We start from the raw sequence: 57,671 nt of genomic DNA on the forward strand, positions 1-57,671 counted from the left end.
CACGCTTACGCACTTCTCTTGGTCCGCACAGCGGACCCTACGCCCGACATCTACGTCGGGAGCGGACCGGACCGCTTCGTTTTTTTCTGGCGGGCTCGAGCGGTCGATCCACCGATAGATCGGAGCGCGTTCCGTTTTTCGCTCGGAGGACTCCATCGGTTTAATTTTTCCCAACGCAAGCAAGCGATCCCACGCGGCCGCGAAGCGACTTCCGTTGATGCCGCATTGTTCGCGGATCCGGGACTTGGTGGCTTGCGTCGCTTCGACGTGGGTCAGCGTCGCGTGAATTTTGGTTTGCAATCGTTGGTCGTGGGCGGCCGCGGCGTTGGCCGCCGCTTCGACTTCGATCGACTCGACATCGCGCAGCCTCACCTGCCAACTTCTTCCCTGCGGATCTTCTAATTTTCCCTCGTCGATATCGACGCCCCATTCGCCTCCTTGGCCGGCGCAGCCGCCGTAGGTGAGACGTAACCGATGCTGACCGCTGCCGGGCGAATATGTTTCGCGGCGCTGCAGCAAGATCCACTGCCGCGCGAAATCGAGACTCGCCGCGACATCGGTCGCCAAGGTCGCGCCGCGGGGGATCGCTTTGCGCGACTGACAACATAAGATCGGCGTCGCGCCGGCCGCTTTGCAGCAGCCGACCAAGTTGCGCAGCTGCTTGGCTTGCGCCTGCTTGCCGGTCGAAGTCAGCCGCACCGCATCGATCACAACCACTTCGAGTTCATTACCACGGATCCAGTCGCGCAGCTGGTCCAAGTGCGCCGGATCGGCCGCGTCGGCGACCAACAGCGACCAAATCAGATTCGGCAACTTGCTCGAATCGACGCCGCCCGCTTCGCTCCACCTTCCGGCGAGATCGGACAGCGCTTGCCGCTCGTCATGACGGCTGACATAGCCGACGCGAAACGGACGATCGGCGGTGAACTGCCCCAAGAATTGGCCGCCGCTCGCCAGCGCCGCGCACAGATCGACGGCGATCGAGGACTTCATGCTTTTGCTTGGCCCGACGATCACCGCCGGTTCGTTTTGCACGAAAATCCCCGGCGCCAACCACTGCAGCGGTTCTTGCTGGGCGATCAACTCGGCGGTGGTCAACGTTTGAAACGGACTGGCGCCGCCGGCCGTATCGAGCCGGACGAGTTCGCTATTGGGCAGCGTCAACTCGGCCGCCTGATGCGCCTGAAAACGCTTTTCGAGCGTCGCCGTATAGTCGTCAAAATTTTTAATCTGGCCGCGGCAATGCAAGACCTCGCTCAGCATTTCGAGCGCACTTTCTTCCGGGTATCCTGCGACGTCGAGCCGCGCGAGGAGCTCCGGCAGATCGTTGCAGCGGATCCGTCGCGATTGCATTTGCAGCATCGCGCGGAAGATGTCAAAGTGCGTCTGATGTTGAAAATGTTCAGGCCGCAGCGGGCAAGTCGAAAAGAGATCAGACCGCATCAACACCACGGCGAGCCACCGCGCTTCGGCGATTTCGCCGCGCGTTAGATTACGCGTCTGAAGGTCGACGCTTCGCGTCGTGGGATCAGCGCACAAACGGGCGATCAGCCGACGAAGTTGGTTGAGTGTCATCACAAATTGCCTCCCCACGAAAAGTCGAAATAACACCATCGTTGTAGAGTCCGCTGTGTGGACCACCAGCGCCGTTTGCCGATTTGCCGGCAATCGCGCAGGGCCATTGGCCCGCACGGCGAACCCTACAGTTTGGGTAGTCGACCCCAGTTCCGTGCGCTTGGTCAAGAGACAATTTTTGCGCGACGTAGCGCTGGTAGGGTGGGTGGAGCAAGCGATTTCCGGCCACCAATTTCGAACCACATCACCGCTTGCGCAACCCACCAATGATCGGTTCTCAAGCAGGTTCTGGTGGGTTGCGCAAACCGGTCATGTCGATTGGTGATGGTGAAATCGAGCGCGGTTTTGCTTCACCCACCCTTGTATCTTGAATCTAGCTGCAGGTGAGATAGAAAAAGGCTTTGTTCCGTCTTGCGAGCGTAGCGAGCGAGACGGAACAAAGCGGCGGGCGGCAGATCGTCCCACCCTTGGTCGTAAGACCGTAGCGTAGCTGGGTCGCCGTCCGCTTTTTCGTGCTGAAACCCGAACAGTCGCCAGAGCGGCGCAGTAACGCCAGCTCGTATCACAAGGCTGGGCCTCGCACATGTCTGATACTAACAAAATTTGCGTGGGTGTCGACGTTTCGAAATCCAAATGGGACGTCGCCATCACGGGAAGCCGTCAAACTTACACCTTCGAAGCCAATGCGGTCGGCCAGCAACAACTGCTGGATCTGCTCCAGCCGCTTGACGTCGAGATCATCTGTCTCGAAGCGACCGGCTGCTACCATCATGACCTGGTGAAGCTGCTGCAGTGCAGCGGTTATCCGGTCGCCGTCGTCAATCCGCGGCTGCCGCGCGATTTCGCGCGCTCCATGAACCGACTTGCCAAAACCGACAAGATCGACGCTCAGATTCTGGCGCTATTCGCTCAACGTTACGAGCCGCGGCCAATGCCAGAAACCTCGCAAATACTCGAGAATCTGACGGCTTTATCGACTCGACGCCGTCAACTGATCAACATGCGGACGCAGGAGAAGAATCGTCTCGAATCGACTCGCGAGCCGAACATGCGCCGCTCCGTCGAGTCGCACTTGGCTTACATCAATGCTGAAATCGAACAGCTGCAGCAGCAAATGGAACAGTTGATCAACTCGGATCCGCAGTTGCAACAAACAACGGCGCTGCTCGCCTCGACGCCTGGCATCGGCGTGCTAACCGCGTGCCGACTGGCGATCGAACTGCCAGAGCTTGGCCACGTGAATCGCAAGGAGGCGGCGCGGCTGGCCGGTCTCGCTCCGATCAACCGCGACAGCGGCGTTTTCCGTGGCAAACGCACCACCGGCGGAGGGCGATCGCACGTGCGAAACGCGCTCTACATGCCAACGCTGGTAGCGACAAGACGGAACCCAAAGATCAAAGCGTTTTACGACCGCCTGGTCGCCGAAGGCAAACCCAAAATGGTCGCCCTGGTCGCCTGCATGCGGAAGCTGCTTACTATCCTCAATCTCATGGCCAAAGAGGGAAAAGCATGGAATGAGAAATTGAAAACGGCTTGACGATCAAGACAGTCGCTACACGGTTTTTGTAGTTGACGCTGGGTGCGTGCGCTTTGTCAAGAGACAATTTTTGGCGGGCTGCTCAGAGATGTAGGGTGGGTGGAGCAAGCGATTTCCGCCCCCCAAACTCGAACAACATCACCGCTTGCGCAACCCACCAATGCCGCCATGCTGACAAGCAGGTTCTGGTGGGTTACGCAAACCGGTCATGTCGGTTGGCGATGGTGAAATCGAGCGCGGTTTTGCTTCAACCACCCTACGATTTTTGTAGTTGACCCGGGGTCCGTGCGCTTCGTCAAGAGACAATTTTATCGCTGGGCGGCCCGACTAGTTCGTGCAGATGTAGGGTGGGTGGAGCAAGCGATTTCCGCCCCCCAAACTCGAACAACATCACCGCTTGCGCAACCCACCAATGCCGCCATGCTGACAAGCAGGTTCTGGTGGGTTACGCAAACCGGTCATGTCGATTGGTGATGGTGAAATCGAGCGCGGTTTTGCTGCACCCACCCTACGGGGCTTGTTGCTATTTTAGGAGAGCAGTTCGTGCAGATGGAAGTGAAACTTGCCGAGCTTGCCGCCGTAATTGCCGGCTGAGATCGCGAGGACGCCGGGGCCGGCGGCGGCGTTGATGGATGCTTTCATCGCGGCGGCGACGGCCGCTTCGGTCGCGCCGTCGATCACGATTTCTAGCACGCAGTTGGCGCCGTCGACCACTTGCGACTCGACGCGACTACGGAGCGTTGGGCAATAGGGATCGGCGGTCGATGCGCGGAGGCCTTTGTAGCGCGAGCCCACTTTGCTGCCGCTGCGCGCGACTCCGGCCGGAAACGGCGTGATCGCGTCGGCCAGTTCGTCAATCGCTTGGACGCCTCTTTTAGCGGCGTCTAAGGTGGTCGGTAGATCGACCCCCTGAATCAAGATATTGCCGCCGGCGACTCCTTTGGCGACGCCTAACGATTCTTCGCAGAGAAACTCGCCGTCCATCACCGGAATGCGCCAGTAACGACGACCGGCGATCACTTTGCTCTTTTGAAAGCCGTCCCCAAAATAGCGAAGTTGCTTGCCCAGCGGCACGCGTTCTTCCCCGGCCGGCAAGCCGTCAAACGCCGCGGTCGACGCGCAGGTCATCACGCATTGTCCGATCCGATTAGTGATCGCTTTGCCCAGCGCCTCGGTCGAGAAACCGAACGCTAAGATCGAGACGCCGACGCGCCCGTCTGGCGACTGGTCGGGCGAAAGCCAACGTTCGACGCCGACCTCGGCGTCGCAGGCAATCACCGAGCTGCCGTAGCCGCACAGCTCGCGCGTCGCCGCTTCTAGCCAATAGCGATCATGCGCCGTGACGATCACGCGGCAATACCGCATGCCGAACGCTTCGGCGAAAGTCTCCACGATTTGCGTCGAACCGATCTTCACCACGTGCACTGTAGCCAAAAAAGGGAGAACAGGCGAAAAGGCCCAGTCTCGCCCGGGACGCGGGAAAACGCAATAAGGCGGGCCGCTGAATCAGTCGCCCCACGTCGCAGTTCGGCCGTTTCCCTTAATCGCTGGTTGCGTCTGTTGGCAGCTCAAGCATCAATCGCAGGCCCCATTTGGCGAACTTGGCTTTGACCGCGGCATGCCCCTGAATCGTTTGCGAAATCGCCAGCTTCTGATCCACGATGATAAATCGATCGTCCGCTGCCCACTGCAGGTTCTTCAATTCGTCTTGCAGCCGCACGGCGACGTCGCGCAGCTGTTCCGTCGAAAGGATGCCGGTGTCGATGTCGACCAGCGCGTATTCGATGATTCGTGTTTCAGTGGAATTGAAGAGTCCGAGGCCCTGTCGATTGGTGCGCAGCGCCCCCAGAAACTCGACAATCTGCCGATGCTGCGGATCCCGCTGAACAATGATCAGGCAGTTCGCGACCGGCAAGTGGAGGATCGAACCAACGCCCCCCTGCTCTTCCCAACTGTCAGCGGCCGGGATGGTCTTTAACAATTCGGCCAGAGTTCGATATCCTGGCGAACGATCGGCGGGATCGCGATCGGTGGTGAACGCCAATGGTTGCTGCGGCAAGTCGCGTATCGGATAGACGAGCGCGAACGGCATGCTGCGATCGCCTTGGTAGTAGGGAAACGCTTCGAGGGCGAAGTCGCTGAATTGCGTGCCGAGCATGCGACCGCGATACCACAAACTCTTGGTTTGCGCAAACTTCAACAATTGGGTGAACCGGCTGATCTCCAAGTGCGCCTGCGAATCTTGGTAGACCAGCAAGCTGCCGCCGACGCCAAAGATCCGCCCCTTTCCCCCTTGCGTTTCCCAACTTTCTGGCGCCACAAATCGTTGAATCAACTGGATCAACGGGCGAAAGTCAGGCACATTTCGTTCGTGGTCAACCAAGAGCGATTGGTAATCGTAGTTGACGAAAGTCAGCTTTGACTCCGCCTGCATCGGTATCATATCTTCCATCGAGCGCACGTTTTGCGACCAACACGGCGACGCCCAACCGCAGCAGAGAAGCAACATCAGCACGATCCCGCGACAGGCCATCTTGCGCTCCTTGGAAATAGGTTCGAACTACATTCCGCTCTTCACGGCGTCTTGCATGACCCGGGGCGTAGGCGGAACGCCGCCGACTACGCCGAGCTTTTGGTCAAACAGCTCAGGGGCGTAACAACTGCCCCAGGAAGAACCAGAGCCTCCGCGGAGTCCCCCGGCTGCTTGCTGAGCATAGATGCTATGGGGATAAAGTTGGGCGATCCATTGACGAATTATTGCGTGGATCGCCGGAGTCTGCTTGACAAGCAACGTCGTTTTTCCCAAGGAGATGGCGTATCGGGTTTCGTCATTCCAGCTCTCCGCAGCGACTTCGGAAGTGAGCAATCGGGCGAACTTGCTAATCGCATCACTGCCGTCGTCGTCCAAGGGAATGGGGTAACGAATCAGGACTGGTTCGTCCTGCTTGGCTTTCGCTGCTGTCGAACTCTCTGGTCGCGGTTGTCGCTGGGTGCGAATGTCATGCAAGAGCCTTGCGATCTGCTCATGATTCTGCTCGGTTTGCAGGATCACCAGTGCGTCGGCGACTTTCAAAACCCCAATTCCACCGGAGCCTCCTAATTCTTTCCAAGATCCGGGCTGGATCGTCGAAGTCATGGAGTCGAGAAGTCGATCGGTTGCTGTCTCCCAATAGGGAGAGGGCGATTGCCCGCTGCCGCCAAAATTGCCATGGAAGCTAGGCGTCAATAATTGCGGCGAGGGATCCACCGATTGCAGCAAATCTCGCACGGGATAAACCTTCAAAACCATGTGCGACTCAACATCATGCACGGTCGTAATCAGGATCGACTCATTTTCTAAGTAGTACGACAACCGATGCTCTCGGGTCAGATCGTCAAAAATCAGGCGAGCGGTCGCTTTCGGAAACTCTAAATCAACCGGCAGGTCGAGAGACTTGCCGACAAACTCCAACGCTCGTTTGTCTAGCAATACGCGGGAGCCGGTCAACTTCGACAAATATTCGGCCACTTCAATCAGCGGCGTATCGACGAAGGCCGCCGACCCTGCCTTGTCGAGCGAAGCACGTAATTTTTGCAATTCGGCGGCTTCGCGTTGGGGAAGAGCATCGATCGGCGTTGGATCATAGGCGTCCGACGGCAGCGACTTCGCCGTGCGCAGCGCTGCTAGAAGTGCGGCAATTTTTCTCTGCGCCGCTTCCGACTGCCGAATGAGAAGACCATTCTCCATCGGTTGGACATCGGGCATGGCCCCACCTACGAAGTACCAACTATCCGGTTCGACTGTCGTGTGGATCAAATCAATGAGGCTGTCATAATCAGAAGGCCCGCCTTCGCCAGCCAGCGAGTCGCTGTCATAGATCAAATCCACACAAGGATAAAAAGCGGACTGCGAGTAGGGCTCCGCCGCCTCCGGCGTCGTGATCAGCAACCGCCCTGGGTCGACGACATAGGTCAACTCCAACTGGTCTAGCATCAGGCGCAGGCCGCTCTGTAGTCTGACCCCTTCTAGATCGATGGTGATTGGATGATCGCTGGATAAGCCGACGTCTTCCAGCGCCCGGCGATCGAACTGAATATCGAGGTTGTGCAGCGTGCTGAGATAGGTTGCCACCTCTAGCAGCGGTGTGTCGATAAAACGCATTTTGGTCGGGGACGCCAGCGCTTGGCGGACCTTGTCGTTCGGATCGTGCGACGCGTGGGTCTGCAGATATTTGTCGGCCAGTTTCACGGCTGACTCCTCTGCGTCGGCAGACCGACCACCCAGCAATAGCCCTAGCCCAACGATCACCGCTAGATAACTTTTCATCACGGACGCTCCGCCTGTTGTTGTCTGATTATTGGACATCCATCGCTGCGGCTTCGCCGAAGTAGAAACACCGCTGAGGGTGGAGTAGAGAATCCGCTAGACGGGTAGCTTGCAACCTACAACCGGGCGCCGCTGAACGCAACTAATTGGTCGGTTTTGGCCTACTTTTCATAAGGCGAAGCGGTCCTTTTCGGGATTTGTTACACTACTAAATTACGACCCCTATTTGGAGAATCGACCCTTGGACGCCGCCGCAGTGAAAGCAACCCGCATTGCTGTTGTTGGCGGCGGCATCAGCGGATTGGCGGCCGCGCATCGCTTGCGCGAACTGGCTCCGACGACCGAGATCGTGTTGTACGAAGCGGCCGAGCGACTCGGGGGCGTCTTAGAGACGCGGCGCCAAGACGGTTTTCTCGCCGAACAGAGCGCTGACACGTTTATTACCAACGTCCCCTGGGGCGTTGATCTTTGTCGGCGATTGGGGATCGAAAGCGAACTGCTGCCGACCAACGATGCGCTGCGCAAAGCGTATGTCGTTTGTCGAGGGCGTCTGATTGAAGTGCCGGAAGGCTTTTTGTTGATGGCGCCAGGCAAAGCTTGGCCGATAGTGCAAACGCCGATACTCTCTTGGCGCGGCAAACTGCGGCTGGCGTGGGAGTATTTTGTGGCGCCGCGCAAGGATCCGAGCGACGAAAGCCTGAAAGCGTTTGTCGTGCGCAGGCTGGGGATTGAAGCGTATGAGCGGCTCGTGCAACCGTTGATCGGCGGCATCTATACGGCCGATCCGGAGAAACTGAGCGTCGCCGCGACGATGAAACAATTTGTTGAGATGGAACGCCAGCACGGGGGTTTGATTCGCGGCATGCAGCAGCGGAAAGCCCGCGAAGGGAATGCTGACAGCGGCGCCCGCTATTCGATGTTCGTCGCTCCGCGCGGCGGCATGTCGGCCTTGGTCGAAGCGATCGCCGCGCGGTTGCCGAGCGAGTCGATCCGCTTGAATTCGCCGGTCCGCTCGGTGTCGCGCCAAGAGGATGGCGTTTGGCAGGTTGCGACCAACAGCGAGTGCGAAACGTATGACGGCGTGGTTGTGGCTGCTCCGGCGCCTGCCGCAGCTGTGCTATTACATTCGCAAGACGAACCATTGGCCGCAGAACTGGAGCAAATCGAGTACGCTGGCTGTGCGATCGTGTTGCTGGGGGTCGATCGCCGACAAATCGCCCAGCCGATCGCAGGCTTCGGCTTTGTGGTTCCCGAAGTCGAGCAGCGGCGAATCTTGGCCGCGAGTTTTGCGAGTTACAAATTTGCAGGGCGAGCACCAGACGAGAGCGTATTGATTCGGGTCTTTGTCGGCGGCGCTTGCCATCCAGAAATGAACGAATTGCCCGACGAGCAATTGCGTCAGATCGTGCTGGAAGAGCTCGCCGATCTGATCGGACTAAGCGGCGAGTTGCAAACGTTCTCGGTGCGTCGCTGGTCGGCTCAGATGCCGCAATATCATGTCGGTCACTTAGAACGCGTGGAGCGGATCGAAGCGCTCGCGGCGAAACATGCGGGGCTCACGTTGGCAGGCAATGCTTACCACGGAGTCGGCGTGCCGACCTGCATTCATTGTGGAGAACAAGCGGCCGAACGCTTGCTCGAGCAATTGGCCCTAGGCCAAGTCGAGCGATAGTCCCTCGGCATCACGAAAAGTGAACTGCGCCGTGCGCTGATCTTTCTCGTTGAAGAGCGCCTGATAGGCGTCGCCGGATTGGCCGGGATCTTGATTGTAGGCGGTCGAGAAGTCTTGATGCTTGGCGGCGGATTCGATCAAGCTGCGATTCGCGGCCGCTTGGCGAATCTTATGGGCCAGCGACGCATCGCCGTTGATTAGTTTCGCCAGGGTATCGTCGGCGGTTCCGGCGCCGTCGACTTCGACTTCGCCGCTCTCGTTGATGGTGAATTGAAACTCAGAGCTCGGATTGATCCCCTCGCTCTGCAGCAGCTGCCGGATCGCGGCTTCGATCTCATCGACCAACTTTGCGGTCGTCGCCGAAAGGTCGTCCAGCGACTTTCCGTTCAAGTCGCCGGCGGAGGCAAAGAGAGAATCGAGGGCCGACGGGGTTTGCTCGTCAGCGGACTCTGTCAGCGCCGACGGCTCGCTCGACTTCTCGCCCAATGACAAGAGTTGCCCGAAACTTGCCCCGGTAATGCGCGACGTCGCATGCGCGGCGATCCCTGCCGCTCCGATTGCTAGCGGCGCCATCACAAGTGGATTCATACTGCTTTCCGTCGATTCGAATCGAGCCCCCCCGACATGCTTAGTATCGGTTGCATAATCGCGCCAAGTTGACGTCGAATCCGAGAATCTCGACCGGAGCGCTAGATAACGGCAAAGCGCAAAGAAAAAGTTCCCGCTAGCTAAATTGACTTGAATCGAACCGCGCGATCGAACATCAAGATGATTGCATCTACTTGATAGATTCGTCTGGCCCACCTCTGGTATCACTGTCGTGACGCCCTGCCCCAGAGGTTCAAATTCTAGTTAGCGGGAACCGTTTCTTAACAATTCCCACTATAAAACTTACAGCGGGGGCGATCAAGCGTTTTCCGTCAGATCGAGCGGCTTTCTTACCCCAGTCTGGGCTACCCTTCGCTGGAAAGTAAGCGTCTTACGCGGCGGAAGCAATCCGGGACTGTTGAATTCCGCCGATCGATTCATAGAGATCGGCATATTGTCGCGCCGCTTTGCGCCAACAAAACTGACCGGCGTGAGTCTTGAGTCGCTCTGCGTAGAGTGGATCTTCGGAGAACCGACGCATGCCGTCTACAAACCGCTGATAGAGATGATCCCCATTAAACTCGTCCCAGTAGAACGCGAGATCTCCGCCGATCTCCGGCAGACTTGTGCGACGCGAGAGGAACGTTGGCTTACCGCCGAGCATCGCTTCGATGGGAGGCAAACCAAAACCTTCGGTGATCGAAGGAAACAGAAACGCGGAGCAATTTTGATATAGCCATTCGCGTTCCCCTTCGCTCACCGGGCCCGGCAGCAAAAAGCGATCACTGAGGCCGCGGCGACGAACTTCTTCTTCAATCTCCTCCGCATAGGCGTCGCATTTGATGCCGGCCAGAATCATCCGGTACCCGGCGGCGCGCTCGATCAGATCAATCAAGACGTGAAAGTTCTTCTTGCGTTGGATCAAACCGATCGAAAAGAGAAATGGTCGCTCGTCAGCAACAAACGCCGGTCGGACAGGTTCGGTCGGAGCCCGTGAAACTCCGTTGTAAATCACATGAATCGGCTTATCGCCGACGTTCATTTCGGCGCGGACTTCCTCGGCGACAAACTGCGAGATCGTGACGATCTCGGTCGCTCGATCGATGATCAACTGATGCCGCCGCCGCTCGCGGGCAATTTTGCAGGAGGATTTCTCCCGCAGAAAATTTAAGTCGTGGATGGTCAACAAGACCGGCGTCCGCGGATGGCGCGGCAAGTAGCGCGTCTGCTGATGCGTCGCATGCCAGATCAGGTTTTGATCCAAAGTTCCGGCGTAAAACCGACGAGAGTGTCGTTGCAGAAACTCTTTTCGCCACAAGCTCGCCTCTAAACCGCGCTCGTGCGGAAAATGCGCCAGCTGAGGCTTACGCGCCAAAATAATTGGTTCGATTCCACGCAGCTTCAATTCCTCGACAAGCGTGTCGCCGAGATATCGCGCGAACTGCCCCAAGCCGCAATAGGGCTGACGCAGTTTTTCAAGATCGAGAACGACTTCTAGCATGAAATATTATTGACGAATTACAGGCGAACGATCGCCTCTTCCGATCTCGTGGCATCCAATCTTCGCCACGAGATTTTGATTCAACAGGAAATCCGCAAAGATCGACTAAGCGGAAATGCGAACAAGGCTAGGCGCTTGTCCACCAAGCAGCGAAACGCGCCGCATGTCGGAGTCAATCATCGTTTCGGTGAGTTCCTGAAACGACATTTTCGGCTCCCAACCCAGTTCTTTCCGGGCTCGCGTCGGATCGCCAAGCAACAAATCAACTTCGGCCGGTCGATAAAACTTGGGATCGATGACGACGTGGTCTTCCCAGTTCAGGCCAACCCTGCTGAATGCGATTTCGACGAACTCGCGAACACTATGCGTTTCGCCGGTGGCGACCACATAATCTTCTGGAGCGTCTTGTTGGAGCATCATCCACATCGCTTCGACATAGTCGCCGGCGAAACCCCAATCGCGTTTTGCGTCCAGGTTCCCCAAGCGAAGCTCGTGCGCCAAACCTAGTTTGATTCGAGCGACGCCGTCCGTGATTTTTCGAGTCACAAATTCGAGCCCGCGACGGGGCGATTCGTGATTGAACAGAATACCCGAGCAAGCGTACATGTCGTAGCTTTCTCGGTAGTTCGCGGTCATGTAGTGACCATAGGCTTTGGCGACGCCGTAGGGGCTACGCGGATGAAGCGGGGTCGATTCGCGCTGCGGAGTTTCGTGCACTTTGCCGAACATCTCGCTGCTGCTGGCCTGATAGAACCGGATCGACTTGTCAACCGAGCGAATCGCTTCCAAGATGCGAGTGACGCCCAGACCGGTCACGTCCCCCGTCAAAATCGGCTGTCCCCAACTGCTTCCGACAAAGCTCTGAGCGCCCAGATTGTAAACTTCGTGAGGTCCGACCGTTCGCACCAGATGTTCGAGCGAGGTCTGATCCAACAAGTCTGCAGGATGTACGGAGATGCGGTCTAAGAGATGCTGGATCCGCTCAAAAGAGCTGGTGCTAGCGCGCCGAAAGCAACCGTGAACCTCATACCCTTTTTCCAGCAGGAATTCGGCAAGATAGGAGCCGTCCTGGCCTGTAATTCCTGTGATTAATGCAGTTCTCGACATAGTTTTTCTCATTTCGTCCTTGAAAACCAGATAGGTCTCACCCCCTTGTCCATCCTTGACGTCGGGAAGAATACCCCAAACTTGCCGATTCGCCAATGCCAAACCAGATAGCCGGCCCATCCCTTCGGTATGTGAAGTTGCCCCTACCAGAGCGTCTAGCTCGTCGCTCTAAGAACGGACGCCGTCGCTGGCGAGAATTTCGTTGCAACGCAGGCGTATCACACGCTCGACTTTTTAGAGATCTTAGGTCAAGGGTAATTGGGATTTCATGCGAGGAAACGCGTTGCTATTATGCGACCACTGCTTTTGGCCGTTCCGCTTCTATTGCCGATCCGCGACGATATTCCCGACTTCCAACTACCAGGGAAGACCCCATCTATGAGCTTTCCAATCCGTAGACTGCTGATCGACGTCACTCATACGGCGATGGGCGATACCAATCACGGCATTCAACGCGTCACGCGAAACATCGCCAAAGAAGCGTTGGCGTATTCCGAAACTCATTCCCTTCCTTGTATCCCCGTGATTCACCGGGATGGTCAGTTTGTTCTGGTCGATGAAGCCTGCATCACCAGAGGGTTTCGAAGAACGCATCCAGACCAACTTCACTGGAATACCAAGATCGCGCGCAGCATTCTTCCGAACTGCAGCATTGGAATCGAGCAAGCGTTTCAACGCGCGCGAAAGTTGTTATACCCTCGTACGCTTGTTCGAAAACTGAGTCGCATTTTTGCGGGACGTCAAAATCCGCCGATCGCCGCCAATCCAGGACCTGGTGACATCCTGCTGCTTCCTGACGCTTGGTGGTGCGTTCCGATGTTCGATGCGTTGGCGGCAGCGCGACGAAACCATGCGATCGTCGGAACCATGATTCAGGATCTCATCCCCATTCGAAATCCGGAACTCTGCGACGACCGCTTTGTCGCTGATTTCCGCCCTTGGATTACCAAAGCGATTCAGTCCGTCGACTTCATTCTTGGCAATTCGCAAACGACTCGCGAAGACCTTTGGAGTTTCGTACAAGCCGAAAAATCGCCGCTTGCCAACTGGCAAGTCCGCCATGTCCGCTTGGGTTGCGATATCGAATCGCATGAAAATGTCGATGAGCAGCAACTAGCGCCCAAAATTAGAAACCATTATGGCGATCGCGACGCCGCCCCCTATTTAATGGTTTCGACGGTCGAAATCCGCAAGAATCACAAACTGTTACTCGACGCCTTTGAAGAACTATGGCGGCAAGGCAGCGACGCCTCTGTAGCGTTCGTCGGTCGCGTCGGCTGGAAATGCAAGGATCTTATTCGACGAATCAAGAATCATCCGCAGTACGGGCGAAGACTTTTGCTCTTTACCGATATTGACGACGCCGAACTCGCTTACATCTACCAAAACAGCAAGGCGTTTCTGTTTCCTTCGCTTGCCGAGGGGTTCGGCCTGCCGATAGCCGAGGCGCTTCACCATGGACTGCATGTCTTTGCGAGCAATCTCGCAATTCACCAGGAAGTAGGAGGACCGCACTGCAAGTACTTCACTCCTCATGAGCCCTGCGAACTCGTTGAGCAACTCCAACAGTTCGAAGCGACCAAGGGTTGGCGAACGCCGATCCAGGCGCCAACCGTCAATCATCCGTGGTCAACCACTTTTGAAAACATTATTGACGAATGCCAAACGATCGCGACGAAGATCGATCAAACTCGACCGTTTGCTAGCAGCATGGTCGCGTGAGTCAAAACTACCTGATTTAGCTTGCTCGTGCTACCAGAAACGCCAAAAACGAATGATGCAAATCAGAGGGAAACCTCATGATTATACCGACTACCGTAAGTCATTCTGATATTGTTTTCACCTCGAAACCGCTCTAATCTCTTGCGACGAATGCCAAAGATCGCTCGCGATCTTGGCCAACATTGGGAATGGAATCCAAACTCGACAATGCGATACTTAAACAAAGCAATTTGGCTCGCCTGGAGCGAATACAAATGGTCGATCATCCTCTCGGTTATTAGCTCTTTGCTGGTCGGGATCCTTTGGGGCGCCAACATCGGAGCGGTCTACCCCTTTGCTGAAGTCATCTTCAAAGGACAAAATCTGCACGAATGGGTTGTGCGGGAAACCGAAACATGTCAAACGGCGATTCGTGAAGGGGAAGCGAAAATCGCGGACCTGCGCGCCGCAAATGAAGACGAGAAAACCATCACGATCCAGCAGCAGATGGTCGATGGCTGGAAATCGCGACTCCGCAACGTTGAGAAGACGAAGCCCTGGATCGCGAAGTATGCGCCGACAAGCCCCTTCAACACGCTACTAGGAATTGTCGCCTTTCTCGTCCTCGGCACCACCCTCAAATGCGTGTTCTTGGCGCTGAGCATTATCTTGATGTCGCGAGCCGCGTTTCGAACTTCTCAAACGCTGCAGCGAAGGTATTTCGCGAAAATCCTCGAACTACAGCTGGGAAAAGCAAAACGGAATGACACCGGCGATTCCGCGGCTCGCATCGGCGGCGATATCGGCGCCGTGGGCAATGCGATATCCATCCTGCTCGGAAAATCATTGCGCGAACCAGCGAAGATGATTACTTGCATCGCAGGCGCGGCCTACATTAACTGGCGACTCTTGGTATTGTCTCTGCTCGTTTGCCCGCTCGCCGCTTATCTCCTAATGCTCTTGGCGAAATCGATCAAGCGAACAAGCATCCAAGTGATGGAAGCGAGCGGTCGCTTGATTGGATTCTTCCTGCAAATTACGAGCGGCTTTTACGTCGTTAAAGCGTTCGGAAATGAAGAACTCGAAATGGTGCGGTTTAAACAGAAAACCGAGGACGTCTACCGCCAACAAATGAAGCTCGAGATCTATGGTTCGCTCATCCGCTCCAACAATGAACTGCTGGGGATCGGCATGGTTTGTCTATCGCTGATTGCCGGCGGATATCTCGTCTTGAACCAGGCGACGCATATCTTCAATATTCGCTTGGCGGACAAGCCGATGGACTTTGGCGGAATCATGACGTTTTACGCCTTCTTAATCGCCGCGGCCGACCCGATCCGCAAACTTGGCGACGTGTTTGGCGGCATCCAAGCAGGCGTCGCCGGCGCCGAGCGCGTCTATTCAGTCCTGTCCGCCGAGCCTTCGATCAAAGACCCAGAGAACCCAATTCCGCTCGTCAACGGCGATATCTCGTTCAACAACGTCTTTTTCCGCTACAACGATAACGTCTCTGTTCTAGAAGGTACGCAGCTGACCATCCGCCAAGGTGAAAAAGTCGCCATCGTCGGCCCCAATGGCTGCGGAAAGAGCACGCTGATCAACTTACTCCTGCGATTCTACGATCCCGATGAAGGCTCCGTCACTATTGGCGGCGTGGATCTTCGTGACGCCAAACAATCGGACGTGCGCGGTCGCATCGGGCTAGTGACGCAACACACCGTGTTGTTTAATGACTCAATCATCGAGAACATTCGCTACGGGCGACTAAATGCTACCGATGAAGAAGTCGCCAATGCGGGAGAAATGGCGGAAGTCGACGCATTCGTCCATTCGCACACGGAGAATGGATATCAGTCGAACTGCGGTGAACTAGGTTCCGCACTCTCGGGCGGACAACGCCAGCGAATTGCCATCGCCCGAGCGATGCTGAAAAACCCAGACATCTTTATCTTCGATGAAGCGACGAGCCAGATCGACCTGGAAAGCGAACGCCTGATTCATGCTGCATTTGAACGTTGCGTCGGAGACAACACGGCGATCATGATCACCCATCGTCCTGCAGCGCTCGAGCTTGCCGACCGCATTGTTGTGATGAATGCTGGCCAAATCGAAGCGATCGGTTCGCACCAGGAACTGCTAAAGCAAAGCAAGACGTATTACGAACTTTACCGCGAAGAAGCGGTTCTTGACCGCCAGGCGGCTTAACTGCCATATAGTTCGAGTGATTATAAAGACTTCCGCCTATACCGAGCAGGCACGCCGATCGCGGTTGCACCACCTTGGATGTTAGAAACCACGAATCCGCCTGCGCCAATCACCGTTTGCTGGGCGCCACTTGCTCGATGAGTCGCTGCGGCAATTGCTACGACAACGCGGTCGCCGAACGATTCTTCTGATCGCTTAATCACGAATGGACAAATCGTCACCAGTACGAAACGCTGGAAGATGCTCGCCTAAGCGAATTCCAATACATCGAAGCATTCTACAATCGAGCGCGACTTCATCAGACATTTGGCTACACGTTACCCGATCAATACGATGCCGAACACGCCCCAGTCCTAGCGGCGTAAAAAGAATGGCCCGGCACTGCCCGAAAGTCGTGGGCTATCGCATAACATTTGATTTCCGACAATGTCCATTTCTTTTCGCCCGTTGGCCTACCTCTTTCCGGACGAATGCCTACCCATGAACCCGATTGATCTTGCGGGATACGAAAAGGCGGATTAGTTTCTTGCCGTCACCTCTGTATTGAGATCATCGGCCAATCGGATTACCACTTCCCAAGCCTGACATCCTTGCGACGGATTGAGCAATGAAGATTATTTTGTGCGGCTATCACTGGACCGGATGTAAGGCCCTCGATTTTCTCCGTCGCGAAGGACATGAGGTTTTCGTATACACCCATGAAAATCCGTATCACGTGCCAAGCTTATGGCAGTATTGCGAGAAGACGGACACGCCGTACACACTGAAGAATATCTCGAAAGTTCCGTTGCCATTCGAGCCGGATGTGATCTGTTCGGTGTACTATCGCTTCATCATCAAACCTCATGTAATCGAGGCGTGCAAGGGGAGAATCTTTAACCTTCATCCTGCCTTGCTACCTAATTACCGCGGTTGCTCAAGCTTGACGTGGGCGATGATCAACGGTGAAACAGAGGCAGGATATACCTATCACTACATTGACGAAGGGACGGACATGGGGGATATCATCATTCAGCAGCCGATCCCAATCGAGGATTTTGATACGCAAGAAACACTTTTCACTCGCGTAATGTATACTTCCATGACGCGATTCTCTGAGGCCCTTCATCACGCGGCGAAAGGATTGCCTGGTGACCAACAGACGGGTGAGGGATCGCATTACCCGCGTGGATGCCCACATGACGGAGTGATTGATCCCGCCTGGGACGAACGCCGAAAAGAGCGGTTTGTGCGAGCGATGATTTACCCGCCTTACCCCGTTGCGAAGCTAGGCGTTCAGTCGATTTACAGCTTGAAAGACCTCAAGGCGGCCGATTGATCGGATGCATTGGCCCAACTTTAGACCTTTCCGCTCCTCAGTCCTCAAAGATCTTTAGTGGATTCAAAAGCTCTGAATGGCTAACCATCGAGAGGGGGGCTCCCCACGCCTGCGCCACGCTCGAGTAGAAACGCAGGGCGTCGAGAGCTGCCGAAGAGCTCAAACATTGCTCGGCGATTTCTACGACCGCATCAGCATATTGGGAAGCCGAGTGATTGACTCGTGCGTATTCCTTGGCCCGAGCCCCGATAATCAGACTTTGCTGCGGGTTTGAATATAATTGTTCTAATGCAGCAGTGATGTCAGCTATTTCGTTTTCCGGTCGAATTTTGACAACGCAGCCATCTGGAATCTCGCTATAGTGGGCAGCGTTTGTAACCAGGGTGGGCTTACCCTCAAGCATGGCTTCAATAACCGAGGCCGACCCCGATTCAAGAATTGGCGACCTCAAACAACTGATCGCATCGGCACGGCGGATGGCAGTCGCTAAAGCTGTATCATCTACCTCTCCGGCAATTTTCAGACGGACATTATGTTTAGTCGCAAACCGAATAAGCTCTATGCGTATGCTCTCTTCTACGAAGCCGACTAATTCATATTCAATTTTTTCCCTCAATCGAGGACTTGCCGCAATTGCTTGAATTACACTACGAACACGCTTATTTGGATTGACGTGACCGATGGTGATTAGACGAAAAACTTCATCTTCAGAGCGTGTAATGCTTTCCGAGACCACATCTGTGAGCGCTTCGTAAGCCAACGGGACAACATTGACAGGACCTGGACAGGAGCGTAACACGCGATCGATCGCCCAACCACTGTGGGTCAAAACGGCCACCGCCATCGAACAGATCCATTCCGTCATTGGCGCCAGCAAATTCGTTTGGCTGATAAATTCGTCGCTGCTTTTATAGGTAAAATAGCGCTGCGATATCTCCTCACCATACCAATTGCGGACAATCGCTTTTCCAGTCTCTCTCTCTGTATCGTAGGCGCCATAGAATAGATTACCGAGATAATAATCATGCAGACACACGATTCCTGGCGACACCGTCAGCCAATTCAGACAACCCTGGTGAAAGCCAAGGTGATTGCCGATGTGATACACGACGAAATCCGAGGCTACGATGGCCGCATGCACTTTGTCTTGTTGATTCCATTGCAAAATTGGGCAATCGAAATCATGAGTCGGCCCCTTAAAATTGTCCGGTACCTCGCTCCGCACCACCGTGACTTCGTGCCCCTTTTCCCTTAGTGCAAGAGTAACCAAACGCGCCATTCTACCAATTGCAGATCGTACCGTTACTGGCGTAAATATTACACATTTCATCGGAGCAAGACCTGTATCGTGTTTTCCCAGTTAACGCCAAAGCTATCCCACAAACGCTGGGCATTGTGTCCATAGTCGATCGCGCGCTGTTCGCTCTCAAACGCGGCATTCATTGATACAGCAAGCGATTCAGGATCCGGCGAAGCCACCCACCCTGTCTCCATATGCTTAACCAGCCCAAGAATCCCTCCCGAGTCAGTTGTCGTTAGCAGCGCCTTCCCGGCGGTGGCTGCTTCCATGGCCACGTATCCAAGAGAGTCTTCGTCGAATGGCAGATAGGCAACGGCTCGGGCATTTCGTATGTAATTTGCATATTCCTCGCGTGGAAGAAATCGCAAGTCTAGTTTTACGCGATCTGCTAGCCCAAGTTCGCTAACGAGCCGATGGAGTCTTTCACCATCCTTTGGATAATCAGGTGGACCTCCAATAATTAACCGAACATTGGCATTCGTTTTGGCCATGGCCTGTATGAGCAGAAACTGGCGTTTCATGTCATTCACTCTTCCGCCAGCAAAAACATACTCACCACACTTCCCACCAAGGAACATTTCGGGACCGTTTACGGGAGGCCTTAGAACTTGAGAATCAAACCCGTTGTAATGCGCCAATCGCTGTTGCGTGACATCGGAGTTAATGTAGATGGCATGCGATTCGCTGAAGGCCTCGCGATCAGCTTCCTTGATAACATGCTGAATACGCTTGCCATCTTCGCCCACCAAGTTTGTTTGCCCCGCGTCGTATAGGTCGTAGGCTTGGCGGTACTGGTGGAGAAGCCACAGCGTTTTACGTGGATGTCGAATCAGATAGGCGGGAAATTTGAAAGCGATCACCTTATCAACATTATCCAACTCCAAAGCTCGCACGAGCAGCATTTGTGATAAGATTCGATGCTGAGGCTCCCACTGAAATGGAATCCGAAGAATTTCTGCTTCATGCCCCGCCTTAATGAGATTTTCGTGGAGGTGAACTCCCAGTTCTTCTGCACCACCCCACACAAACGGAACCATGTTGTTGACGATTAAAACTTTCACGAGAGCAGTCTTTCCAGCACATGTGACCAACTGATGCCCATTTTATTGATTTGGTCGCGAGCATGATCTCCCATAGCTTGCGTTGCCTGGCGGTCATTGTACAACGCATCGATCGAACTAGCGATTTCTTGAGGGACAGGCTCAGCCACGCAGCCATTGTGGCCGTTCACAACGAATTCGCTCACTGCGCCCGCATCCGTGGTGGTGAGCAGTGCTTTACTCGAATGAGCCGCTTCCAATGTCGGATACCCATAAAAGTCTTCGTCCCGCGGCAAATATGCGGCCGCAAAGCAGCTGCCGAACAGCTGAACTTTCTCTTCCTCGCCAATCCAGCGATCGTCGATCGTCACACGTCCCTGCAGATGGTACGAGCGAATCAATGAATTTAGCTTTTCGGCGTATTCCGGCGAACTGGGACCGCAAAGCCTCAAGCGTACCGATGTCTTCACATATGCCATTGCTTCAACTAACAGATGCTGCCTTTTGTGCGGCGCCATTCGGCAGACACAAAGCAACTCGTCATTCATCCCTTGGTTTGAAAAACGCTCTGATTGAAATATCGGGGGATAAAGAACTTCGCTTTCGATGTCGTTGGACTTCTTTAGGCGATCGGAAATCACTCGAGAGCTGGTAAAGATCTTTCTCGCTTCCTGAAGCGCTCGTGTATCCACGCTGTGCAAAGCGTTTCGGATTCCACGGCTTTTAGCATTGTCCGGAACAAGCCTGTATTCAGGATGGTCCCACAGATCATAGAATTCGCGAATGTGGTGAATAAACCACAATATCTTGTGAGGATGCGGGATCAAATGTGCCTGTGGACGGAAGCAGATGATCCGATCCGCATCTTCTAAATGGATCCATCGATATGCCCCGAGTTGGCGAAAGAGATTATCAACGTTATTTGATTGTGGAAGATAAACCGTTTCAACGTGATGACCGTGTTCCTGCAGGACCAATGCCAACCAGTCAACGACATTCCGGTACCCGCCCTTGGCGAAGGGAACCATTGACGAGCATAAGGCAATTTTCATTGAGCAACTTCAAGTGAGTAACAAATACCATTGGCGGGTTTGCGACGCCTTGATCATACAAGAGCTCATGTCCTTCGCCAACCTGATCCCGGCTCGTTGGACGATCGAGCAACGGAAATTATGCAACATCATTCCTTTAACTTGCCTGCGTCCAAACGGCGGAGGAACCTATCGTTTTTGCCGAGGAGCAATACAAATCTTTCTCCGGAACTGTCAGCGGAAAATGGCATCCCAGCCACTGCTCAAGAGATTGAAAAGCGGAGAGCTAGATCCAGATGATGCGAACCGGTTCTAACCATCAAGCATTCAATGTGCTCAATGAGATCTCACATTCAGAATCGACTAGAGTCTGGATTGCCCGAAACTCGCGGGCTGACTCATTTTTATACTTTGACCGATTTTGGTGACGTGGCCAGAGACCAAATCAACCTCCCATCTACAATGAGGAACTCGCCCCAGGTTAGTGACCACCCATAAAGCCGTATCGATTTTCAGTACCAAATACGCATCTGATGAGATCACCGCGACAAACTCAATGCCCCCGGCATCACGCTCTCCCAAATATGCGGTCGAAACCGTAGTCCCTTGCATACAACGACCGCCGGCAGGGGAATAACCGCGTAAGGCTCAAAGCTGCAATACCAAGGATGCTCAGGCGTTAGCGACAGCCCAAACATCGCTTTCTGGATACGCAAAGAAGAGATTGACAGAATCGACCGCCGTTAATCGATCAAAATCCCATTCCTCCAGCTTTCCACTCTTTTCATCAACAACCCGATAAACTAAGCCTAGATCGGCAAACGGACGAAGCCAATCCGAAGGCTCGACCCCAAGCCGGCGTAGATGACAAGCTCCGAATTCAACGATCAATGCGATGCCTGGATTCTTCTGCACAATCGACTTTGCACCTTCGAGCACCTGAAGCTCCGCACCTTCGGCATCAATTTTTATTAGCCTCACCTTCTCGTCCGGCGGCACTGCCTCGTCTAATCTGATCGTCTTCACCACTTCGAATTCATCGCCCTTCGCTTCGTCCGGGGACAGCGGGAAAAGAGACTGGTGAGTGCTGATTTTTCCCAGATACAGAGGCTGTTCGCCGGCCTGATTAGAGACGGCGCAGTTGAAGGTTGTGACGATTCCCTGACACCCATTCAGGATCAATGATTTTTGCAAGAAGAGATGGTTTTTTGCCGAGGGCTCAAATGAGAAAATCCGTCCATTCCCACGGAGGATTTGGGCGGCAGCCAGGGTATGCATACCTATATGACACCCGACATCAACAAAAGTGTCGCCCGGTTTCAATACTCTTTGAAGTAGTAAACGCGTCCCGACCTCTAGATCGCCCGTTTCGATGAGGTGAGCCATCACGGCATGTTCGCATGACGGAACGATGACGTAACCTGCCTCGGATCGGATCATTACCTCACCTTCATCGCCCGGAATCGCCACACGTCGTGCCGAAATTAGCGAATAGATCGAGATATTGTGTAATGACTCTTCAATACGTTGCAATCGTGACATAATTTCCGAGCACATCCGGTCCTCCAGTGACTCAAGTTGCTTGGCCATCGAACTTAATTGCTGGGCGGCCGATAAAAGCTCGCCGGATTCACGTTTGAAGTCATTGGTCATGTACTTCAACGGTTGAGTCACCGAAGTCATTTCACTCGAAATAACCGCAGCCGTTTCCTGCAACGCCGTCAGGCGTTGATCCATGCTGGAAAGTTGGACCGGAGTTGGTTCACCGGTGCGGTTGATATCATTCCCCGCCTCAAGATTTGCTCTCCTTAAGGGCGCTCTGAAAATGCGAAAACTGCTCCAATAGCCTTTAAGCTTCCTTTTGGCCCGCCTCAACTCATCGCGGACCTTTCGCAGAAACTTCTTTTTTGGCTTTTCCCCTGGAACAATTTGACGAAGATCGTGAGACGCCAATCCCAGTTCGGCCTCGTGCTTTCTCCGCACTGCAGAAGCAAGCGCCACTTCCACATCGATCGCTTTGCGATGCACGACCACTCTGGTTCCCCCCACTAGTTCCGCGTCTGAAGTGAAATAAATGAAGTCATACGCATAGCGACACATCACAACTACCGAATTGTTACCGAAATTCTTCTTGTAGCGTCAAGTCCAATCCGGGAAGAGCCATCAAGGCCTTCAGCACCCCTGCCCATTGAAACTAGTCTCTTGAGCAATTTCCCGAATGTCACCTGGAATAAATTGCTCTTAGCAACGTTTGCAACTTCCACTATAACTTATTGCTCTAAAATGCAGCGATAATGCCGCGATTCGGAACCCTAAGGCTTAATAACCGCTCAGCCCGAAAGGCCAGAACCTGTGAATCAACCGACACCATCTGACAACGATCGGCTTGTCAAATTGGAAAGGCAACTTGAGCTGGTTGAGTCGCACTTTAACCGTGCTTTGTGGTCAACGCTGGACGGGATGTACGACGCCACTCTACCGAACCGTATTCTTCGATGCATCATCTGCGACTTGGAGCAGAGCTGGGGAATGTGGAAAAAACGCGTCGACAAATGCATGTTTGGTGGCGGCAAGCTAGAGCGATATGAGTGCCCTAAATGCGGATGCATCTTTGGACCGCAAAAGTATCTGGATCTTGACGAGGAATTCGTGGACCATGATTACCGGCTACTCTACTCCCGATATGCTGAAAGCGACTCGACAGAAAACGAGATTCAGACGTTTCGGTCGATGGAGCCAGAACGAATTGGCCCTTACCTCGATTGGGGCTGCGGCGGGATTTGGAGTCGTACGGTTTCCCGCCTTCGCGACGAGCATTACGACGTTTGGGGCTACGAGCCCAGCGCCGAGACATCTAGCGATTTCATCGTCAACCACCGACAATTGATTTCCGCTCGCTTTAACGGCATCTTCTCGAACAACGTGATTGAACATTTCCGAACCCCCGTCGCTCAATTCCAGGATTTCCATAACTTGCTGAAGGACGGGGGCGTAATGGCCCACTCATCTCCATGCTACGAATGGAGCTATGCATTTACGAGGTTTCACACGCTATTTCTGCTGAACAACTCCCCTCACATCTTAGCTGAGCGGACCGGCTTCCGAGTGAAACGCCGACACCAGAATGGTGAATACATCTGCTATGTTTTTGAGCGTGTATAGGCCCCAGCGAGCTTGTCCGAAATACTGCGATAGCCCACGACTTTCGGACAGTAGCGGCAGCCGAAATCATGGCGTCCCAAGAAGGCCCATCCGTTCAAAACTTGATGCAACTTGCATCTCCCAGGCTCTCGCCAGGAATCTCGCTAATCTCATCCCCATTCGCCATCTCCACCATCAAATCATAGAGACGCTCGCCGAATTTTCGTAATGAAACCTCATCACGACAAATTTGCTCGAGTCGATCCAATTGAGATGCGCCGTTACCGGTCAAATCGACCCTCGCGGCTTCCAGTGCATCCGCCAATCCAACAGCCGAATCACCCTCGTAGAAATGCGAACCGATTCCGAATCGCTGATCCAAGAATTCCGCAGCTTTGTAACGCCTAGAAACAACGGGCTTTCCAAACCACGCGCCTTCAATCATCGAGTAAGAGCCATTATCAAAGCGCGCCGCATTGACGACAATCTTAGACCTTTGGAACAGGTCCATCAGTTGGGAGTTATTAGTATAGCCCAAGAACACAACATCCTCGCCTTCAACTAATCCAAGCTCATGCACCAATTCGCGAATATGCTTTATGTGCCTGTCGTCTGGATAGTCCATTGAATGCTTGGAAAACCACTGCGTCCCCCAACCCGTATGAACGAGCTGCCAGTCCTTCCACCCCAAACGCTTCTTCACTTCCGCAAAGCCCCGCAACATTGCTTCGGCGCCCTTATGAGCGGACACGTTCGCAACATTCAGGACAAATGATTCTTTGAGACCCTGAACATGCGTGGGATGAATCGAAGTAAATTTTTTTGCAGGCTCGTGGGCGAGTGGAATCATTCGACAACGAGAGGATGGAAGCTGGTACTCTTCAATCACATCTTGAGCCGTTGGCGAAGTAGTCGTCACAGTGACGGTGGCCGCATTAGTGGTGGGACGTATCCCTCGGCGCACCATATTATCCCACTCTGCCCCCGCAAATACTTCAGGAAGATGGAGCCGGAGCATGTCATGAATCAAAATGCCGTAGGGTCGGATCGGTGGAAGCGGCATAGTGAATTGATCCACGAATGCAAACCAACCATCGCTCTCTAGCAGAAAATCATTCCTGCCGCCAAAAAAGAAGAATTCATCGGTCGCTTGCTCCGCCAGTATGGTCGCCTCGTTTGGCAACGCATTGATTAAGCTGGTCTTGGAGACAATGACCGGTGGAAGTGGTTCAACATGTAGGTCAGGGAGCTCCAACTGCAATTCTAAATATCCTTGCTGTTCAGGATGAACCCCCAAAACGAATTCCAACTGCTGGCGCTCGCGATTGATTAGCACCAAGGATCGAACAATACTCGACGTCGCTTGCCATACGCCGCCTGCATAAGCGATATGATGCAGCAGAGTGATTCGTCGGCGTGTTTTGCCTGGAAGTAGTTTTTCAACCGGTCGAGCACGATTTTCATTCCGGTGAATTTCTGCGGCTTCATGGCATATGTTCAAACACTCGAGCGCAGAATTTTTCCAAGACCGCTTACGAATCTCAGTACTCGCCTCCTGCTGGTTCTCTCGAATTGCCGCTCCGTTGCTGCGAATCTGCATGATCGCCCGAGCAAAGGAATTCGGATCCAGCGGATCGATGTAAAGAATCGCATCGTCCATCGACTTGAACTGTTCTGCAATCGCAGGAATTCGAGAACAAGCGACCGGGCATGCGGCCTGGATCGCTTCGTACAGTGGAAATACGGTTGCCTCGAATTGCGTGGGAACAATGGCTCCCATCGCATGTCGATATAAAGCTCCCAGCCGTTCCCTGGAAGCAGGCCCAACAACGTGAATCCTATCAACAAGCCCCAATTCAGCAGCCAATGCACTGAGTTTCGCAGGCATTTCGTTGCTATCGCCATACAACACGAGGCTGAAATCTTCGATCTGATAATCGTCACGTAGCACAGCCACCGCCTGCACTAGCTGATGATGCCCGCTATAGGGACCAAATGAGGCTGGGCATAGCACAAAGGGACGGCTGAGTAGTTGCGGTCCGACAAGCCTTTCGGACTCATGCTCACTTGTACGAGGAAAGGGCGCCGCACCCGCAGTCGACACCATTCTAATTTTCTCCGGTGGTGCCCCCAGTTGCTTTATCAAGTCATTCGGGCGAATGAAATCTGATATGCAAGCAACGAGCGTCGCCTCGCTAGTCCTTGCTAAAGTGAGGGAATTGATATTTCGGACAAAACCTGGGTCAAATTCCTCCGAGTGGTTCTCCTGGATGACGCCGTGAGTGAATACCACCGCGGGAACATTCAGAGGAGTCTTCAGCACACCACAAGGCACAATCCAGACGTCGCATTCCGCGTAACTCGCGACTTGCTGAGCTGTCGAGTTGACATGAAAGCTACTCCGGGGCATTGACTTGCAAAACAGCTGGGCTATTCCCGCCTTCGCGCCCAACTTGCAGTAGCGAAGCCCGCACTTTACTCGGGCACACAAATTAATTAGACGTATCATCGGTTTTATCGCAAATGAAAACCTCTGACCCCTCGGACGTTGCGAGAGATTACGGCTCCAAACGTCGACGCGATCCAGTTCTACTTCTAGCCTCATCTTTATACTCTCGCGTTTCACCGAGAGATTTCTCAATACTGCAGCCCCCCATTCGCCTAAGGCCTCGGACAGCTTCACTCGCTGCTCCGCTTTTTCCGGCAGAACCATGACCCGCGCAGGAAATCGCTTGGCGAGGCCGCTAAACAAATGTTGATCGCCAGGTCGGACGAGAATTCGCAGCTCGATTTGTTCCGGTTGCTGCATCAGCCCTTCGATCATGTTGGCGATAAATTTTCCCACCTCGCCCTGATCAGGAGCCACGGTGAGACTAGAGTAATCGCACCACACGCCGATCCGAAATGGTCGCTTAGCATTGGTGGTATTACTCATCGATAACCTGCGAATCCCGGAGAAAAACCAGCTGTATTTGCGGCATTTGGGCCACTTATGGGTTGATGGTAAGATGCCGTTGCCGCAAAGGTCAAGATCATTTGATTCGACCAAGAATCTGGATTCTCAACCGGCGTGTTAGCAAAAATCCGAACCGTTCGTGCCATGGAAAGAAAAAAATTGTGTTCGGGAAATCGGAACCCTGGTCGACGGCAAGTCGCAAGCATCATCAATCCGGTATGCCCCAATTTTCTGTATCAGGCGTTACGAAAGATCGGGTTGGGAAGCTGCGCAGCGACGCACGAACTCGGCCGGGTCAGCTAACCGAGCGAACGGTTGTCATTGAAGTCCTCTCGACACGATGAGCAGCATGCACCAGCGAGGCCAGGAGCGGCATGGAGCCTTCATGAGTAATTGACCGCGACTGAGGGGGCACTTTTGGGTCTCCTCAATATGCCGACTGATTCGGTTCGAAAGAAATTCGTTGACTTGACGGATCATCGAACGCGTAAGATTTTTGCACTATCGCTCTGGGGCAAATCTCGGCAGTTCTAAGTCGGCCAGATTTGAGAAGTGCTTGCTGAGCTTGATCACCTCATTGCATGAAACCACCCCTGGGCACATCATCACGATCGACGCGTGGATTTTGCGATGCAGTTCTGACGCCGCTAGCAGCAATGCTCCGGATCCGTAGGGCGAGAATCTGAGCGACCGTCAATCATGTGAGTCTTGATCAAGAAAGTCCGACTCGATGGGAAACCAGAAAGGAATCGCACAAGAGATCACCGACAGCGGGGGCATTTATTGCTTAGCGCCTATAAAGCGGATCAGTGTTTGTTTCTCACTGCAAGAAATGGCTTTTTCGCCGACCGGACGGGGAACGATTATGACAAGACCAATCTTCGACGGCATTAGACTCATTGAGCTTGACCCAAAATCTGAATTTTCCTAGACTCCCTCAGCACAAATCGCTGCAAAACCAAATACTGCTCTGCATTGGATTTAGCAAAGCGTATGTTTGCGCGGCTGTCGACCAGTGCATTTTAACTTCCGTTGGAATGGAATCTGTAGCGGAGATCCCTATGTGGAAAATACCTGTTGCTAGTGCGGACGTCACTGGCAAAGAAGAAGAATATGTCGTTGAAGCCATTCGCAGTTCCTGGATCTCCTCGAGCGGCGCATTTGTTGATCGTTTTGAGAAAGAGTTTAGCGAACTCTGCGACACGAAGCATGCATTGAGCTGCGCGAATGGAACGGTCGCTCTCCATTTGGCGATTTTAGGACTGGGCCTTCGTCCAGGGGACGAAGTTATCGTCCCTTCGATGACCTACATTGCGACCGCTAATGCGGTACGATATTGCGGCGCAGAGCCGGTCTTCATTGACATTGATCCCAACACTTGGTGCATGGATCCCACTCAAATTGAAGAAGCAATCACCCCCCGAACAAGAGGCATTATTGCAGTCCATCTGCTTGGTCATCCGGCGGACATGGACGCAATCAACGAAATCGCTTCGATCCATGGCTTGTGGGTTGTTGAAGATGCAGCTGAAGCCCACTTCGCACTTTACAAGGGGAAACCCGTTGGCTCTTTGGGTTCAGCGGCAACCTTTTCATTCTTTGGAAATAAGCTCTTCACCTGCGGCGAAGGAGGTGCGGTCACCGTTAACAGCGATCAGTTATCCCTCCGCCTGAAGACGCTTCGCGGTCAAGGAATGGATCCCCGAAAAAGGTATTATTTCCCAGTAATCGGATACAATTATCGGCTGACAAATGTTGCATGTGCGATGCTGTGCGCGCAACTGGAGCGTCGGTCCGAAATCATGTCACGACGCATTGAAATCTTCCAGCGCTACAATGAAGGCCTGGCTCAAATTCCCGGCGTACGCTTACAACCCATAGCGTCTTGGGCGACGCATTCCCCTTGGATGCATGCCGTCCTGATCGATTCGACTGAATATGGCCGAACGCGAGACGAAGTGATATCCGGATTAGCTGCGAAGGGAATTGATTCTCGCCCCTTCTTTGTGCCGATCCACACGCTTCCTCCATATCAAAATTCGCCGGTCGTTCGTGACCTCCTGCCACATACAGATTTTCTAGGCTCAAGCGGATTGATGCTCCCTACTTACAATGCGCTTACCAATGAAGATATCGACACGGTCGTCCACATCATTAGTGAACTGAGCACGGCCCGATTGCGTCGAGCCGCGTAACCCCCCTGGAAGGAATTGCGGGCAAATGCCCGCTTTCAAAGAACTAAAAATCGTCGACTTCCAGGTCGCTTCGCTGATCGCTAAAGTCTGAAATACTTCGGCTGATGACTTGCCCGCCGCCAATATCGCCTCGCCTTCCTGCAAGGCCTGGCCTTCACAATCTGTTCCGGCGAACGCCGTTTACGCTTCTTCGTCATCGGAGTCTCCCTGGCCAAAATCGGCCTTTAGATTCTCATACCACATGGACCCGATTGTGGAGAGCGCGCCACCCTGCCGAGTCCATCGCATCCAACGTAATGCACTCCAAGTGATCTATCAATTGCCGTAACTTGCGTCGTACCCTATACTTCAGTAGTCCGTGACTCTGTTTCGCGGTCTTCTCATTCCTCGGTACGAACGCCCTGCGAGCAGTTACGCCCATGTGGAAAAATCCTGCTAGTTTCGCGCTTTCCGCGCTGACCACTTTCGCATTGCTCCTGCCGATGGAACGCTTGACTTGGGCGGCCGGCCCGACGCCGAGCGAACCAAGCGTCAGCCAACCCTCTCCCTACGCCGAAATCGACGATGACTATGTCGAATTAATCCAGATGTTCGCTGACGCGCTGGACCAGGTCGATCGCAACTATGTGGAAAAACTCGATCGCCGCAAGCTTATCGAAGCTGCGATTCGCGGCGTCATTACCGAGTTGGATCCCCATTCGACCTATATCCCCCAAGAAGAGCTAGCCCGGTTTCGCACCAACATCGATCAGCAGTTTGGCGGCATCGGCATCCAAATTGATTCTCGCAATGGCCAGCTGATCATCGCGAGTCCCTTGGTGGGCGGTCCCGCCTATGACGCGGGTCTGGGCGCCGGCGATCGCATCTTGGAGATTAACGGCCAGAGCACCAAAGGCATGACGATCGACGACGCGATTGCGCGCTTGAAGGGAGACGAAGGAGAAACCGTTTCTCTCGTGATCTATCACCCGGCTGAGTTTAAGACCGAAACGGTTGAGTTGGAGCGTGAGATGATCCAACTGCAAACCGTGCTCGGCGACCAGCGTCTCGAGAACAATGACTGGGACTACATTTACGATCACGACCAGAAGATCGCCTATGTCCGCATTACGATATTCAGCCGCAATACCGCCGAAGAGTTCGCCGCGGTCCTGCAGCAATTGAAGAAAGACGAAATCCGCGGGCTCATCGTTGATTTGCGTTCAAACCCCGGCGGTCTGCTCAGCGCCGCGATCGAAATCTCGGATCGCTTTATCAACGAGGGGAAAATCGTCAGCGTGGAAGGCCGGAATACTCCCAAGCGAGAGTGGAGCGCCGTCGCCGACACGACCCTGGTGGACGTTCCGGTCGCCGTATTGGTCGACCATTTTAGCGCCAGCGCCAGCGAAATTGTTTCGGCTTGCCTGCAAGATCATGAACGTGCGGTCGTGATCGGTCAGCGAACCTGGGGCAAAGGGAGCGTGCAGAATATCATCAATCTAGAAGAGGGCAAAAGCGCGATGAAGCTAACGACCGCTAGCTATCATCGCCCGAGCGGCAAAAATATCCATCGCTTGCCCGACGCCAAAGATACCGATGAGTGGGGCGTTTCTCCTTCGCCTGATATGGAAGTCGAAATGACGCCCAAGCAACTCGCCAACTTCCAGAACTACCGCCGTCGACGCGACATGGGGACGCTTATCCCGCACCCCCCAGCTCCAGAACCGCCGCTGGCCGATGTCGACCCAGTGCTGGCCAAAGGGCTTGAATATCTCGAATCGAAACTCTCACAACCAGCCTCCCCCTAATTACGCAGCGACGGTTTATGAATCTGTTGACGATCGAGACGACCTGCGACGAGACAGCCGCAGCCATCATTAATGAAGATCTCGAGCCTTTAGCGAGCGTTGTCGCGTCGCAAGAAAAGCTTCACCAGCGATTCCATGGAGTTGTTCCTGAGATCGCCGCACGCGCTCATCTCGAGCGAATCATGCCGGTGATCGACGAGACGCTCGCTCAAGCGAACCTGACCCTTGCCGATATCAACGCCGTCGCCGTCGCCCATACTCCCGGCTTGGCTGGCTCGCTGCTAGTTGGCGTCTCGGTCGCGAAGACGCTCGCCTGGTCGCTGGGCGTGCCGCTTGTCGGCGTCAATCACTTACACGGACATATTTACGCTTGTCGACTCGCCGCTGGTCGCGACATCTTTCCTTGCGTGGGACTGATCGTCAGCGGCGGGCACTCGAGCCTCTACGATTGCTTGGGCCCTTCCGATTTTGTCCCGCTGGGCGGAACGATCGACGATGCGGCCGGCGAAGCGTTCGACAAGGTCGCGTCGATGCTGGGACTCCCCTATCCGGGCGGCCCTTCGATATCACGATGTGCGGCGGATGGAAATCCCCAGGCGATCCCTTTTCCTCGGCCGTTTCTCCAAGATTCGTCTCGACTCGACTTTAGCTTTAGCGGACTCAAGACAGCGGTCCGGTACGAGATTGCGGGACCTGGTCGCCCCGATTTTTCCGCTATCGAGATCTCCGCTCAACGTCGCGCCGACATTGCCGCCAGCTTTGAACAGGCGGTCGTCGATTGCCTGGTTGGCAAAGCGGAACTAGCAATCCGAAAAGCGGGACGCACCCGACTGTGTGTTGGCGGCGGTGTCGCCGCGAATCGCCGCCTGCGCGATGCGTTACAAGAGATGGCCGACCGTAACCAGATCGAATTGATCATCGCTCCCTTCGCCCTCTGCACCGACAATGCGGTGATGGGGGCGATCGCATGGGAAAAAATAAAGGCCGGCAGCTACGACGAACTTTCACTCGACGCAGCACCCGGCCTGATTCGCGAACGCGTTTAACAACGCCTACTAGTTGTCATCATCATCGTCGTTGTCGCCGCCGCCGGTTCCGGATTCAATCGTATTGAAATCGCCCGAACCGATATTGAACGTCGTGACGTTGCCGATTTGCGTGAAGCTCGGGAAGCCGGTGAAGCGAACGTATCGCCGATCGGCCGAAATCACCGCAAACGATGTAAACTGCACGCCTTCGGGCAGAACCGTAATCTGCGGTCGAAAACCGACGCTGCTGCGATTGCGAATAAACGGACGCGTGTTGGCCACTTCTTGCCGATCCGTTGCATACGCTTCGCTGCTGTACGAATCGGAATAGCTATCCAGCGCTTGGGCTAACACGGCTCTCCCCATTTCGGCATGCGCCTTGGCGGCGACTTGCACTTGATTCTCTTCCAGGCTGTCCGTGCGACGTCCTTCTTTCAAGGTGAAATTCACCATCGCAGCGGTATCGCCCAGCGGAATTTGCTGACGCAAGTGCTTCTGCTGCTTGGCGCCGTACGAGGTGTAAACGTCGACCGTCACTTTGCCGGCGGTCACTTCACCCCAGATGCGACGAATGAGCAACTTGTAGTCGCCGGGGAAACCGACGGGGCAAACATAAGTCTCGGAAAAACCTTGGTCATCTTGTTGATTTAAGGAAGAAGCCGCATCACCCAGCAGAACGCCGCCGCCAACCGAGCGAGGGTTGCGAAGTGAGCAAACGGTTCCGGTCGGCTCTTCTACGGCAATGTCGAGATCAGCGTCGCCGGTCCAAGAGACGTTCACAATGCAATCGCGAATCAACGCTTCATTCAGTTCCTGGCTGAACTCTTTCGCTTCATCGAGCCGGCCCTCTTTTTGCAATCGGCCTAAAGCCGCTTTGGCGGAGAGAAACGCTTCGGTTTTGATCTTCACGCTTTCCGTCGGCCAGGCTTGCTTCAAAGCGCCGACGCACGCCCAACGGACGCCGTCAAAATCATCCAGGCGTTTGGCGGCTGCAAGGCCCAATGCGTACGGCTCAGGACGAAGCGGTTCGATCTTGGCGACTTCCTGAAACAGCTTGAGTGCTCGCTCATCGAGCCCGACGCGGGTCATGTAGATCGCCACATACAGCATGTGCTCTGGGCCCGAAGTGAAATCGATCGCCGACATCAAGCTTCGCTCGATCTCTTCTTTCGGTGCGTGATTTAACTGCATCGCCATACCCAACGCCTCGTACATCCAAGGTTGCGGCTGGCCATGACGCAGAAACGATTGAATCAACGCGGTCACTTCGTCGTATTGCTGCGAGTTCATCATGCGACGAATTTCGCTACGAACTTCCGAAGAAGGAACGTCGGCGCCCGATTCGAGCAACCGATCCCAAGCAGCGCTACGGGTCTCGCCTTCACGAACTTCTAACTTTAGTTCTGGTTTCGCTTCGATTGCCGGAGCCGCTTCGATCTTGGCCGCTTCCACCGAAGTCTTCACTTCCGCTTCCGCTTCCACGGTTGGCCCTAGCTTCAAAACCGCCTTCTCATCATCGACGGCAAAGAAACCACCGCCACCGCCGCCTTGACCGCCACCACCGCCTCCAAAGCCGCCGCCGCCTTGGCCGCCACCGCCGCCAAAGTTGCCGCTGCTACCGCCTTGGGCGCCAGAACCAAAGCCGCTACCGCCAGAGGGAATCGGCATCACCAAGTCAGCGACCGGGTAAACCTTGGTCACTAGTTCCGATTCAGCATCTTCCGGAGTCGTAATTTCCAACACTTCGTTGGCGACCACATAGGTCAGTTCCAACTCCTTCAGCAGCAAGCGAAGCGCTGAACGCAGGCTGATACCTTCCAGATTACGCGTAACCGGCACGTCCGGTGAAAGCCCCACGTCTTCCAGTGCGCGATTGTTCAATTGAATTTCGATGCCGTGCAGCGTCTTCAGGTATTCGACGACTTCGACCAGCGGCGTGTCGATAAAAGCGATCTTGGTCTGCTCGTTGAGTTGCTCAAAGATCTTCTTTTCGGCGTCGCCCGTGGTCGCCAAGTCGACTGACGAGTATTTCTTACGACGGCGGGTGATGTCTTCCCAGAATTCGCGATCGGCGTAAACGATCGGCGGTTCGTCCGGAAACGGAACATGGGACTGCTCCACCAGCCACAGCGTATCGATCACGCCCTTGTAGCGACGTTCACGAATTCGTTCGATGTTGTAGAAATTGCCAACCAGCTCGGCGTTGTAAACGGCGCCATGCGTGGCCAAGTTCAACGGATCAATCTCGCGAGCCGCATAAGCCGCTTCTTCAGCTTCGACATATTTGTGCTCGTCCATCAGCGCGTTAAACATTTCCATGATGCTTCGCACACGCTCTTCGTCGCGAAGCAACGTTTCAGTAATGCGAATGCGTTCGGCGGCGATCGCGGCGTTCTCGTCACGTTCTAGACGTTCGGATTCGACCTGAACCGCACGTCGATCCGCCATCTGAATGGCGCTGACGATCTTGTTACGCAGACCACGTCGGATGTCGGCTTGCAGTTCGGGAGCGCGATCCACGCTCTCCAACAGCAGCTTCAGCGAGTCTTTCACCATGGCGGGCTGAACGCCCATTTGCTCGCGGGCATTGGCCAACGCGTTTTCGACTTCGATCTTGATCACTTCCGCTTGGCGGATTTGCTGACGTTGCACTTCGCTCAGGAAGTTACCTTCGTCCGCGTCCAAGTCGGCGCCCGGCTGAGCTTGGGCATTGACCATTCGCAGCGAGTCATCATCACCAATCTGCGATAGCGCGGCTTTTCTCACCAGCGTCGCTTGCGGATTGTTCGGGTCACGCTGCAGCGCGGCGTCGGCCAGGCGCTGGGCGCCCACCGCATCACCGGTCGCAAGCGCTTGTCCGCTCATTTTCGAGAAGGAATTGGCCGAAGCCAGCATCACGCGAGCCGTCTCACGCAGACCGACCGAACCGACCGTCGGCAGGCTCATGCCGCCATCTTTTTTGGCCAGTTCCATCAACTGCGGCAGATAGGCTTGATCGTCCGATGGTTCCGGCTTGGCGGCGAAATTGAGTGGGATCGTCTTGCCATTGGACATGCCGGTCAACTGGACGGTCACTTCGCCTGCATCTGCAAGTTCGCCAACCACAATCGTGTCGCGATCTCCACGCAGCGGCGGAGTTTGTTTCGGATAGACAACCGAGACGTTGCTGGAAAATTTCACGTCGGTCGGCCAAATCACAGGCGTCTCGGCGGCGGCAGCGATCAAAGCGCCGGCGTCAGCCGACGCTGCTTCGTTGCTGTCGGCAATCACGACGCCGCCGGTCTGATTGGCCAAGACGGCCAGCAGTTGAATGTCACGTTCTGGACCGATGGCGAACGCATCGACCGACGCACGCGCCTTCGTCAGAGCGCCGACCAGATTTTTCAGTTCGGCGTCTTCCAACGAGCGAGCGCGGCTGGCGCCGTCACCCAAGTAAACGATCGAGCGGGGAGTATCGAGTCCGTTTTGGAATTGCGACGCCGCTTCGCTCAACATCGTCGGCAAATCGGTCGAACCAAGGGGGGCTCGCTTGGCCAACTTCGCCAGTGCTGCGTCGGCTTCTGGACCGGTCGGAGCGACGAAACCATCGTTCATCGCGACCGCATGCAGATCGCCTCCCATCACTTTGACGCGCGTTTGCGGCGAAAGTGACGCCAATAACGCTTTCAGCGTATTGAGAGAGTCTTCGCGATAGATGCCGGTTTGACTCGCCGAAGTATCGACGATCACCACCACTTCGCCCGGCACGGCTTTGAGCTTCTCACCGGGAGAAATACTCATCGCAAAGTAGGTTTGTCCGCCTGTCGCTTCGTAGGTGGCAAGCTTCGCTTCTTCGGCCATTACTTGGCCAGCGACGCTTGAACCCAACAAGATTGCGAGCGATGCGAAGAGGCATCGTGTCATGCGCTCACCTTTGGGCATATTCAGACTCCAAAACCGTCGAAAGGATGTGTCGAGGAGGGGGATTCCCTGTTCCAGCGAATACCCACTGTTTTAGCAGATGCGGATAACAGAAGGCGCAGAATTGCATTCCGCAACTGAACTTGTATTCTATTTCCCGCCTGAAATAGACGCTACAAAATTCTACCGATTGTCGCAAGTTTAGCTGGATTAACATTTCCGGAAAACCGGCACACTCAAGCGCCGCCGCCCAAAGTGCCGGTCTTCATCGAACCCGGAACCCTTCTAGCGAAGTATGTCAAACCCATCAATGACGGCATCCCAGCGTTCGAGAACTTGTCGCTCGGCAGTCCGATAGCTGCGGATCTCTCGCTCCTGATGAGCATGCCGGGCAGCTTCCAGCCCTTCGGTAAGATCCAAATTCCCTATCCAACGAATCCCCTCTTGCGTGCTACGCGACCATGCGAAGATTTGCGCCGCAATGGTGACCGTCCAGGCCGCCCCCTGCCCTGGCTGAGGAGCCTCGGTCACTTCTTCTTCCTCCAAGTACTCGTTGTATTCCGAATAACCGTACGGATCGAGCGAGTTGACGAAGTCGGATGGGCCCGAATGGAGATAGGCGATCTCTTCGTCAGTCAGCGGGGACTCCTCATCCTGCAGCAGGCTCACGACCTCGTCGATCATGCCGGGTTCGATCATGTCGGAATCGCTGCTCTCATTCTCCGACGCAAAGTGCTCGACGACCGGAGGCATCGGCGGGCAATCGTCTTGCAATTGAGCTTCGACAAGCAACTGGGCTTCGACGAGCGGTCGAGCGGCGACAATCTGGGCGTACTCTTCGTCCAAAATGAATGCTTCAACCGCTGCAAGCTCTTTCTCTGTAACCATTTCCGATGCGGCGACCGACGCCGAGGCAGAAACCGGCAACCAACCGGCCAGCGAACGAGAGATCAGGCTCTTCATCCGCAAGTCGAACTGAGCCAAGCGAAAATCGGCCGGATGTTCGGGGCTCTCCCAAAAGAGCTCGCTCACCTTTTCCCAAGCGAGCTGGAGCTCGTACTGCACGACTTCCGTACGATTTCGGCCGCGGAGATCTTTCGCCACGTTAATAGAAAAGCGACTTTCACCAGAGGGTTTCGTGCGATTAGGTTCCAGACAATCGCGAATCGCTTTGTTCACCCAGTCGGTTTTGGCGTAATCCGCAATCGGAGTCGCGACAGAAGATAGATCCGAGTCGCTCGCCTCAAACGAGGCGAAATCGCAAGGTCCGGGCAAACCGTCTGCAAAACTAAGGGTGGGGATGCAAACTAGCAGGACGTATAGCGAGCGTAGGCCCAAGAACGACATCCGTTGTCTCCAGCGGGGGGCATTGGTTGATTGTATTTTTGAGAGGGCCCGCGAAGATCCTTTCGCGGCGGCCCGTATTCGGCGTGACAGATGTCGTATCGGCGAATTACGACGTGACACGTCAGGCAAACCGGGAATACTAGGAGAGATGCAGGTTATGCGAGATATGAAGGCGACCCCTCTTGATATGCTGTTTACAATGACTCGATTCCGCAAGCAGTCGCGACATCTCGGCGGTACCGCATTCCCAAGCGGCGGCGGAAGCCTCAGAATCATCACTTCCCCAGCTGTTCGCCCTGCCCTGTCGCCAACATTGATTGAATGGTTCCTGAATTTCTGCATCCTTGGCTCGCGATCGCGACAACGGTCAGCGTATTTATCACGCTGCAGGTGACGCGTCGCATCCCGATTGACCTGCTGTTTTTGTTGGCGCTGGTATTCTTGGTCCTGACCGGCGTCCTCTCCCCGGCCGTCGCGATCTCCGGCTTCGCCAGTCGCGCCGTCTTGGCGATCAGCGCGCTATTGGTTGTTGCGGCCGGACTGCGCAGCACCGGCGTGCTCGACTGGATCGGCAATGCACTGTTGGGAGATGTGAAGTCCGAAGGCACGGCGCTGCGTCGCATCGCCGGACCGATTGTCGCTAGCAGCGCGTTCATCCTGAACACGGCGCTGGTCGCGATGATGATGCCGGTCCTGATTGATTGGTGTCGCCAGCGCAACCTTTCGCCGTCAAAACTTCTATTGCCGCTCAGCTATCTGACCATCCTGGGAGGCGTCTGCACGCTGATCGGCACCAGCACGACATTGGTCGTCAACGATCAGCTGCGACTGAGCTATTCGGCGATGCAAGCCGAAGTCGAACAACTGCAAATGGAAACCCCGCTCAACTCGGCGGCGATCACGGCGCGACAAACAGCGCTGCCGCATGTCGCACCGATGGGCTTCTTCGAGATCGGCATGGTCGGGCTGCCTTGCGCGATCACCGGCACTCTCTTTTTGATGTTCGTCGGTCAGAAGTTGCTGCCGGGCTCGCCGGACTTGATCGAACAGCTCGGAGATCAACGGCGCGAGTACCTGGTGGAGATGCAGGTCTTGCCAGAGTGTCGCCTGGTGAACAAAACGGTGGAAGAAGCAGGCCTGCGCAATCTGCACGGGCTGTATCTGATCGAAATTGATCGAAACGGCGACATCCTGACGCCGGTCGCGCCCGGCGATCAAATTCGCAGCGGCGATCGCTTGGTCTTTACCGGAGTAGTTTCGACGATCGTCGATCTCGAGAAGATTCCGGGGCTGGTGCCGGCCGCCGATCAAACGTATGAGTTCAACCCCTCTTCCCGTCAGCAGCGCCATATGACTGAAGTCGTCTTGTCGCGCACCTCGCCGCTGATCGGCAGTACTGTTCGTCAGGCGAACTTCCGCGCGTTGTACAACGCAGCGGTCATCGCCGTACATCGCAACGGCATGCGTTTGACCAACAAGATCGGCAACATTGAACTAGAGCCAGGCGATACCCTATTGCTGCAAACCCGCGGCGACTTTATCGCCCAACATCGCAACAGCCGCGACTTTTATTTGGTCAGCAGCGTCGAAGGCGCCGAACCGCGCCGTCATGATCGCGCGTTGCTAGCGGCCGGCTTGATGAGCGTACTGATTTTGTGGATGACGCTTGCTTCTTTGTTTGGCGAAGGCGGCTTAGCCGACCCGGCCATCGCGGCACTCTCGATCGCGGCGCTGATGGTCTTGCTGCAATGCGTCAAATCATCAGACGCTCGAGCCGCGATCGACTTACAGGTCGTCGTCACCATCGCCGCTGCGCTGGGACTGGGCAGCGCCCTCTGGCAAAGCGGCGCCGCCGAAATGATCGCCGAGATGCTCGTGCAAATCGTCGGCCCCCGTCCCTACTTGTTGCTAATCGTGATCTATCTGCTGGCGCTGATTTTTACCGAAATGATCACCAACGCCGCCGTCGCCGCGCTGCTATTGCCGATCGCAATCGCAGTGGCGATCGAAGGAAACCTGAATCCGCGCCCCTTCATCATGGCGATCGCATTGGCGGCGTCACTCTCGTTCTTAACGCCGATTGGCTATCAAACCAATTTGATGGTGATGGGCCCCGGCGGTTATAAACCACGCGATTACCTGGTGGCCGGCATCCCGCTGGCGTTGATCGTGGCGACCACCGCGCTGGTGCTGATTCCGCTGGTCTGGCCACTGACTTTGGTCGAATAGGCGTAGCGTTAGCGATCTTGCTTCACGTTGATTCGCGGCATGGTGCTAGCAGCGAACCGAGGTTTCCCACGGGCGTTTTCCTGTTGCTATAGCCTGGGGATTGCATTTCTCGTTAATATTCCCCCATCGTCGGAACCACGACGCGTTTCCCGGCGCCTCGCTCAGAATATCCTTGGGAGCTCCTATTCGTGATCAAAGCGCTACGTCAAATTTACACAGGCTTTCGCACCGACTCTTCCAACGGATCACGCAGGGGAGAAAAGTCGTGTCGATACTATGTCAAAGACTACCAATACTGCGGGAAAAAAGTGAGCGGAGCTTTCCGATATGGAGCGATGGATGAAGGCATTTTCTCCGGTATCTTTCGCGAATATCGTCTGGAGGCAATCAGTCAGTCGCTCGCAGGTCGTGAAGCGACAATTGTCGATATCGGCGGGCACATCGGCGGTTTTAGCGTCATCGCCGCATCGCTCTTGCCCCAAGCCAAAGTGCAGGTCTACGAATACATCTCCGACAACGTGCGGATGATTCAGACGAATATGCTGCTCAACGAAGTACAGAACCAAATCCAAGTCTTCAATGTCGCCGTCGGCGATCGTAGCGATCAGGTTGTTCCCAACAAAACATTTGACGACTTGGACGCGAATGCGCCTCGTAAGAAACGGGCCAATACCGGCGGAAATTGCATTGCGGATGCGGCGACATCGCAGGGATCCTGTGAGAACGGAATTCCCACCTTGGCCGCCAAAGAAATTCTAGCGCCGCTAGAACAGGTCGACATCCTCAAAGTCGATTGCGAAGGATCAGAATTCAAGATCTTGTTCAGCCTGGATGCATCCGACTACAAAAAGATCAAGATGATCACCGGTGAGATTCACCATATGTCCAATCACTACAACGAAAGCCAAACGAACGGCCATCTTTGGAGCGGCCCGGAATTGTTGGATTATCTGCGCCAGTTCTATCACCAAGTGGAAGTCCAATCGCAAGCGAATCCAGAATCGGATTACTTACAAATCTTCACCGCATGCGATCCTAAATAACATTCGCCTAGAGTCATGAAAATCGCCGCCGAGCCGTTGTCACCATCTCTCGGCAGCAATTCATGTGCGGTCGACGCGCCAATCGTCGTCGCTATCTACCGACGGACCAAGACGCCGGCGATGCTGATCCCGCTGATTTGGCCGTTGTCGCTGGCGCAGTAGAACGGATTGAAGCAGGCGAAATAAGGCGTCCGGCAATTTGTCCCCTATACGGCTATCGGCGAATTATTAGCCTTGATGCTGTCTGTATGATGAGATCTTCGCCAACAGTCATTCGCACGCCGCCGAGAAGTTCTCTCCTATTTCTAGGTCCTCTCCCTATCAAATACACGAAGGAGAAATTGGCTCTACGGCAATCTCCAGAAATTCCTTGCCGAACATGATATCTCGTGGTATTTTGAGCCAAATAGAGAATGCAGGCGTCGCCCGTTTTCGCATCGTCTGGAATGACAACGACGCGCAAGTGGTAGGATCTGCTCTTCTTTTTCTCATTTATGTGCTGAGATGGCGAAGCACATTACTCCCAACTTTTATTGAAGATTCTCACAATGACTGCCTGGCGAAAATAACGGGTTTCTATACTTTTTAGCCCCCCCATAATGCGACGATTTCCTACTGGCTGGTAAGCAAAGTTTTTTTCTGCTTGCATTTCTACGCACTTGAAACAGTACTTATTTTTCCTTTTTAGCTGGGAACCGAGCTATGAATCGAAATCGAGCATTTACATTGGTCGAATTGCTGGTAGTCATCGCGATTATCGGCGTATTAATTGCTCTCTTGTTGCCTGCCGTACAGCAAGCTCGCGAAGCGGCCCGGCGAATGGAATGCAGCAACAACTTGAAGCAACAAGGCCTCGGTCTGCATAACTTCCACGATACGTTCGGGCGTTTTCCTCCGGGAACATCCAATAACTTGGCTCCCTTCGGAACAGCTACCGTGAGCCGATGGGGTACGTCTTGGATGGGCTACCTTCTACCATTCGTGGAACTGGGCAACATATTCGATGCAGCACAATTGACGACAGACATCAATTACAACGCTGCGTCGATTAAAAGTGCTGTCGGTGTTGATGCAGGATCTCCGACTTTGAGCATCTATTCTTGCGCTTCTTCGTCGATGGAAGAAGTTGCGAACGAGAACCCTTTCACAATGGCTCCCGACTATGCGGCGATCGCGGGAGCGGTGGGCAGTTTTGGCGGAGTTACGGGCGGTACCGAGTACACTTCCAGCAGTTACGGCACCCACGCGACCAACGGCTTATTGCACTACAACTCGCAGGAAACGTTCAGCACCGTAACGGACGGAACCAGCAATACTATGGCGGTCGGCGAAGTAGGAGACTATGTCTATACTGGTACTGCTAGTAGCCCAGTGCGAGCCGACTATCGTCCTGGGGCAAATTATGGCTTTCTTATGGGCGTCATTGGAAACGATGATAACACCACGGTCTTGCCGTCGGGCTCAAATGGACGCCCAAGTAACACCACGACGCTTCGCTACCAGATCAATCCGGGCAAGAATCAATTTTTCTCGACAAGTTGCTCTGATGGCGTTTGCACAAGCGTAGGTGGGAATCATCCGCTAACGTCGGCACATCCCGGCGGCGTGCTTGTCCTGTTAGTAGACGGCTCTGTGCGTTTCATCGCAGAAACGATTAGTACGACGACTCTAGCGAATCTTGCCGTGAGAAACGACGGAAACGTATTGAGTGATTTTTAAGCCTGTAGTTTGTCAGCTACCACTCGGCGGACAGGCTCGGGAGAAAAAGTCGGGCCTCTCTTTTATCTCATAAATCGTCGCTTTCCTCAAAAGGCTTCCCTATCGTGATCGCTATTCTTCGCATATTAACAGCAAGCCTTTCGCTTTTCGCTTGGGGTTGCGCCCAGGCGGATAATTCCGATCGCTTCGAACCCACCAACGCTGTCACTGGCGCCGTAACCGTCGACGGAGTCCCCCTCGAGTCCGGGTCGATTCAATTCACTTCCCCCGAGGATGTTCGCCAAGGCTCTGAGGCATTCGCCGAGATCACCGCTGGCGAGTATAATGCCAACGTAACCGCTGGCGAAAAAATCGTGCTCATTCGCTCGCCGCAACCGTCCGGCTCGCCCGATGTAACGGGCACAGTTCCCACCAAAGAAACGCTTCCCGCGAAGTACAACACGCGAACTACCCTGAAAGCGGTCATTGAGCAGGGCCCCACCACCGTTGATTTCACCCTGGGATCTACTCGCTAGTTCCGCAGGGCGAAGTTATCACCCCCGTCCCACTTTTCATCGGAGCTTACCGTGTCAACACTCAATCGTCGTACATTTCTTCAATCGACTGCTGCCGGAACAGGTTTGATTCTTACGGGGACCGCCGCTTCCGGCGCCGTTTTGGGCGCCAATGATCGCGTCCGCATCGCCGTAGCCGGTTTGAACGGCCGAGGCAAAGCCCACATCAGCGGCTGGACAGGCCAAGAAAATGTCGAAATCGCCTGTCTGATCGATCCCGATGAAAAAGTATTGGCCCGCGCCATAAAAAGCGTGCAAGAGAAAGTCGGCGGAAAGTACAAAGTGAAAGGGTTTCGTGACGTTCGCGAAGCGTTGGACGACCCGAATCTCGACGCGATTTCGATCGCCACGCCGAACCATTGGCATTCGCTGATGACCATCTGGGCGGCCCAAGCCGGCAAGCATGTCTACGTCGAAAAGCCGATGAGCCATGATGTGGCCGAAGGCCGCGTCGCCGTCGAAACCCAAAAGAAACATGGCGTCGTGATTCAGCACGGTACGCAGAACCGGAGTAACGCCAAGATCGCCGGTCTGCACGAAGCGATTCAGGCCGGCAAGTGGGGCAGGTTGAAGATCGCTTACGGATACTGCTGCAAGCCGCGCGGCGGCATCGGCGAAAAGTCGATCTCGCAACCTCCGGAGAATTTGGATTGGAACCTGTGGCGCGGCCCGGCGGACATCACCGACTTCCACGCCAACTATCATCCCTACAATTGGCATTGGTTCTGGAAGACCGGAAACGGCGATCTCAACAACCAGGGAACCCATCAACTGGACATCGCGCGTTGGGCGATCGATAAGGATCAAACCCATCCCGTTCGCACTATGGCGATGGGAGGCCGTTTCCAATGGAACGATCAAGGCGAAACGCCGAACACCATGTTCGCAATGGCCGAATACCCCAACGGACAGTATGTGTTCTTCAACGTTCGCAACGTCAACTACAAAGGTTACGAACATCAAGTCGAGAACGAATACTACTTTGAAGACGGCGGGCGGATCGTCCGCGGCGTTTACTATCCCAAGGGAAGCGACAAGGGAGAGAAAGTAAGCGTGGAAAACGGCCAGGTCACGCCCGGCGGCAACTGGGGCAGTTTCATCTCGGCAGTTCGCGCCAATGACCCGAGCATGGCCAACGGCAACGTCGAAGACGCCCACAATGCTTGCGTGCTGGGGCACTTGATGAACAACTCGTATCGTCTGGGCGAAGAAGCGCCGTTCAACAAGAAGACCGGCAAATTTGGCGACAACGCCGACGCCGCCGAACACTTCGGTCGTCTGCACGACATCATGGCGGACGGCGTAGGCGTGAAGGACAGCGAAAAGTACGTTGTCGGCCCGATGCTAACGTTTGATCCAGAAACGGAACGGCACACCGGAGATCACGCCGCAGAAGCCAACGCACTCCTGAAAGACTCGGACCGCAAAGGCTTCGAGATTCCCAAAGCTGCGAACGTGTAGTAACTCGTCGTATTCGTGGACAGACGCCAAGCGATCGCTTGGCGTCTGTTTTTTTTGATCGGAAGCGTCTGCAAAAGAGAAACTGCAGCGTACGAGACGGATCTCCCGGCGACTCTGCGGTCGATCTGGTTGTTCGTTATCCGATCCCTGATTCGTTTGAACTCGAAAAACCGCTCACGAAAGCGGAAGAACAAACACGGCAGACGCCGATTGACAAATAGGCTGTCGGCGCCAAAGTCGAGAAGGATAGCAGCAAGGTCAGCCAAGCGGTTACGGGTCGATCTTCTCGTCATCTATCCGACAAAATCGATTGGCCTGGCTCTTTCTGTAATTGTGGGATGCATGCGGGCGCGTCTTGTTCCAGAAGCTTCAATCGCTGCGACTCCATAGTGTGAATCTGATCGAGCACTCCCTGGCTGGATTTTTCGAATCCGTCGGTCAATTGTTGCGCGAGTTTCCGCCGCTCCTGGAGCTAATCCGCATGAATTCCATGGGTCCAATTCCTGAACGGCGAGGGGTTCTGCTAGAAATTCTGCCGTCGTTCAGCATGGCCCATTTCGGTGGCGACGTCTATGGAAAACAAACGACAATTCCCGTTACGAATGAGCGTCCCAAACGCTAAAACGCGCGGCTTTCATCTGGCAATTCCACGCCGACAACGCTAGCATCGCGGCGCAACTCCCGGGATATCCGGCGCCAAGGGCGCACAAAAAAAGCTCACCCAATAGGGCGAGCTTTTTTAGGAGCTTTGAATTCCACCGCAAACTACGGAGCCAGCAACAACCGGCTCGGCGCTTCCAGATAAGATTTGATCTCATTCAAAAAGCGAGCGGCCGTCGCTCCGTCGACCAGGCGGTGGTCGTACGACAGGCTCAGCGGCATCATCATTCGCGGCACGATCTGGTCGTTGACCACGACCGGCAACTTGCGCGAGCGGCCGACTAGCAAGATCGCGACTTCCGGGACGTTGATGATCGGAGTCGAATAAGTTCCGCCGATCGCGCCCAGGTTACTGATGGTGAACGTGCCGCCGCGGATCTGGTCCATGCTGAAGGTTCCGCCGCGAACATCGGCGGCGAGCTTTTGAACGTCGCGAGCGATTTCTGGAATGGCCAAACGATCGGCGTTACGAATATTCGGCACGACCAAGCCGCGTTCCGAATCGACGGCGATGCCGACGTTGACGTATTCCTTGTAAACGACCTGGTTGTTTTCCATGTCGATCAACGCGTTGATCGCCGGATTGTTCCGCAGCGCCAGCGCGACCGCTTTGACCAGGAACGACATCGACGTCAGTTTGACGCCGGCCGAGGCATAGTCATCTTTGCTCTGCTGCCGCAGCGCTTCGAGCGCGGTGACGTCGGCGTCATCAAAGTTGGTGACCCGCGGAGCGGTGGTCCACGACATCACCATTTGATTGGCGATCGTCTTGCGGATCTTCGCCATCTTTTCGATGCGAACCGGACCGTAGGCATCTTCGCCTTGCTCGCCTGGCGGGGTTACCGCCGGCGTCGTCGTCGGCTTGTCCGCTTTGGCCGGAGCGACGGCGGTTAACGTTGGCGCCCCCCCCTGGCTTAGTTCGCGAACGGTCGCGAGCACATCGTCACGGGTCACGCGTCCGTTGTTGCCGGTGCCGCGAACGCGACGCAGATCGACCCCCACTTCGCGAGCGAAGCGGCGAATCGCCGGACCCGCCGGAACGTCGTCTTCTTCTTGATAAATCAGGTCGGCCGACGAAGTCGCAGCGCGAGCAACGGGCGCTGCGTAGGTGACCGCCGGTTCGGGGGTCGGAGCCGGTTTGGCAGCGGCCGGCGCCGGTTTCGGCGGTTCGGCTTTGGGAGCTTCCGCTTTGGGGGCAGGCTCCGCTTTCTTGGCTTCGGCCTTGGGGGCTTCTGCCTCTTTTTTCGGCGCTGGCGCCGGCTTCGATTCTTCTTTGGCGGCGCCTTCGGAAGCTTCGACCGAGATCAACGCGCCGCCGATCGGCACGGCGTCGCCTGTCTTCACGTGAACTTTGGTCACTTTACCGGCGACGTTGGTCGGAATTTCGACCGTCGCTTTGTCCGTTTCCAGCTCAAGGATATTTTGATTCTTCGTGACGACGTCACCTTCGGAGACGTAGACCGAAAGGATGTCGCCTGAATCAATGCCATCGCCCAGTTCGGGCAATTTAACTTCTGTCGCCATGATGCTGCTCCGGCGGAGTCGATATCGATTTATAAGGAGTGCGCGAGGGTCGCCTACGCAAAGTAGGGATCGACCTTTTCAGGGTTGTAGTCGAGGTCTTTGATCGCTTTAGCGACCTTCTTGGCGTCAACTTTTCCTTCGCGAAACAATTGGTACAAAGTGGCGATCACCACCGAAGCCGAGTCGATCTCGAAGTGACGGCGAAGCGCTTCACGCGTTTCGCTGCGTCCCATGCCATCGGTGCCGAGAGCAAACAGGGCGCCCGGCAGGTAATCGCGAATCTGTTCAGGTAACGCTCGCACGTTGTCGCTCGACGCGATGAACGGGCCTTGGACCCCTTCCATCACTTCTTCCAGGTACGACTTACGCGGAGTTTCTAGCGGGTGAAGCATGTTCCAACGTTGGCAAGCGTGAGCGTCGCGACGCAGCTCGGTATAGCTGGTGACGCTCCAGACGTCGCTGGAGATGTTGTACTTGTCGGCCAAGATCTGCTGAGCGTCCAAAACGCATCGCAAGATCGGCCCGCTGCCGAACAACTGCACGCGAGTCTTGCCCTTGGCCGAATCGAGCGAGTTGAACTTGTAGATGCCGCGAACAATGCCTTCTTCGGCGCCTGCGGGCATCGCCGGCATCTGGTAGTTTTCGTTGCCGACGGTGATGTAGTAGATCGCCGTTTCGCCGTCGACGTACATCTTTTTCATGCCGTCAAAAATCAACACGGTCGTTTCGTAAGCGAACGCCGGATCGAACGAGCGAACCGTCGGGAAGGCGATCGCGTTCAAGTGGCTATGACCATCTTGATGCTGCAGACCTTCGCCGTTAAGCGTCGTACGTCCTGCGGTGCCGCCGAGCATGAAGCCCTTGGCGCGGGTATCGGCCGCAGCCCAAATCAAGTCGCCGACGCGTTGGAAACCGAACATCGAGTAGTAGATGAAGAACGGCACCATGTTGATACCGTGCTGGCAATACGAGTTACCCGCCGCGATGAACGACGACATCGAGCCGGCTTCGGTGATTCCTTCTTCCAGAATCTGACCGTCTTTGGCTTCCTTGTAGTACATCAACTGATCGGAGTCGACCGGTTCGTACAATTGGCCGCCGTGGGCGTAAATGCCGATCTGGCGGAACATTCCTTCCATACCGAAGGTGCGCGATTCGTCGGGGACGATCGGCACGATGTTCTTGCCGATGTTTTTGTCTTTGACCAACTTGCTGAGCAGACGCACAAAGCCCATCGTCGTCGACAGCTCTTTGCCGCCGCTATCGCCGAGGAACTCTTGGTAATCGTCGAGCGACGGAACGTCCATCTGCGGGCAAGTCGTCGGTCGCGTCGGCATGAACCCGCCCAGCGCTTCGCGGCGCTTGACCAGATATTTCATTTCGGCGCTGCCTTCAGGCGGACGATAGAACGGGGCTTTCACCACCTCTTCGTCCGAAATCGGAATGCTGAAACGGGTACGAAACTCGGCTAGTTCTTTTTCGTTCAGCTTCTTCTGGTTGTGGGTGACGTTGCGGCCTTCGCCCGCTTCGCCCAGACCGTAACCCTTGACCGTTTTGGCCAAGATAACGGTCGGTTTCGTGGTGCATTCGACCGCCGCTTTGTAAGCGGAGTAGACCTTTTCGGGATCGTGGCCGCCGCGAACCATTTTCTCTAGACGCTCGTCGGAGTAGTTTTTCACCAGCTCGAGCAGCTCGGGGTACTTGCCGAAGAAGTGCTCGCGAATGTAGGCGCCCGGCATGACGACGTACTTTTGGTACTGGCCGTCGACGACTTCTTCCATCCGCTTGACCAGCAGCCCTGATTGATCGGCTTCGAGCAACGGATCCCAGTCGCTTCCCCAGATGACTTTGACCACGTTCCAGCCGGCGCCGCGGAAGACCGCTTCCAGCTCTTGAATGATCTTGCCGTTGCCGCGGACCGGACCATCCAACCGCTGCAAATTGCAGTTGATCACCCAGGTCAGGTTGTTCAGCCCTTCGCGAGCGGCCAAGCTGATCGCGCCCAAGGTCTCCGGCTCGTCGCATTCGCCGTCGCCCAAGAAGGCCCAGACGCGCGTTCCCTCGGTCTTCTTGATGCCGCGATCTTGCATATAGCGGTTGAAGCGAGCCTGGTAGATCGAGCAGATCGGGCCCAAGCCCATCGACACCGTTGGGAATTCCCAGAAGTCAGGCATCAACCACGGGTGCGGATAGGACGAAAGCCCCTTTTCTTCTTGCAACTCGCGACGGAAGTTCTCTAGGTTCTTTTCGCTCAAGCGACCTTCGACAAAGGCGCGGGCATAAATGCCCGGCGAAGCGTGCCCCTGGAAGTAAACTTGATCCCCTTCGTAGCCGCTGCTGCGACCACGGAAGAAGTGATTGAACGCAACTTCGTACAACGTCGCGGCCGAAGCGTAGCTAGAGATGTGACCGCCGAGCCCGCTGAAATCACGGTTGGCGCGAGTCACCATCGCCATGGCGTTCCAACGAATGACGCTCTTGATGCGGCGTTCAAATTCGCGGTTGCCTGGGTAAGCAGGCTGCTGGTTAACGTGAATCGTATTGATGTACGGCGTGTTGGCCGCAAATGGCAAATCGACACCACGCGAGTGAGCGCGGTTCTCAAGCGCGGAGAGAAGATAGCGAACCCGTTCGCCCCCTTTGCTCTCAATGATGTAGTCGAGCGAGTCGAGCCATTCTTTGGTCTCGTTCGGATCGATATCTTGCGAGTGAGCCGCCGGGTTATGTCGCAAAATGTTTTCTTCGGCGGGCATCAACTTGGCTTCTGCCATTAAATTTTCCTCGCTAGCACATGGAAACTGCGGAGGCGCCAACCTTGGGCGCCGCGACCGCCGGCATCTTCTGGGATGGCGGAAAATCGAATCCAGCAGTCGAAGTCGGGACAGACATCATCAACATCCGTCCCCGAATGAGTCACTAAGTATAGGCCGCACTTCAATTTCGACGCTAGACGGTGGGGACAACCCCCGCTTGCGCCCGCAGCACATTTAACACAATCAGACGTTCCGGTATTCTCCGCCAGAACGCCTTCGCAGAAAAGGGCTCCGCCGAGAAATCGGGAGCCCTTGTTAATCCGATACGACGTAACAACTTACGTCGCTTATCTCTTCGGCTTGTAAATCTCGGTCGCCGTTCCGAAAAAGACTTCGGCCGCATTCATGACAGTTTCGCTGAGCGTCGGGTGGGGGTGGATCGCAGAAGCGATGTCGCCCACTTCGGCTCGCATCTCAATCGCCAAGACCGCTTCGCCGATCAATTCGCCAGCGCCGGGGCCGACAATACCGCAGCCCAAGACGATCTTGGTGGTCGGATCGACGATCCATTTGGTCATCCCGTCCGAGCGTCCCAGTGATTGAGCGCGACCGCTGGCGGCCCACGGATACATCACAACTTCGACTTCGCGGCCTTCTTTTTTCGCCGCTTCTTCCATCAATCCGGCCCACGCGATCTCTGGATCGGTGAAGATCACCGCCGGAATCGCCGCTGGCTTGAACTCGACCGGATGACCCAGCAACGCTTCGATCGCCGTCCGCCCCTCATGCGTCGCTTTGTGGGCGAGCATCGGATCGCCGGTCACATCGCCGATCGCCAGCAATTTCGGGTCGCCTGTCTTCAGTTGGCCATCGACTTCGATAAAGCCGCGTTTATTCACGACGACCTTGGTGTTTTCCAGGCCGATTCCCTTGGTGTTGGGCCAACGTCCGATCGACACCAGCACGCGATCGTATTGCTCGGTCCCAAACTTGGCTGGGCCTTCAAACGCGACTTCCACCTTGTCGCCGCGAATACCGATCGAACCGACCTTGGTGTTCAGATGCAAACGACCTTCAAACAGCGATTCGATCCGCTTTTGCAGCGGCTTGACCAGATTACGATCTGCGCCCGGCAACAGGCCGTCGGTCAGTTCAACCACGCTGACTTGGGTCCCCAATTGGGCGTAGACGCTGCCCATTTCGAGGCCGATATAGCCGCCGCCGATGACGAGCATCGTTTCGGGGACTTCTTTCAACTCTAGCGCGCCGGTCGAATCCATCACGCGATCAGAATCGACTTGAAACGCCGGCGGAACCGCAGCGACCGAACCCGTCGCAATCACGCAATGATCGAAGGTCAGCTTGCCCCCTTCCGGAATCGAAGGGCTGTCGCCGGTCAATTCGAGGGTGCCGCTATCCAAAAACGTCCCGCGGGCCTGAATGACCGTGACGTTGCGACGCTTAGCGAGTTGCTTCAACCCACCCGACATCGCGTCGATCACCTTGTTCTTGCGGGCCCGCAGTTTATCGAGATCGATCTGCGGTGATCCGAACGAAACGCCCCATTCGTCATGCAGGTCGTAGGTTTCGTCGATGACTTTGGCGACGTGAAGCAGGGCTTTCGAGGGAATACATCCTCGTAGCAAACAGGTTCCGCCGAGCTTCGGCTCCTGTTCGATCAAAGTGACTTCCATACCGTGGTCGGCGGCGAGAAAGGCGGCGGCGTATCCGCCGGGACCACCCCCCAAAACAGCAAGCTGCGTGTGGCTCATGTCGGTTCTTTCAGCGCTTGTCTAACGATCGAGACGATGGCTCAATTGCTGGGACATAAAAAAAGGGATTCTTCGATGTGGGTCACACCTAAAAATCCCTGGAAAGTTCGTAATGATTTGGCGAATAAGTCGGCGGGGTTAGCGCGACATAAATTCGACCACCATGTTAACGTCTACCGGCAGGCTCACGTCTCCGGCCGTCGGAATCGAGTCGAACGAAGCCGACAACGTCTCCTGATCCGAAGATACGAACTCGGCTACTTGACTGCCGTTTTCGCCCAGGATGCTGCGATAGAGAATCTGCAGCTTCTCGCGATTACGGACGCTCACTACGTCGCCGGGACGCATCTGAAACGACGGCTTGTCGACCTTGGCGCCGTTCACCAGGAAGTGACCATGCACGATCCCTTGGCGAGCTTGCGGGCGGGTCAAAGCCATGCCGGAGCGACGGACGACGTTATCGAGACGACGTTCGCACAGGACCAACAGCTGTTCGCCGGTGTTCCCCTTCATGTGCTTCGCCATTTCGAAGTAACGACGCAACTGGCGCTCGCCCAGGCCGTAATAATGTTTGATCTTCTGCTTCTCCATCAACGCGGCGCCGTAGTTGGACGGCCGACGAGGACGGGTATGCATGCCAGGCGGAGTCGCACGTCGATCATAACCTTTGATCGCGCCACGGTTCTCGTAGATCACGCCGCCCAAGCGACGATTAATCCTGGCCTTAGGACCTGTATAATGGCCCATCAACTACTCCTGATTGCGGTTCGACAACGACCACGCAAGGCGATCGGAAGGTAAATTCGGTTTACTGCGGACGGGAACTCGGAGTTCTCCTGGCCGGATGGCGGGCCCACAGATAAACCGCATATCGTGCCACAAAGACTTCACCCTGGCAAGAGGCTCGACTCTGTTTTTGTCGACTTCACCCAAAGCGGCTGGAGATCTGCGGCAACTCGGGGGAAGAAAGGAGCCGATCGACGATCTCACACGGCTCTCGAAAGACTTGCCAGGACTTGTCCGGAAGGCTGTGAAATGCGCGGGCATAGCGGGCCGGATGCGAGTTTTTACCGCTTAAATCTCGGATATAGATCCGCTCGACCTGCTGCGGGAACTTACGGGCGATCACGCCGTAGGTTTCCGGATCTTTTTCGCCGGAATCGCCGACCAAGACAAACTTGCGACTCGGAAAAGTCTGCAAAATATGCTTGATCGCCTTCCGCTTCCCCCACCGGCGGGCGATAAAGAGCCGCAAAACGCTGGGGTCGCGAAAGCGGATCGATTTCATATGAAATGTCCCCCCCGGCAAGCCTTCCGACACGAAAAGATCGGCCAGCGGCGTAAAAAGCTGCCACGGAGACGAGGTCACGTAATGAAACGCGGCGCCCTGGTCCTCCCAAGCTTTAAACAGCTCGGTTACCCCCGGCACCGTTGTGAACTCCTTTAAGAACGTATTGGCCAACATCGCTTTGCGGGCTGCGACGTCGGTATGTTTCACCGTGTCGTCGATGTCCGAAATAATCGACATTCCGGCATGTTCCAGCAGTTGAATTCGCGCCGGAAACGACCGCTCATCTTCGGCGTCGATCACCAATTGAAACGGCAGAAATACGCCGGCTGCGCTCGATTCGAGATACGACTCGACTGCTTCGCGATCAATCTCGATTTTCCCGCGAAACTGCCCATTTTTGCCGGAACGCTCTCGCAAGCGATATCGCCGCTGGCCGATCTCGACGACGATCTGCTTGCCGCGATGCTTGTAGACGGTAAAGCCCAAAATCCGCTGCTGAAAGATCTCGGTTTGCAGATCTTCGGGGCTCGCATCCATCAACCGCGCCAACAGACGCAGCATAATCCACCGCGGCAGATTGTCGGGGACTTTTTCAAAGATACAGCCATGAACTTCCACAACCCAGCGCCTGCCGTCGGCAGACGGGTAACCGTAGGTAGGATAGACCACTACCGATTGACTGGCGGTTAAGTCAGTTACGGCCATGTCGTCTGGCTGCATGACGACGCTCCGCTCTAGCGGAGACCCAATACTAGCAAAGGTTTACGTTCAAATTCCGCTGGGCATTGTAGCGAAGAATCGCAAGGGCGGAAAACGATTCCGGCCAAATTGCCCAGATTCCGCCAAAGCTTCACGCTCTCGCGACACTTCCTCTTTTTACGGTGAGTTTGGCGGCAAATCTATCCCGGGCGCCGACTCCCCATTGGGATAGGTTCGGCTTCGAAGCCCCGCTCGCAGAAAATAGAGCAAGTCCGCTTTCTCCTCCGCGGTCAACTTCAGCGGTCGCATTCGCACATCGAGTCCCTCGCGCTGATTTCCGCCGCGATCGTAATATTCCACGACATCCTTAAGGGTCGATAAACTTCCATCGTGCATATAAGGAGCTGTTCGCTCCAGATCACGCAACATCGGAGTACGAATCTTTTTTGGCTCCAATCCGATGCCGGTATCGTGAAACTGATGATCGGACAGCACCTTAGCGATATGGCAGTCGCCGCAGTTAGCACGGGAGAAAAAAACGCTCGACCCGCGCGACATTTGGTCATCCATTGCGGTCGCCCGCCCGTTGCGAAACAAATCGTACGGGGTCTCGGCCGCTAGCAACGTTCGTTCAAAAGCGGCAAGCGCCTGGGCGATGCGCTGCGCCGTCACCGTCCCTGCAAAAACCGCCTGAAACTGCGCCGCATAGGTTGGATCAGCCGCGAGACGCTCTTCTAACGCATCGAGATCCATGTCCATTTCGACCCGATTCTGGATCGGTTCGAGCGCCTGCTCTTCCAAAGTTTTCGCCCGCCCATCCCAAAACAGCGAGTGCTGCAAACCTGTGTTGATAATCGACGGCGGATTGCGTTCTCCCAAGCGACCTGCAACTCCCCGGGCGAACGGAGCTGCAATCGACCACCCATGCTCCGGATCGTGACACGAAGAGCAGCTGATCGAGCGATCCCGCGAAAGCTGCGTGTCAAAAAACAATCGCCGCCCGAGCTCCACTTTACCAGGCGTGATCGGGTTGCCATGCGGCACACGCACCCAATCGAGTCCCAGCGGCACGTCCGAGAGAAAATCATCGGCGGCCGCGCTGCTCGGCAGCATGAGCAAGAGTGAGAACAAGATGAGCGTGCAGAGGATCATGGGCAGGACGCAAGGGGAGGACATCGTCTATCATACAGCGAACCGACGATCCTGACCGCGTTGTTTTTCTCGAGTTTTGCGACATGGACGCTCCCCTCCACTCTTCCTTGCTTTGGCGGAAAAGCGCTTCGCAAATCGCCGCCGGCGTCGCCGCTGGAGACTTCTCAGTCACCGAAGTGGTTGATCAACATGCCCTGCGGATCGAACAGGTGAATCCGCAGATCAACGCCGTGGTCTATTCGCTGCTCGATACCGCACGCAAGACCGCCCAAGAGCTCGACAAAGCGGGACGCCCGAGCGAACCGGGGCCGCTGCATGGCGTGCCGATCACCATCAAGGAATGCTACTACGTGCAAGGCGCACCGGCGACGATTGGCCTGACGCACAAGCAATCGATCTCGCAGCGGGATGGGGCGCACGTTCAACAGTTGCGCAGCGCCGGCGCGATCCCGCTGGGCGTCACCAATGTGCCGCAATTAATGATCCTGCACGAAACCGATAATCCGGTCTATGGCCGCACCAACAACCCCTGGAACTTAGAGCACGGCGTCGGCGGCTCGAGCGGCGGCGAAGCGGCGATCATCGCGGCCGGCGGTTCTCCACTTGGCCTGGGTAGCGATCTCGGCGGCAGCATTCGCTTGCCGGCGCACTTCTGCGGCGTCCACGGCCTCAAGCCGACCAACCGTCGACTGGCGCGCATCGGCGCCGTCGCCAATTTGCGCGGCATGCAAGGAGTTGAATATCAGCCAGGTCCGCTTGCGCGGCACGTCGAAGACCTGGAACTTGCGCTGCGCGTCCTTTCATCCGCCGACTATGGATGGAGAAACGCGGATGTCGGATGCGCTCCGCTGGCTCGCAGCAGCGAGGTCGATTTCACCCAGCTTCGAATCGGATACTGGGAAGACGACGGTTACTTTCAAGCGGCGCCGGCGATTCGTCGCGTCGTTCGCGAGTCGGTCGCTGCGCTGCGAGAGTGCGGCGCCGAAGTGGTTGAACTATCGCCGCCCAACGTACCGGCGGCGCTGCAGCACTACTTCGCGATGGTCAGCGCCGATGGAGGAGACGACTTTCGCCAACTCCTGAAAGGCGGCAAACAGGATGCGGAGGTCGCGAGAATTGTGCGATTGGCCCAAACGCCTCGTTGGATTCGCCCGCTGATGGCCGCGCTGCTGCGCATGCGGGGTGAAAAGAAACTGGCCGACCTGTTTGTTGCGGCCGGGCCACGTTCGGCCAAGTCGCTCTGGAAAGCGACCGCCGCTTCGCTTGAATTTGTCGCATCCATCCAGCAATCGTGGGATGACGCCAACATCGACGCGGTCATCACGCCGCCGCATGCGCTGCCGGCGTTTCTACACGGCATGGCGGTCGAACTATTGCCGTCGGCTAGCTACGCACTGCTATTCAATCTGCTGGGCGGGCCGTGCGGCGTTGTCACTTGTTCGCAAGTGGGCGCTGACGAACTCTCGGATCGCACCGATCTTTCGGATCCTGTCGAACGCAGCGCCCAACGTGTCGAATTGGCGAGTCGCGGGCTCCCTGTCGGGCTGCAAGTCGCCGCGCGCCCCTGGCGCGAGGACCAAGTTCTGGCGATTATGTCCAAAGTCGAGTCGTATTTTCGCGATCGCGCCGATTACCCCGACGTCTCGCGCCTGCCGATCTAGTCGGATCTGTTGATCAACAGGGAGAGACATGTTCTCTCCCAAACATTGCGGCGATGCGAACATGGTTCGCAATAGCTTGCCGTTTTGACCTCGCTTGCGCTTCGGGATATGAAGAAAAAAAGGCGCCCTGTGATGGGCGCCTTTTGAAAATCCGATGTCGTGAGCGATGCTACTCGTTGACGGTAACTTCCGTGTCTTTCACGTTGACTGTGGCGATCGTTTCGCCTGAGGCTCCCCCGGCGATATCCGTTTCGATCACAATCTTTTGCATTTGATTGCCCGACTTGCCGCCGGCGGTGTAGGTGATCGGAATGAAGTGGAGCAACTTCGCCTCGTCCGATGGCTGAGCGAATTGGTACGACTTGTTGTCGCACTTGATCGACGTGATTTTGAACGGCTTCTTGGCTCGCACAATCAGTTTCTTCTCGACCGTTTCTCCCTGCGAGAGTTCACCCAGGGCCAATGCGGCCGGGCTGACGGTCACTGCCGGAGCAACTTTGCCTTCGACCGGCAACGTGATGTTCGGGTTGCGTCCGTCATTGGTGACCAAAGTCAGATGGTCTTGGATATAACCGACCGGAGCGTCGTCTTTGAGCTTCACGGTTAGATCGTAAGCGATCCGTCCGGCGCCGCGCATCGGCTCTGACATTTCGACCGACAAGTGCGGGTTATCACTCCTCACGTCCAGAATTTGCCAGTTGCTGCCGCCGGCATAAGCGACGTTCACTTTGGCCGACGAGGGCTCGCCTTGGTCGACCGAACCAAGCTTCACGGCGCCTGGCTGAAAGACGACATCGCCGCGAATATGACCACGGACGTTGAGCTGAACTTCGGCGTAATACGGTTTGTCGATCGTCACCGTCACGGTGGCGCTTTTTTCGCCGAGAAAGCTATCTGTATTGAACTTGCAGACGATCGCCCCTTTTTCCCACGTCTTCAAATCTTTGCTTTTGATCGACGGCGTGGTGCAGCCACAACTGGAACGTACGGCTGTGACGTGGACATCTTCTTCGTAGATGTTCTGCAGATCGAACTCATAGATCGCGTCGGCGCCGCGGGCGACGGTACCGAAGTCATGCGACGTGACGTTAAACATTTTTCGAGCCCAGTCTTGCGCCGAAACGACGCTAGCAAGCATCAAACAGAATGCCAACGACAAGATTGCTGATCGAGACACGAGCTTGGCTCCTAAGCAATTTTTTCAGGCGGGAAGCCGATTCGTCCCACTTTGGGGAAATGAGGTTAAACCGGCGAATCGACCCGTTTCTATTGGAACATAACGCGGCACGGCCGACAAACAATCGGCTGCACTTAGGAATAATCGGTAGGACCGCTACAAATTTCCACCCAAATAAACGACATTCGTGGATGCTGCGCGATTCAGGTATTTCTTGCGCAATTCATTCCATCAAAGCAGCTGCAATACTTACCATGACCGTACCATCTTTCCGATTTTCACTAGGTCGGCGCCAGCAATTCGCTAAGATGAAAAATAGCTCCACTAGTCGTCCCACCGATTTAATCCCCCCTTTCGCCACGAATTCGAGGTGCATGATGCAAACGAATCGAAACCTCTGCATCTGCTTGTTGATCGTTTCCCTGCTTTCGACCACAGGCTGCGGCCCCAGCCAACCGGCGGTAGTCGCCGCCGCCGAAGAGGGACGCAAGACAGCAGAACAGACAGATACTGCACCAGCAGAGAAAGCACCACCTGCAGAGGGTGAAGCCGTGGCGAAAATTCCAGAGCCATTCCCACGTCGAATTCCAGCGCCTGAGTTTCCGACCGACATGGAGTGGATGAACACGTCGGGTCCGGTTCGCCTGCGTGACCTGCGCGGGAAGTTTGTGCTACTCGACTTTTGGACTTATTGCTGCATCAATTGCATTCACATTCTCCCCGAACTCAAAAAGCTGGAAC

Annotated in this window: 40 protein-coding genes and 1 pseudogene (1 of these 41 running past the window's edge); 20 read left to right on the top strand and 21 right to left on the bottom strand. The window is 55.3% G+C overall.

The genetic code is table 11. The features are described from left to right. The coding region (locus tag DSM3645_RS22425; protein ID WP_002654888.1) for an AAA family ATPase at window positions 1-1,575 on the bottom strand (1,575 nt) is incomplete at its 3' end. Window positions 1,576-2,158: 583 nt separating this feature from the next. Between DSM3645_RS22425 and DSM3645_RS22430 the strand changes: the two genes are divergently transcribed. Next, a complete protein-coding gene (locus tag DSM3645_RS22430; protein WP_002653045.1) occupies window positions 2,159-3,112 on the top strand; it encodes an IS110 family transposase in 954 nt (317 codons plus the stop codon). A gap of 528 nt (window positions 3,113-3,640) precedes the next feature. On the opposite strand, the gene fhcD is transcribed toward DSM3645_RS22430, so the two are convergent. From fhcD to DSM3645_RS22445, 3 genes are all read right to left on the bottom strand, one after another. Further along, entirely contained in the window at window positions 3,641-4,546 is a 906-nt protein-coding gene (gene fhcD, locus DSM3645_RS22435; RefSeq protein WP_315849865.1) for a formylmethanofuran--tetrahydromethanopterin N-formyltransferase, read from the bottom strand. Window positions 4,547-4,652: 106 nt separating this feature from the next. After that, window positions 4,653-5,645, bottom strand: coding sequence for a hypothetical protein (locus tag DSM3645_RS22440; RefSeq protein ID WP_002654890.1), 993 nt, complete (start codon window positions 5,643-5,645; stop codon window positions 4,653-4,655). Between the two features lie 27 nt (window positions 5,646-5,672). Next, complete coding sequence (locus DSM3645_RS22445; RefSeq protein ID WP_040352931.1) at window positions 5,673-7,418, bottom strand: hypothetical protein; 1,746 nt, start codon at window positions 7,416-7,418, stop codon at window positions 5,673-5,675. Window positions 7,419-7,674: 256 nt separating this feature from the next. Here DSM3645_RS22445 and hemG point away from each other — a divergent pair, with 256 nt between their 5' ends. After that, window positions 7,675-9,090: a protoporphyrinogen oxidase gene (gene hemG, locus DSM3645_RS22450; protein WP_237564913.1), complete on the top strand. Its 1,416-nt coding sequence runs from the start codon at window positions 7,675-7,677 to the stop codon at window positions 9,088-9,090. Here the strand turns inward: hemG and DSM3645_RS22455 are convergent. From DSM3645_RS22455 to gmd, 3 genes are all read right to left on the bottom strand, one after another. Next, window positions 9,070-9,678, bottom strand: coding sequence for a hypothetical protein (locus tag DSM3645_RS22455; RefSeq protein ID WP_002654893.1), 609 nt, complete (start codon window positions 9,676-9,678; stop codon window positions 9,070-9,072). The two genes, hemG and DSM3645_RS22455, sit on opposite strands and share 21 nt — an antisense overlap. A gap of 391 nt (window positions 9,679-10,069) precedes the next feature. Next, the gene (locus DSM3645_RS22460) at window positions 10,070-11,179 is read right to left on the bottom strand and encodes a glycosyltransferase family 4 protein (protein ID WP_002654894.1); all 1,110 of its coding nucleotides are present in this window, start codon (window positions 11,177-11,179) and stop codon (window positions 10,070-10,072) included. Window positions 11,180-11,284: 105 nt separating this feature from the next. Beyond that, window positions 11,285-12,286: a GDP-mannose 4,6-dehydratase gene (gmd, locus tag DSM3645_RS22465; protein ID WP_040352933.1), complete on the bottom strand. Its 1,002-nt coding sequence runs from the start codon at window positions 12,284-12,286 to the stop codon at window positions 11,285-11,287. A 378-nt stretch (window positions 12,287-12,664) separates the two neighbouring features. Between gmd and DSM3645_RS22470 the strand changes: the two genes are divergently transcribed. From DSM3645_RS22470 to DSM3645_RS22480, 4 genes and pseudogenes are all read left to right on the top strand, one after another. Then, the gene (locus DSM3645_RS22470; RefSeq protein WP_002654896.1) at window positions 12,665-14,008 is read left to right on the top strand and encodes a glycosyltransferase family 4 protein; all 1,344 of its coding nucleotides are present in this window, start codon (window positions 12,665-12,667) and stop codon (window positions 14,006-14,008) included. A gap of 207 nt (window positions 14,009-14,215) precedes the next feature. After that, window positions 14,216-16,192 carry an ABC transporter ATP-binding protein gene (locus DSM3645_RS22475; RefSeq protein WP_161603403.1) on the top strand — a complete coding sequence of 659 codons (1,977 nt, stop codon included), beginning with the start codon at window positions 14,216-14,218 and terminating at the stop codon, window positions 16,190-16,192. 206 nt (window positions 16,193-16,398) lie between these two features. After that, window positions 16,399-16,557 (top strand): annotated as a pseudogene (locus DSM3645_RS31855) (IS3 family transposase); the annotation flags it as partial. Window positions 16,558-16,799: 242 nt separating this feature from the next. Further along, the gene (locus DSM3645_RS22480) at window positions 16,800-17,510 is read left to right on the top strand and encodes a formyltransferase family protein (protein WP_002654898.1); all 711 of its coding nucleotides are present in this window, start codon (window positions 16,800-16,802) and stop codon (window positions 17,508-17,510) included. 37 nt (window positions 17,511-17,547) lie between these two features. Here DSM3645_RS22480 and DSM3645_RS22485 read toward each other — a convergent pair whose 3' ends face one another. From DSM3645_RS22485 to DSM3645_RS28865, 4 genes are all read right to left on the bottom strand, one after another. Next, window positions 17,548-18,840 carry a glycosyltransferase family 4 protein gene (locus DSM3645_RS22485; RefSeq protein ID WP_081444972.1) on the bottom strand — a complete coding sequence of 431 codons (1,293 nt, stop codon included), beginning with the start codon at window positions 18,838-18,840 and terminating at the stop codon, window positions 17,548-17,550. After that, window positions 18,837-19,871, bottom strand: a complete 1,035-nt coding sequence (locus DSM3645_RS22490) for a glycosyltransferase family 4 protein (protein WP_002654900.1) — start codon at window positions 19,869-19,871, stop codon at window positions 18,837-18,839. The genes DSM3645_RS22485 and DSM3645_RS22490 overlap by 4 nt, the downstream gene beginning before the upstream one ends. Further along, window positions 19,868-20,902 carry a glycosyltransferase family 4 protein gene (locus DSM3645_RS22495; protein WP_040352935.1) on the bottom strand — a complete coding sequence of 345 codons (1,035 nt, stop codon included), beginning with the start codon at window positions 20,900-20,902 and terminating at the stop codon, window positions 19,868-19,870. Before DSM3645_RS22495 ends, DSM3645_RS22490 begins: the two co-directional genes overlap by 4 nt. A 651-nt stretch (window positions 20,903-21,553) precedes the next feature. After that, window positions 21,554-22,909: an FkbM family methyltransferase gene (locus DSM3645_RS28865; protein WP_161603404.1), complete on the bottom strand. Its 1,356-nt coding sequence runs from the start codon at window positions 22,907-22,909 to the stop codon at window positions 21,554-21,556. 324 nt (window positions 22,910-23,233) lie between these two features. On the opposite strand from DSM3645_RS28865, the gene DSM3645_RS22505 reads away from it, so the two are divergent. Then, window positions 23,234-24,043 (top strand): class I SAM-dependent methyltransferase, encoded by an 810-nt coding sequence (locus DSM3645_RS22505; RefSeq protein ID WP_116344555.1) that lies wholly within the window; start codon window positions 23,234-23,236, stop codon window positions 24,041-24,043. 94 nt (window positions 24,044-24,137) lie between these two features. Here DSM3645_RS22505 and DSM3645_RS22510 read toward each other — a convergent pair whose 3' ends face one another. Next, window positions 24,138-26,957, bottom strand: a complete 2,820-nt coding sequence (locus DSM3645_RS22510) for a glycosyltransferase (RefSeq protein WP_002654905.1) — start codon at window positions 26,955-26,957, stop codon at window positions 24,138-24,140. A 1,082-nt stretch (window positions 26,958-28,039) separates the two neighbouring features. On the opposite strand from DSM3645_RS22510, the gene DSM3645_RS22520 reads away from it, so the two are divergent. The 3 genes from DSM3645_RS22520 to tsaD all read left to right on the top strand — a co-directional run bounded on the left by DSM3645_RS22520 (window position 28,040) and on the right by tsaD (window position 32,006). Further along, window positions 28,040-29,173, top strand: a complete 1,134-nt coding sequence (locus DSM3645_RS22520; protein WP_002654906.1) for a DegT/DnrJ/EryC1/StrS family aminotransferase — start codon at window positions 28,040-28,042, stop codon at window positions 29,171-29,173. Window positions 29,174-29,592: 419 nt separating this feature from the next. Next, window positions 29,593-30,960, top strand: coding sequence for a S41 family peptidase (locus DSM3645_RS22530; protein ID WP_002654909.1), 1,368 nt, complete (start codon window positions 29,593-29,595; stop codon window positions 30,958-30,960). Window positions 30,961-30,977: 17 nt separating this feature from the next. Next, the gene (gene tsaD, locus DSM3645_RS22535; RefSeq protein WP_002654910.1) at window positions 30,978-32,006 is read left to right on the top strand and encodes a tRNA (adenosine(37)-N6)-threonylcarbamoyltransferase complex transferase subunit TsaD; all 1,029 of its coding nucleotides are present in this window, start codon (window positions 30,978-30,980) and stop codon (window positions 32,004-32,006) included. A 9-nt stretch (window positions 32,007-32,015) separates the two neighbouring features. Here the strand turns inward: tsaD and DSM3645_RS30720 are convergent, their stop codons facing one another. After that, window positions 32,016-35,891, bottom strand: coding sequence for a hypothetical protein (locus DSM3645_RS30720; protein ID WP_161603405.1), 3,876 nt, complete (start codon window positions 35,889-35,891; stop codon window positions 32,016-32,018). A 282-nt stretch (window positions 35,892-36,173) separates the two neighbouring features. Beyond that, window positions 36,174-36,953 carry a hypothetical protein gene (locus DSM3645_RS22545; RefSeq protein WP_131282798.1) on the bottom strand — a complete coding sequence of 260 codons (780 nt, stop codon included), beginning with the start codon at window positions 36,951-36,953 and terminating at the stop codon, window positions 36,174-36,176. A 603-nt stretch (window positions 36,954-37,556) separates the two neighbouring features. On the opposite strand from DSM3645_RS22545, the gene DSM3645_RS22550 reads away from it, so the two are divergent. The 7 genes from DSM3645_RS22550 to DSM3645_RS31495 all read left to right on the top strand — a co-directional run bounded on the left by DSM3645_RS22550 (window position 37,557) and on the right by DSM3645_RS31495 (window position 44,462). Next, entirely contained in the window at window positions 37,557-39,464 is a 1,908-nt protein-coding gene (locus tag DSM3645_RS22550; protein WP_002654913.1) for an SLC13 family permease, read from the top strand. Between the two features lie 188 nt (window positions 39,465-39,652). After that, window positions 39,653-40,507 carry an FkbM family methyltransferase gene (locus DSM3645_RS22555; protein WP_002654914.1) on the top strand — a complete coding sequence of 285 codons (855 nt, stop codon included), beginning with the start codon at window positions 39,653-39,655 and terminating at the stop codon, window positions 40,505-40,507. A 15-nt stretch (window positions 40,508-40,522) separates the two neighbouring features. Further along, entirely contained in the window at window positions 40,523-40,669 is a 147-nt protein-coding gene (locus tag DSM3645_RS30545; protein WP_002654915.1) for a hypothetical protein, read from the top strand. Window positions 40,670-41,209: 540 nt separating this feature from the next. After that, window positions 41,210-42,226 (top strand): DUF1559 family PulG-like putative transporter, encoded by a 1,017-nt coding sequence (locus DSM3645_RS22560; protein WP_002654916.1) that lies wholly within the window; start codon window positions 41,210-41,212, stop codon window positions 42,224-42,226. Window positions 42,227-42,330: 104 nt separating this feature from the next. Continuing rightward, window positions 42,331-42,741, top strand: a complete 411-nt coding sequence (locus tag DSM3645_RS22565) for a hypothetical protein (protein ID WP_002654917.1) — start codon at window positions 42,331-42,333, stop codon at window positions 42,739-42,741. Window positions 42,742-42,792: 51 nt separating this feature from the next. Further along, the gene (locus tag DSM3645_RS22570; RefSeq protein ID WP_040352940.1) at window positions 42,793-44,241 is read left to right on the top strand and encodes a Gfo/Idh/MocA family protein; all 1,449 of its coding nucleotides are present in this window, start codon (window positions 42,793-42,795) and stop codon (window positions 44,239-44,241) included. A 38-nt stretch (window positions 44,242-44,279) separates the two neighbouring features. Further along, on the top strand, window positions 44,280-44,462 hold the full coding sequence (locus tag DSM3645_RS31495) for a hypothetical protein (RefSeq protein WP_002654919.1): 183 nt from the start codon (window positions 44,280-44,282) through the stop codon (window positions 44,460-44,462). A gap of 544 nt (window positions 44,463-45,006) precedes the next feature. Here the strand turns inward: DSM3645_RS31495 and DSM3645_RS22585 are convergent. Then, window positions 45,007-46,425 carry a 2-oxo acid dehydrogenase subunit E2 gene (locus DSM3645_RS22585; RefSeq protein ID WP_002654921.1) on the bottom strand — a complete coding sequence of 473 codons (1,419 nt, stop codon included), beginning with the start codon at window positions 46,423-46,425 and terminating at the stop codon, window positions 45,007-45,009. Window positions 46,426-46,478: 53 nt separating this feature from the next. Then, entirely contained in the window at window positions 46,479-49,196 is a 2,718-nt protein-coding gene (gene aceE, locus DSM3645_RS22590) for a pyruvate dehydrogenase (acetyl-transferring), homodimeric type (RefSeq protein WP_002654922.1), read from the bottom strand. Between the two features lie 20 nt (window positions 49,197-49,216). Between aceE and DSM3645_RS31660 the strand changes: the two genes are divergently transcribed. Beyond that, window positions 49,217-49,345 (top strand): hypothetical protein, encoded by a 129-nt coding sequence (locus tag DSM3645_RS31660; RefSeq protein ID WP_002654923.1) that lies wholly within the window; start codon window positions 49,217-49,219, stop codon window positions 49,343-49,345. A gap of 180 nt (window positions 49,346-49,525) precedes the next feature. Here the strand turns inward: DSM3645_RS31660 and lpdA are convergent, their stop codons facing one another. The 4 genes from lpdA to DSM3645_RS22610 all read right to left on the bottom strand — a co-directional run bounded on the left by lpdA (window position 49,526) and on the right by DSM3645_RS22610 (window position 54,116). Next, complete coding sequence (gene lpdA, locus DSM3645_RS22595) at window positions 49,526-50,950, bottom strand: dihydrolipoyl dehydrogenase (RefSeq protein ID WP_040352942.1); 1,425 nt, start codon at window positions 50,948-50,950, stop codon at window positions 49,526-49,528. A gap of 138 nt (window positions 50,951-51,088) precedes the next feature. Then, on the bottom strand, window positions 51,089-51,697 hold the full coding sequence (gene rpsD / locus DSM3645_RS22600) for a 30S ribosomal protein S4 (protein WP_040352943.1): 609 nt from the start codon (window positions 51,695-51,697) through the stop codon (window positions 51,089-51,091). 178 nt (window positions 51,698-51,875) lie between these two features. Continuing rightward, window positions 51,876-52,961: a phosphatidate phosphatase App1 family protein gene (locus tag DSM3645_RS28870; protein WP_002654926.1), complete on the bottom strand. Its 1,086-nt coding sequence runs from the start codon at window positions 52,959-52,961 to the stop codon at window positions 51,876-51,878. Between the two features lie 156 nt (window positions 52,962-53,117). Next, window positions 53,118-54,116: a cytochrome-c peroxidase gene (locus tag DSM3645_RS22610; protein WP_081444974.1), complete on the bottom strand. Its 999-nt coding sequence runs from the start codon at window positions 54,114-54,116 to the stop codon at window positions 53,118-53,120. 59 nt (window positions 54,117-54,175) lie between these two features. On the opposite strand from DSM3645_RS22610, the gene DSM3645_RS22615 reads away from it, so the two are divergent. Continuing rightward, on the top strand, window positions 54,176-55,753 hold the full coding sequence (locus DSM3645_RS22615; RefSeq protein ID WP_050769489.1) for an amidase family protein: 1,578 nt from the start codon (window positions 54,176-54,178) through the stop codon (window positions 55,751-55,753). A gap of 169 nt (window positions 55,754-55,922) precedes the next feature. On the opposite strand, the gene DSM3645_RS22620 is transcribed toward DSM3645_RS22615, so the two are convergent. Further along, window positions 55,923-56,930 (bottom strand): DUF1573 domain-containing protein, encoded by a 1,008-nt coding sequence (locus DSM3645_RS22620; protein ID WP_131282800.1) that lies wholly within the window; start codon window positions 56,928-56,930, stop codon window positions 55,923-55,925. Window positions 56,931-57,307: 377 nt separating this feature from the next. On the opposite strand from DSM3645_RS22620, the gene DSM3645_RS22630 reads away from it, so the two are divergent. Then, window positions 57,308-57,671, top strand: partial view of a thioredoxin-like domain-containing protein gene (locus DSM3645_RS22630; RefSeq protein WP_081445039.1) — the beginning only. 1,829 nt of this gene lie beyond the right edge of the window; only the first 364 of its 2,193 coding nucleotides appear in the window; the start codon lies at window positions 57,308-57,310; its stop codon lies beyond the right edge, outside the window.

Origin of the sequence: Blastopirellula marina DSM 3645 (assembly GCF_000153105.1) — a bacterium.
GTDB lineage: Bacteria > Planctomycetota > Planctomycetia > Pirellulales > Pirellulaceae > Blastopirellula > Blastopirellula marina.

Bases quoted from the DNA above. Each gene is read 5' to 3' on its own strand.
- DSM3645_RS22430 (WP_002653045.1), top strand. From the start codon at position 2,159: ATGTCTGATACTAACAAAATTTGCGTGGGTGTCGACGTTTCGAAATCC.
- DSM3645_RS22440 (WP_002654890.1), bottom strand. From the start codon at position 5,645: ATGGCCTGTCGCGGGATCGTGCTGATGTTGCTTCTCTGCTGCGGTTGG.
- DSM3645_RS22445 (WP_040352931.1), bottom strand. From the start codon at position 7,418: ATGAAAAGTTATCTAGCGGTGATCGTTGGGCTAGGGCTATTGCTGGGT.
- DSM3645_RS22455 (WP_002654893.1), bottom strand. From the start codon at position 9,678: ATGAATCCACTTGTGATGGCGCCGCTAGCAATCGGAGCGGCAGGGATC.
- DSM3645_RS22460 (WP_002654894.1), bottom strand. From the start codon at position 11,179: ATGCTAGAAGTCGTTCTCGATCTTGAAAAACTGCGTCAGCCCTATTGC.
- gmd (WP_040352933.1), bottom strand. From the start codon at position 12,286: ATGTCGAGAACTGCATTAATCACAGGAATTACAGGCCAGGACGGCTCC.
- DSM3645_RS22470 (WP_002654896.1), top strand. From the start codon at position 12,665: ATGAGCTTTCCAATCCGTAGACTGCTGATCGACGTCACTCATACGGCG.
- DSM3645_RS22475 (WP_161603403.1), top strand. From the start codon at position 14,216: ATGCGATACTTAAACAAAGCAATTTGGCTCGCCTGGAGCGAATACAAA.
- DSM3645_RS22480 (WP_002654898.1), top strand. From the start codon at position 16,800: ATGAAGATTATTTTGTGCGGCTATCACTGGACCGGATGTAAGGCCCTC.
- DSM3645_RS22485 (WP_081444972.1), bottom strand. From the start codon at position 18,840: ATGAAATGTGTAATATTTACGCCAGTAACGGTACGATCTGCAATTGGT.
- DSM3645_RS22495 (WP_040352935.1), bottom strand. From the start codon at position 20,902: ATGAAAATTGCCTTATGCTCGTCAATGGTTCCCTTCGCCAAGGGCGGG.
- DSM3645_RS22510 (WP_002654905.1), bottom strand. From the start codon at position 26,957: ATGAGTAATACCACCAATGCTAAGCGACCATTTCGGATCGGCGTGTGG.
- DSM3645_RS22520 (WP_002654906.1), top strand. From the start codon at position 28,040: ATGTGGAAAATACCTGTTGCTAGTGCGGACGTCACTGGCAAAGAAGAA.
- DSM3645_RS22530 (WP_002654909.1), top strand. From the start codon at position 29,593: ATGTGGAAAAATCCTGCTAGTTTCGCGCTTTCCGCGCTGACCACTTTC.
- tsaD (WP_002654910.1), top strand. From the start codon at position 30,978: ATGAATCTGTTGACGATCGAGACGACCTGCGACGAGACAGCCGCAGCC.
- DSM3645_RS30720 (WP_161603405.1), bottom strand. From the start codon at position 35,891: ATGACACGATGCCTCTTCGCATCGCTCGCAATCTTGTTGGGTTCAAGC.
- DSM3645_RS22550 (WP_002654913.1), top strand. From the start codon at position 37,557: ATGGTTCCTGAATTTCTGCATCCTTGGCTCGCGATCGCGACAACGGTC.
- DSM3645_RS30545 (WP_002654915.1), top strand. From the start codon at position 40,523: ATGAAAATCGCCGCCGAGCCGTTGTCACCATCTCTCGGCAGCAATTCA.
- DSM3645_RS22560 (WP_002654916.1), top strand. From the start codon at position 41,210: ATGAATCGAAATCGAGCATTTACATTGGTCGAATTGCTGGTAGTCATC.
- DSM3645_RS22585 (WP_002654921.1), bottom strand. From the start codon at position 46,425: ATGGCGACAGAAGTTAAATTGCCCGAACTGGGCGATGGCATTGATTCA.
- aceE (WP_002654922.1), bottom strand. From the start codon at position 49,196: ATGGCAGAAGCCAAGTTGATGCCCGCCGAAGAAAACATTTTGCGACAT.
- DSM3645_RS31660 (WP_002654923.1), top strand. From the start codon at position 49,217: ATGGAAACTGCGGAGGCGCCAACCTTGGGCGCCGCGACCGCCGGCATC.
- lpdA (WP_040352942.1), bottom strand. From the start codon at position 50,950: ATGAGCCACACGCAGCTTGCTGTTTTGGGGGGTGGTCCCGGCGGATAC.
- rpsD (WP_040352943.1), bottom strand. From the start codon at position 51,697: ATGGGCCATTATACAGGTCCTAAGGCCAGGATTAATCGTCGCTTGGGC.
- DSM3645_RS28870 (WP_002654926.1), bottom strand. From the start codon at position 52,961: ATGCAGCCAGACGACATGGCCGTAACTGACTTAACCGCCAGTCAATCG.
- DSM3645_RS22610 (WP_081444974.1), bottom strand. From the start codon at position 54,116: ATGTCCTCCCCTTGCGTCCTGCCCATGATCCTCTGCACGCTCATCTTG.
- DSM3645_RS22615 (WP_050769489.1), top strand. From the start codon at position 54,176: ATGGACGCTCCCCTCCACTCTTCCTTGCTTTGGCGGAAAAGCGCTTCG.